The 41,010-nt window shown below is 51.7% G+C and carries 35 protein-coding genes, 14 tRNA genes and 1 rRNA gene (1 of these 50 running past the window's edge); 5 read left to right on the plus strand and 45 right to left on the minus strand.

The features are described 5' to 3' along the window. Positions 1 to 211 carry the 5' portion of a cysteine metabolism transcriptional regulator CymR gene (cymR, locus tag ACI1P2_RS14325; RefSeq protein WP_355320543.1) on the minus strand. It extends 209 nt beyond the left edge of the window, so 211 of the gene's 420 nt are visible here — the first part of the coding sequence; its start codon is at positions 209 to 211; its stop codon lies off the left edge, out of view. Between the two features lie 279 nt (positions 212 to 490). On the opposite strand from cymR, the gene mnmA reads away from it, so the two are divergent. Beyond that, positions 491 to 1,615 (plus strand): tRNA 2-thiouridine(34) synthase MnmA, encoded by a 1,125-nt coding sequence (mnmA, locus tag ACI1P2_RS14330; RefSeq protein WP_355320575.1) that lies wholly within the window; start codon positions 491 to 493, stop codon positions 1,613 to 1,615. Between the two features lie 271 nt (positions 1,616 to 1,886). Next, on the plus strand, positions 1,887 to 2,732 hold the full coding sequence (locus tag ACI1P2_RS14335) for a PPK2 family polyphosphate kinase (RefSeq protein ID WP_355320576.1): 846 nt from the start codon (positions 1,887 to 1,889) through the stop codon (positions 2,730 to 2,732). A gap of 96 nt (positions 2,733 to 2,828) precedes the next feature. Here ACI1P2_RS14335 and crcB (ACI1P2_RS14340) read toward each other — a convergent pair whose 3' ends face one another. From crcB (ACI1P2_RS14340) to ACI1P2_RS14405, 14 genes are all read right to left on the minus strand, one after another. Then, positions 2,829 to 3,200 carry a fluoride efflux transporter CrcB gene (gene crcB, locus ACI1P2_RS14340; protein WP_355320544.1) on the minus strand — a complete coding sequence of 124 codons (372 nt, stop codon included), beginning with the start codon at positions 3,198 to 3,200 and terminating at the stop codon, positions 2,829 to 2,831. Further along, positions 3,197 to 3,598, minus strand: coding sequence for a fluoride efflux transporter CrcB (gene crcB / locus ACI1P2_RS14345; RefSeq protein WP_355320577.1), 402 nt, complete (start codon positions 3,596 to 3,598; stop codon positions 3,197 to 3,199). Before crcB (ACI1P2_RS14345) ends, crcB (ACI1P2_RS14340) begins: the two co-directional genes overlap by 4 nt. A gap of 62 nt (positions 3,599 to 3,660) precedes the next feature. After that, the gene (locus ACI1P2_RS14350) at positions 3,661 to 4,971 is read right to left on the minus strand and encodes a replication-associated recombination protein A (RefSeq protein WP_355320545.1); all 1,311 of its coding nucleotides are present in this window, start codon (positions 4,969 to 4,971) and stop codon (positions 3,661 to 3,663) included. 460 nt (positions 4,972 to 5,431) lie between these two features. Further along, a complete protein-coding gene (locus tag ACI1P2_RS14355; protein WP_355320546.1) occupies positions 5,432 to 7,558 on the minus strand; it encodes a HelD family protein in 2,127 nt (708 codons plus the stop codon). Between the two features lie 228 nt (positions 7,559 to 7,786). Beyond that, entirely contained in the window at positions 7,787 to 9,574 is a 1,788-nt protein-coding gene (locus ACI1P2_RS14360) for an ABC transporter ATP-binding protein (RefSeq protein WP_355320547.1), read from the minus strand. 57 nt (positions 9,575 to 9,631) lie between these two features. Then, a complete protein-coding gene (locus ACI1P2_RS14365; RefSeq protein WP_355320548.1) occupies positions 9,632 to 10,930 on the minus strand; it encodes an NCS2 family permease in 1,299 nt (432 codons plus the stop codon). Between the two features lie 184 nt (positions 10,931 to 11,114). After that, the gene (locus tag ACI1P2_RS14370) at positions 11,115 to 11,855 is read right to left on the minus strand and encodes a tRNA threonylcarbamoyladenosine dehydratase (protein ID WP_355320549.1); all 741 of its coding nucleotides are present in this window, start codon (positions 11,853 to 11,855) and stop codon (positions 11,115 to 11,117) included. A gap of 177 nt (positions 11,856 to 12,032) precedes the next feature. Beyond that, on the minus strand, positions 12,033 to 13,811 hold the full coding sequence (gene aspS, locus ACI1P2_RS14375) for an aspartate--tRNA ligase (RefSeq protein WP_355320550.1): 1,779 nt from the start codon (positions 13,809 to 13,811) through the stop codon (positions 12,033 to 12,035). A gap of 44 nt (positions 13,812 to 13,855) precedes the next feature. After that, positions 13,856 to 15,109 carry a histidine--tRNA ligase gene (gene hisS, locus ACI1P2_RS14380; RefSeq protein ID WP_355320551.1) on the minus strand — a complete coding sequence of 418 codons (1,254 nt, stop codon included), beginning with the start codon at positions 15,107 to 15,109 and terminating at the stop codon, positions 13,856 to 13,858. A 593-nt stretch (positions 15,110 to 15,702) separates the two neighbouring features. Beyond that, complete coding sequence (locus tag ACI1P2_RS14385; protein WP_355320552.1) at positions 15,703 to 16,143, minus strand: hypothetical protein; 441 nt, start codon at positions 16,141 to 16,143, stop codon at positions 15,703 to 15,705. A gap of 39 nt (positions 16,144 to 16,182) precedes the next feature. Continuing rightward, complete coding sequence (locus ACI1P2_RS14390) at positions 16,183 to 16,701, minus strand: type 1 glutamine amidotransferase domain-containing protein (RefSeq protein ID WP_355320553.1); 519 nt, start codon at positions 16,699 to 16,701, stop codon at positions 16,183 to 16,185. A gap of 84 nt (positions 16,702 to 16,785) precedes the next feature. Beyond that, positions 16,786 to 16,962: a hypothetical protein gene (locus tag ACI1P2_RS14395; RefSeq protein ID WP_355320554.1), complete on the minus strand. Its 177-nt coding sequence runs from the start codon at positions 16,960 to 16,962 to the stop codon at positions 16,786 to 16,788. A 146-nt stretch (positions 16,963 to 17,108) separates the two neighbouring features. Then, entirely contained in the window at positions 17,109 to 17,555 is a 447-nt protein-coding gene (dtd, locus tag ACI1P2_RS14400) for a D-aminoacyl-tRNA deacylase (RefSeq protein ID WP_355320555.1), read from the minus strand. Between the two features lie 33 nt (positions 17,556 to 17,588). After that, on the minus strand, positions 17,589 to 19,775 hold the full coding sequence (locus ACI1P2_RS14405; RefSeq protein WP_355320578.1) for a RelA/SpoT family protein: 2,187 nt from the start codon (positions 19,773 to 19,775) through the stop codon (positions 17,589 to 17,591). Positions 19,776 to 20,065: 290 nt separating this feature from the next. Between ACI1P2_RS14405 and uraA the strand changes: the two genes are divergently transcribed. Further along, on the plus strand, positions 20,066 to 21,373 hold the full coding sequence (gene uraA, locus ACI1P2_RS14410) for a uracil permease (protein WP_355320556.1): 1,308 nt from the start codon (positions 20,066 to 20,068) through the stop codon (positions 21,371 to 21,373). Positions 21,374 to 21,507: 134 nt separating this feature from the next. On the opposite strand, the gene ACI1P2_RS14415 is transcribed toward uraA, so the two are convergent. The 6 genes from ACI1P2_RS14415 to ACI1P2_RS14440 all read right to left on the minus strand — a co-directional run bounded on the left by ACI1P2_RS14415 (position 21,508) and on the right by ACI1P2_RS14440 (position 28,097). Continuing rightward, positions 21,508 to 22,020, minus strand: a complete 513-nt coding sequence (locus tag ACI1P2_RS14415; protein WP_355320557.1) for an adenine phosphoribosyltransferase — start codon at positions 22,018 to 22,020, stop codon at positions 21,508 to 21,510. 93 nt (positions 22,021 to 22,113) lie between these two features. Continuing rightward, positions 22,114 to 24,513, minus strand: coding sequence for a single-stranded-DNA-specific exonuclease RecJ (gene recJ, locus ACI1P2_RS14420; RefSeq protein WP_355320558.1), 2,400 nt, complete (start codon positions 24,511 to 24,513; stop codon positions 22,114 to 22,116). Positions 24,514 to 24,548: 35 nt separating this feature from the next. Next, on the minus strand, positions 24,549 to 25,502 hold the full coding sequence (locus tag ACI1P2_RS14425; protein ID WP_355320559.1) for a cation diffusion facilitator family transporter: 954 nt from the start codon (positions 25,500 to 25,502) through the stop codon (positions 24,549 to 24,551). A 94-nt stretch (positions 25,503 to 25,596) separates the two neighbouring features. Beyond that, positions 25,597 to 26,508 (minus strand): protein translocase subunit SecF, encoded by a 912-nt coding sequence (secF, locus tag ACI1P2_RS14430; RefSeq protein WP_355320560.1) that lies wholly within the window; start codon positions 26,506 to 26,508, stop codon positions 25,597 to 25,599. After that, the gene (gene secD, locus ACI1P2_RS14435; RefSeq protein WP_355320561.1) at positions 26,498 to 27,748 is read right to left on the minus strand and encodes a protein translocase subunit SecD; all 1,251 of its coding nucleotides are present in this window, start codon (positions 27,746 to 27,748) and stop codon (positions 26,498 to 26,500) included. Before secD ends, secF begins: the two co-directional genes overlap by 11 nt. 91 nt (positions 27,749 to 27,839) lie before the next feature. Next, complete coding sequence (locus ACI1P2_RS14440; protein ID WP_355320562.1) at positions 27,840 to 28,097, minus strand: post-transcriptional regulator; 258 nt, start codon at positions 28,095 to 28,097, stop codon at positions 27,840 to 27,842. A 213-nt stretch (positions 28,098 to 28,310) separates the two neighbouring features. Between ACI1P2_RS14440 and spoVB the strand changes: the two genes are divergently transcribed. After that, the gene (gene spoVB / locus ACI1P2_RS14445) at positions 28,311 to 29,876 is read left to right on the plus strand and encodes a stage V sporulation protein B (RefSeq protein ID WP_355320563.1); all 1,566 of its coding nucleotides are present in this window, start codon (positions 28,311 to 28,313) and stop codon (positions 29,874 to 29,876) included. Between the two features lie 23 nt (positions 29,877 to 29,899). On the opposite strand, the gene ACI1P2_RS14450 is transcribed toward spoVB, so the two are convergent. Next, on the minus strand, positions 29,900 to 30,643 hold the full coding sequence (locus ACI1P2_RS14450) for a DUF421 domain-containing protein (protein ID WP_355320564.1): 744 nt from the start codon (positions 30,641 to 30,643) through the stop codon (positions 29,900 to 29,902). 199 nt (positions 30,644 to 30,842) lie between these two features. On the opposite strand from ACI1P2_RS14450, the gene ACI1P2_RS14455 reads away from it, so the two are divergent. After that, positions 30,843 to 31,235: a TIGR04086 family membrane protein gene (locus ACI1P2_RS14455; RefSeq protein WP_355320579.1), complete on the plus strand. Its 393-nt coding sequence runs from the start codon at positions 30,843 to 30,845 to the stop codon at positions 31,233 to 31,235. A gap of 79 nt (positions 31,236 to 31,314) precedes the next feature. On the opposite strand, the gene yajC is transcribed toward ACI1P2_RS14455, so the two are convergent. From yajC to rrf, 23 genes are all read right to left on the minus strand, one after another. Continuing rightward, positions 31,315 to 31,641 carry a preprotein translocase subunit YajC gene (gene yajC / locus ACI1P2_RS14460; RefSeq protein ID WP_355320565.1) on the minus strand — a complete coding sequence of 109 codons (327 nt, stop codon included), beginning with the start codon at positions 31,639 to 31,641 and terminating at the stop codon, positions 31,315 to 31,317. A gap of 49 nt (positions 31,642 to 31,690) precedes the next feature. Further along, positions 31,691 to 32,830, minus strand: a complete 1,140-nt coding sequence (gene tgt, locus ACI1P2_RS14465; protein WP_355320566.1) for a tRNA guanosine(34) transglycosylase Tgt — start codon at positions 32,828 to 32,830, stop codon at positions 31,691 to 31,693. A gap of 25 nt (positions 32,831 to 32,855) precedes the next feature. Beyond that, positions 32,856 to 33,884 carry a tRNA preQ1(34) S-adenosylmethionine ribosyltransferase-isomerase QueA gene (gene queA / locus ACI1P2_RS14470; protein WP_355320567.1) on the minus strand — a complete coding sequence of 343 codons (1,029 nt, stop codon included), beginning with the start codon at positions 33,882 to 33,884 and terminating at the stop codon, positions 32,856 to 32,858. An 8-nt stretch (positions 33,885 to 33,892) separates the two neighbouring features. Continuing rightward, the gene (locus tag ACI1P2_RS14475) at positions 33,893 to 35,923 is read right to left on the minus strand and encodes a SpoIID/LytB domain-containing protein (protein WP_355320580.1); all 2,031 of its coding nucleotides are present in this window, start codon (positions 35,921 to 35,923) and stop codon (positions 33,893 to 33,895) included. Positions 35,924 to 36,057: 134 nt separating this feature from the next. Continuing rightward, on the minus strand, positions 36,058 to 37,062 hold the full coding sequence (gene ruvB, locus ACI1P2_RS14480) for a Holliday junction branch migration DNA helicase RuvB (protein ID WP_355320568.1): 1,005 nt from the start codon (positions 37,060 to 37,062) through the stop codon (positions 36,058 to 36,060). Positions 37,063 to 37,098: 36 nt separating this feature from the next. Beyond that, positions 37,099 to 37,716, minus strand: a complete 618-nt coding sequence (gene ruvA, locus ACI1P2_RS14485) for a Holliday junction branch migration protein RuvA (protein ID WP_355320569.1) — start codon at positions 37,714 to 37,716, stop codon at positions 37,099 to 37,101. Then, positions 37,713 to 38,216 (minus strand): crossover junction endodeoxyribonuclease RuvC, encoded by a 504-nt coding sequence (gene ruvC, locus ACI1P2_RS14490; protein WP_355320570.1) that lies wholly within the window; start codon positions 38,214 to 38,216, stop codon positions 37,713 to 37,715. The genes ruvA and ruvC overlap by 4 nt, the downstream gene beginning before the upstream one ends. Before the next feature lie 149 nt (positions 38,217 to 38,365). Continuing rightward, complete coding sequence (locus ACI1P2_RS14495) at positions 38,366 to 39,061, minus strand: BofC C-terminal domain-containing protein (protein WP_355320571.1); 696 nt, start codon at positions 39,059 to 39,061, stop codon at positions 38,366 to 38,368. A 239-nt stretch (positions 39,062 to 39,300) separates the two neighbouring features. Further along, a tRNA-Pro gene (locus ACI1P2_RS14500) sits at positions 39,301 to 39,374 on the minus strand. 7 nt (positions 39,375 to 39,381) lie between these two features. Continuing rightward, positions 39,382 to 39,461, minus strand: a tRNA-Leu gene (locus ACI1P2_RS14505). A 117-nt stretch (positions 39,462 to 39,578) separates the two neighbouring features. After that, positions 39,579 to 39,655, minus strand: a tRNA-Arg gene (locus tag ACI1P2_RS14510). A 6-nt stretch (positions 39,656 to 39,661) separates the two neighbouring features. Then, positions 39,662 to 39,736: transfer RNA gene (locus ACI1P2_RS14515), tRNA-Gly, on the minus strand. 16 nt (positions 39,737 to 39,752) lie between these two features. Beyond that, positions 39,753 to 39,828 (minus strand) — tRNA-Lys (locus ACI1P2_RS14520). Positions 39,829 to 39,922: 94 nt separating this feature from the next. Continuing rightward, a tRNA-Asp gene (locus ACI1P2_RS14525) sits at positions 39,923 to 39,999 on the minus strand. A 27-nt stretch (positions 40,000 to 40,026) separates the two neighbouring features. Next, positions 40,027 to 40,100, minus strand: a tRNA-Met gene (locus ACI1P2_RS14530). An 11-nt stretch (positions 40,101 to 40,111) separates the two neighbouring features. Beyond that, positions 40,112 to 40,187: transfer RNA gene (locus ACI1P2_RS14535), tRNA-Val, on the minus strand. Between the two features lie 3 nt (positions 40,188 to 40,190). Then, a tRNA-Glu gene (locus ACI1P2_RS14540) sits at positions 40,191 to 40,262 on the minus strand. Between the two features lie 58 nt (positions 40,263 to 40,320). Continuing rightward, a tRNA-Ser gene (locus tag ACI1P2_RS14545) sits at positions 40,321 to 40,411 on the minus strand. A 3-nt stretch (positions 40,412 to 40,414) separates the two neighbouring features. Further along, a tRNA-Met gene (locus ACI1P2_RS14550) sits at positions 40,415 to 40,488 on the minus strand. 36 nt (positions 40,489 to 40,524) lie between these two features. Further along, positions 40,525 to 40,600: transfer RNA gene (locus ACI1P2_RS14555), tRNA-Asn, on the minus strand. Between the two features lie 4 nt (positions 40,601 to 40,604). After that, positions 40,605 to 40,680, minus strand: a tRNA-Ala gene (locus ACI1P2_RS14560). 25 nt (positions 40,681 to 40,705) lie between these two features. Beyond that, positions 40,706 to 40,782, minus strand: a tRNA-Ile gene (locus ACI1P2_RS14565). A gap of 28 nt (positions 40,783 to 40,810) precedes the next feature. Further along, positions 40,811 to 40,927, minus strand: a 5S ribosomal RNA gene (gene rrf / locus ACI1P2_RS14570). Between the last annotated feature and the right edge of the window lie 83 nt (positions 40,928 to 41,010).

Below are 41,010 nucleotides of genomic sequence, written 5' to 3' on the forward strand. Positions count from 1 at the left end.
GATCGCTTGACAGGATGTATCCGCCGTATGCCCCGCGGATGCTTTTCACGAGACCCGCATTGCGGAGCGGCGCAATCAGCTGCTCCAGATAGTGCTCGGACAGCTGGTTTCTCTCGGCGATGCTTTTCAAAGAAGTCGGCCCTTCTCCGAATTTCGCTGCTAGCTCCATCATTATAGTCAATCCGTAACGTCCTTTAGTTGATATCTTCAAAGGTGCCACCTCTTCATAAATAAATTGCTGCATGATGCAAATTCTATATAAAAGACAAAGCTGCATAATGCAAAAAAACATTCTATTCCGATCATAGCTCTAATGGTATCATATCCAGACCGTTTATGGTAACCATTCGTTGCAGGATTGTCAAATTGTTTTTGAGCTGCCCTTGACATTTTTAACAGATCACATCGCAACTTGCAACAAATTATGTTACAATACGAGGGTTAAGGATTCATACCCTTGACCAATCCAACGAAAGAATCGGTGATGACGATGGCAAAAGCCAATAAAGATACCCGTGTCGTCGTCGGTATGTCGGGAGGCGTCGATTCCTCCGTTACAGCCCTTCTGTTAAAGCAGCAAGGCTATGACGTGATCGGCATCTTCATGAAAAACTGGGATGACACGGATGAGTTCGGCCGCTGTACGGCCGAAGAGGATGCGGAAGATGTGCGCCGTGTCTGTGAGCAAATTGATATCCCTTACTATACCGTCAATTTCGAAAAAGAATATTATGATAAAGTATTCTCCTATTTTCTTGATGAATATAAGTCCGGACGAACTCCAAATCCGGATGTCATGTGCAACCGTGAGATCAAATTCGGCGAATTTCTGAATAAAGCGCTGGATTTGGGGGCCGACTATGTGGCTACAGGCCATTATGCAAGGGTTGTGGAAAATGACGGAGTCTATACACTTCTGCGCGGTGTGGACAGCAACAAGGATCAAACCTACTTCCTGAACGCGCTCAGCCAGAAGCAGTTGTCGAAGGCGATGTTCCCCATCGGGCATATCCCTAAGCCGGAGGTGCGGCGGATTGCTGAAGAAGCGGGACTGTACACCGCCAAGAAAAAAGACAGCACCGGCGTATGCTTCATCGGCGAGCGCAACTTCAAGGAGTTCCTCAGCAATTACCTGCCTGCCAAGGGCGGCGATATGGTCGATATCGAAACCGGGGAAGTTAAAGGCCGCCACGACGGCCTGATGTATTATACGCTCGGGCAGCGTCAAGGGCTGGGCATCGGCGGATCGGGCACCGGCGAGCCTTGGTTTGTGGCCGACAAGGATCTGGAGCGCAACATTCTGTACGTCGTTCAAGGCGACAAGCATCCGAGCCTGTATTCCACAGGCCTCATTGCCGAAGGTGTAAACTGGATTGCTGGCGCGGACGCCATTCCGGCACAGCCGCGGCGCTGTACGGCCAAATTCCGTTATCGCCAGCCTGATCAGGGCGTAACGCTGACTTGGCGCGAGGATGGCTCTGTTCATGTCGCTTTCGACCAGCATCAGAAGGCAGTAACTCCGGGACAGGCTGTTGTATTTTACGACGGCGACGTCTGCCTCGGTGGCGGCACCATCGACAAGATCGAGAAGCTGCAGGTACAGCCTCAAGCTTGATATAACACGGACACTCTCCTGCTATCGGTTAGCCATTCTTCCTCCGGGAAGGATGGCTTTTTTTAGTTATTAGAAAGTATAAATCTACCGGGATCATTTACTAATATCGCAAAAAAACCTCTTCTAAACGCGGTCTGGCTCCTTAAAATGAACGTCGATAGACGCTTTTCTTATTGGTATGGATAATCCGACCGTCCCCTGATCGTGATGATTTCCCCGATGAAGGGTATGTATATAATAGCCTATCGTAGAGGAGAGATCACCCATGAACATGAACGAAGCATTTATTATGCCACCCGGCGCTTCGGTAAAGCTAAGCTCCATTGATTCCAAGAATACGGCCGGGTACCGCAGCCGGGAAGAGATTGGGAAAGAGCATAAAAGGTTGCTGAAAAAACTTGAGGAGCTTCAGGAACCGCTGTTCGCGGGCAAAAAACATGCCCTTCTGTTTGTTTTTCAGGGAATGGACTGCAGCGGCAAGGATGGGGTGATCAATCATGTTTTTTCCGCCGTCAATCCGCAGGGCCTGCTCACGTATAGCTTTAAACCCCCCACCCCCGAAGAAGCTGCACATGATTTCCTGTGGAGAGCGCACAGAAAAGTTCCCGGCAAAGGATATATCGCAACTTTTAATCGTTCCTACTATGAAGATGTGCTCATTACACGTGTTCACCGGACCATCTCCGACCAGGAAGCGGCACGGAAATTCGAGCAGATCAATGCGTTTGAACAGCTGTTGACGGACAGCGGTGTGAAAGTAGTGAAAATTTTCCTGCATATTTCAAAAGCATTTCAGCTTGAAAAGCTGATCGACCGGATTGAGACACCTCATAAAAACTGGAAGTTTGACGCAGGTGACCTGACGGAGCGCAAATCCTGGGATTTGTATCAATCCTACTATGAAGACATATTCGAGCGCTGCAGCAGTCCGGAGCTGCCCTGGCATATCGTTCCCGCCGACCACCGCTGGTACCGGGATTTTGCCGTACTGCAGATCGTCGTGAGCACACTGGAGGGTCTGGGTCTCTCCTTCCCCGAACCGAAGCCGGAGCTGAAAGAGCTGCTTCCGGAGCTGTACCGGGAAAGAGGGCTAGAGAAAGAGAAGGAGGAGAAATAAGCGCGCACAGATGTAACAGGCCCGGCAGTGTACATGACTGCTGGGCCTTTTTTGAAGAGTATGGATCAATTGATTTTCAACGGATCTGAAATATGTTCAATGATTAAACCAGGATGCAAGCTCCATTCCGAGTGCCGCGCCAGCGATGCCGAGCAGAACCGAGGACAGCACATACAGCGCTGCACTGCCGCCGCGGCCGCTATCGATCAGCTGCAGCGTTTCATAACCGAAGGTCGAGAAGGTCGTATACGCCCCGCAAAAGCCAACACCAAGCATCCCCCACAAGGCGGGGGACAAGGTCCCCTCCGAAAACAGATGGTACAGTGCCCCCAGAAGCAGAGAGCCTGAAATGTTAATAAGCCATGTTCCCCACGGAAAAGAGGTACCCAGGCGGGCGGACACCGCCTTGCCCAATCCGAAGCGCAGCACCGCGCCCGCGATGCCGCCGATACCCGTCAACCAGATCATACGGCTTCGCCTCCTTCGGAACGGGAAGCCATATACTGCCCGAGCCTAATGCCTGCCAGAGACATCAGAAGCCCGCCGAGCAAGCTTGCTGCAATATATAACAAGGAGATTGCGGCTTGGCCTTCACTCCACAACCGCACCGCATCTACAGTGAAGGTAGAGAATGTTGTAAAGGCTCCGGTAAAACCCGTACCAATGGCGAGGCGCAGCCGCGGCGGAATCCGCCATACTCCGGGAGTGACCGCGAAAAACCAGCCCAGAAACAGGCAGCCAGACAGGTTAATGAGCAACACAGCCAGCGGAAACCCGCCGTTTCCCGCCGGAATCCACTGCTGCATGCCATACCTGCAGAGCGTCCCAAGCAGCCCGCCCGCGCCTACAAAGACTGAATCTTTAATCATGGGTTATAACTCTCCTATGGTGATGAACCAAACTTTGATGGCACAAAGTTACGTTCTTTTTATTTCTGCGATTCCCGCCATTGCTGGTTCTGCCGGACCTTGCTTTCATTCCCCTGCTCTGTCGCTCTGTAAAAGGTTCGGTCAGCAATTTCATCCGGCAAATACTGCTGTCTGACATAGTGATTAGGAAAATTATGCGGATATTTGTAGCCGACATACCCCAGCTTCTCCGCCCCTTTATAGTGGGCATCCCGCAGATGCAGGGGAACCTCGGCCGACTTGATTTCCTCCATCGCGGACATCGCGTTCGAGATCGCCATAACTACCGCGTTGGATTTCGGGCTTTCCACCGCAAACAGGATCGCCTGGGCAATATTCAGCTTGGCTTCCGGCCAGCCGTTATTGCGATACGCCTCCAGCGCACTGACGGCCTGCACCATCGCCTGCGGATTCGCCAGCCCGATATCCTCGCTGCTGGCAGCGATCAGCCGACGAATGAACGTCATTGGGTCCATTCCCAGCTTTTCCACCGCGTACAAAAACCAGAACAGCGCCGCATCGCTGGAGCCGCGGATGCTCTTGTGAAAGGCGGACAAAACATCATACTGTGTGGATTCATCCGCCTTGACAATCGGCCTGCGGATGGATTCCTCCGCCACTTCGAGCGTTACATGGACCGTGCCGTCCGCCAGCGGAGAGGTTGTCAGCGCAGCCAGTTCAAAAGCGTTCAGAGCACGCCGGATATCCCCATTCGCCATGGTAGCGATATGATCCAGGGCTTCTTCATCGACCTTCAACTCCATAAAGCCAAGCCCTTTTTCCTCATCGCCGAGGGCTCGGCGCATGGCCGCCAGCGAATGCTCCTTGGTGAGGGCCTCCAGCTGAAACAGGGTGGACCGGCTCAGCAAGGCCCCGTTGACGTAGTGAAACGGATTTTCCGTCGTGGCTCCAATAAAAATGATCGTCCCCTTTTCCACTGCAGGCAGTAAAGCATCCTGTCTGGAGCTGTTGAAACGATGCACTTCATCGAGGAACAGGATCGTTTTTGTGCCGTACATCGCCTTGTTGCTTTGCGCCTGATCAATCACCTCGCGGACATCTTTAACCGAAGCATCCACCGCATTCAGACGCACAAAGTTCCCCTGCGTATGATTCGATATAATATGCGCCAGCGTCGTCTTACCGCATCCCGGCGGTCCATACAGCAGAATGGAGCTCACCTGGTCGGCTTCAATCGCCCGCCGCAGCAGCTTTCCAGGTCCTACAATATGTTCTTGCCCAATATATTCATCCAGGCTTACCGGTCTCATCCGGTCCGCAAGCAAACGGCTGCCCGGGGTCGACTCCTGGGAAAACGAAAATAAATCCATATGTTTCACATCCTTGAAAGTTTGCGTAACCGTTCGTAACACTGTCTTCTATTTTAACATACCGCCAGTCACAGTGCAGTCAACCAGCCTTCCCATCAAGTCGTAGATATGCAGGATAGCTCTTCAAGAGCAGAAAAAGATAAGGTCCTGTGCTTTGTACAGATACATGCATGGCGTACGTCACTTGAAGCACAAAAAGCCGAGAACAGGGAGAAACTCGTTCCTGTTCTCGACTTTATTACCAACCATAAATCGCCGGAGATTGGCGATTTATGGTTGGCATTGATGAGTAGAAGGACGCACGCAGCAGCGGAAAGGACGAAGCAATTCCGGAAAAGCGCAGCGTTCGCCTTTATCCCCCAATTTCATCCGCTAAAAATATAATCAGAAATTGGGGGATAACAGCGATTGGAGGAATGCTTCGTTCTTGGAGCGCCTCAAAAACAGCCCTGCCCCTCATCTACCCTTCGACATACTCCGGCAACCGCTCCGCATACATAAGCCACAGCTCATGCAGCGCCCGCGTACATCCGACATACAGCAGCTTCGCGTCCATGGCGTCCGCGGCATAGTGCTGGTCGTCCGCATCAGCCACGATAACACCGTCAAACTCAAGCCCTTTGGAAAGGTAGACAGGCAGCACCGACAGCCCGCCCTCATACTGCTTCATGGAGCCGTCAATCAGATGAATATCGATCCCCTGCTCTGTGAAATAGGCATGAAGCTCCTCCGCCTCCTGCAAAGTGCGGGTAAGAACGGATACGGTACGGTATTCTTTAGCAGACAGCTCCCGCAACGCGGACAGCAGATGTTCCTTCCGCCCCTGCGGACCGTATGGGAGCACGCGGACTGGATCGCCACTGCGGAATACCGGCACAGCCGTAATGCCGCTGCGCACACCCTTTTCCAGAATGACATTGGCAAACTCAATGATTTCCAGCGTCGAGCGGTAGCTTCGCGTCAAAGCAAAATACCCTGTGTCCCCGCTGTCAAACAGGGAGCTGACTTCATCCCAGCTTTGAACGCCTTTATAGGCATGAATGCCCTGGGACAAGTCCCCCAGAATCGTAAACGAGTGCCCTTTCACGAACAGATCCAGCAGCGCCGTATGAAACGGTGAGAAATCCTGGGCTTCATCGATCACCACATGATCGAACCGGCTGCCTGAATCGATGTCATGTGTCAGAATGTGCAGATATACAAGCGCAGGAAGATCCTCCTCGCGCAGCACATTCTTTTTCAAATCCGCCGCCGTCCCCTTCAACACATGGACAGGAATTTCTTCCATGATGGATGAAGGAAGCGCAGGACCTTTTACCGCCTGAAAAAGCTGCTTATATATCGTTATGGCTTCAAACTGCGGCCATTTTTTGGCATAGGCCTTTTCCCGCTGTCCTGCTTTCTTCTTCTGTTCCTTCAAAACGGTGGAGGATGCCGGCTTTTTCAGCTCCATTTCAATCCAGCGGTGGATTCTCGCCAGCACACGTTCGGTGCGCTTGGCAAGCGGATAATGCTTGTACTCTTCATTGAACCAATGCAGTATTTCGTTTCTGGACAGGACCGCTCCGTCCCACGGACTGAAGTCGCCTTCAGGCACCGACAAGGGCTCAAGCTGCTGCACATATTTTTCAAGCAGCCGCATAAAAGCCAGCGATCCCTTAAATCTACCGGGGGTGGTTTCATTCACCTCTGGCCTTGCTGCCCCGGACTCAAACCAGGTCTGCAGCGCATCCTCTGCCGGGGCAAGCTGAAGGTCCGTATCCAGTATGCCAAAGGCCCAGTCATTGAAAGTGCGCTGTTGTATGCTGCCGACGCCAAGCTCGGGGAGCACGTCGGATATATAATCGAGGAACATATGGTTTGGCGCAAAAATGATCATTTTTTCGGCCGATACCTGCTCCTTGTACTGATACAGCAGAAAGGCTAGACGGTGCAGCGCAACGGTAGTCTTTCCGCTCCCCGCCACACCCTGGATCACCAGTGCTTTGCCGCGTTCCGCACGGATAATCTGATCCTGCTCCGCCTGGATGGTCGATACGATATCGCGCAGGCGGTTGTCTTTATTCTCACCGAGCCGATAGACGAGAAACTCATCCGACACAGCCGGATCATCACTCTCCCGGTTGTAGGTATCAGCGACCCTTTCCAGAATCTGCTTCCGGATCACTACATTTCGTTTTAAATAGACCAGCCCTTCAATCAGACCTTCCGGCGCTTCATAGGAGGCAATGTCCTCTCCGCCTGTAAAGGAATAAAACAGACTGGCCACAGGGGCGCGCCAATCGATCACAAGAGGATATTCTCCCACTTCTTCACGATCTACGCCTACTTTGCCGATATAAAGAGGCTTTCGTTCACCTTTCCCCTGCTCCTCAAAATCCAGTCTTCCGAAATAAGGCTCCTGCAGACCTTTCGTCAAAGTCTGACGCCTTTCCTCCCGCCCAGCTTCGAGCGCCTGCTCCGTGAAGTCATGGCCGGTATATACCGGAACCGATTGCAGCTTTTGCAGCCTGCGGTCGATTTCCTCCATTACCTGCGTCAGCCTTTGCTTTTCTTCTTGATAGGCACTTTGAAAATCTTGATCCACCTTCAGTTACCTCCTAAGAGAGATTTGGTTGAGCCTTAACACTTTTCAAAAAAAGGAAGCTAAATCATACCATATTGAATCAAAATAAGCTATAAGTGATTGCTGGCCTGCTGACCTGCATATAACCTATGGTTGAATACTCCTGGGGAAATTGGAAAAGAGACCCTCAAAGAGTCTCTCCCCAATTATAACTGCGATTATGAAAACTATCGATTTGTAATAACAAGCTCAAAAAAGCTCGGGCATTGGTTCAGACTGTCCTGCCTCAACAAACTGTTTTTCCGCCAGCTCGCGGTACACCTCATGAGACTGCATCAGTTCCCCGTGGGTTCCTGAGCCGGTTACCTTTCCGTTCTCAAGCACTACGATCTGGTCCGAATGAACGACCGTTGATAAACGGTGGGCAATGACGATCGTGGTGCGCCCCTCCATCAGGTTGGCGAGCGCCTTCTGCACTTCATGCTCGGAGGAGCTATCCAGCGCTGAAGTCGCCTCATCCAGCATCAGAATATCGGGGCTGCGCAGGAATGCACGGGCAATGGCGATGCGCTGTCTTTGACCGCCTGACAACTTAATGCCCCGTTCGCCCACCTCGGTTTGGTACTGCTGCGGCAATTTATCGATAAAAGGAGCTGCATACGCCAGCTCGGCCGCCCGCCGGATTTCATCCATGCCCACCTCTCGTGAAATTCCGTACGTAATATTTTCAAGAATCGTTCCGGCCATCATGGGGCTTTCTTGGGACACATATCCGATCTTGGCCCGCCAGGTCGCCAGCTTATACTCGTCGATCCTGTCCTGGCCGTATTTGATTTCCCCTTCTGCGGGTATATAAAATCTCTCCAGCAAGGCGAACAGTGTCGACTTGCCGCTTCCGCTCGGGCCCACGATAGCGGTCGTCTGGCGTGCAGGAATCACCAGATTGATATCTCTCAGCACCTCTTCCCCTGTGTTATAAGCAAAGCTTACATTTTTCAATTCGATGCTTGCACCCTGGGGAGATGCCTCCTTTCGCTTATCCTGCGGCTCCACCTCGTGGGCAAGTATGGTTTGTATCCGCTCTGTGGCGCCCAGCACCTTCTGAATTCTTGAATACAGGGTGGTGAACTGCGCCATAGGCATAATGACTTGGAAGAGCAATAAAATAAATGCAACCAGATCTCCCGCCGTTAACAGGCCCGATGCCACACGAATTCCCCCAACGCCAAGAATAAGGACGAGCACAGCCGTCATGGCAAAGGTGGAGAGCGGTCCGATCAGAGCCAGTATTCTTGCCTCCTGCAGTCCAAATTTGAACATGCGGCGGATTCGGTCCTCTCCGGAACGGGCTTCTCTCATCTCTGTACCGTAAGCCTTAACAAGGCGAATCTCCCCGATCACCTGCCCCAGCACAGAGGTCAGACTAGCCATTTCATCCTGCTGCTTTTTGGAAATACGGTACATCTTCCGGCCTACCGGCATCAATATCAAAGCCGTTATCGGCACCACGGCCAGGATAATAAGTGTCATCACCCAATCCAGATAGAACAGCAGGGCAATGCCGCCGATAATGGCGATGATGTTAGAGACGAAGCTGACCAAATACTCGGTGATCAGGTTCATGATCAGGCTCGTATCATTGGTAACCCTGCTCATGGTGTCTCCGGTGCGGTTGCGGTCGAAAAACGGAATCGGCAGCGCCAGCACCTTGTTCCAGAGGCGGGTACGCAGATTGGCCACAATCCGCTGTCCTGCGTAGTTCAGCATATAGATCGACACCGCCGAAGCGGCAGCCTGCAGAATGAATGCGGCGACAAGTCCGATGATGACTTGCCTGTTCAGGGAATCGACCGTAAGTCCGTCAATCAGCCCCTTCGTCATGAGCGGAACGATCAGGCTGGCTGTGGTCTGAACGAGCGTCAGCAGCAGAGCCACGACCAGCACGGCACGCGGTGGATTGGAATCCTTAATGAGCCGCGCAAAACGGCGCAGACCAGCCGTATCCGGTCTCGGGGCGCTTGATGCGGTAGTTTCCATTATGGCTCCCTCCTTTTGTATAGGATCTTGGGAACTGTTGATCGTATTTCATCTTTCTTACAAATTGGCGTTCAGCACAAAATTGGCAATGAACAGCAAAGATATCACATACAATACACGCGGAACTTCTCTTCCCTTCCCCGCAGCCAGCTTGGCCATCGGGTAAGCGATAAAACCAAAGGCCATGCCGTCCACGATGCTGTAGGTAAACGGAATCATCACCATGATCAGAAAAGCCGGAAAGGCGTCCGTAAAGCTTGAGAAGTCCATTTCCCGCACATTTTGTACCATGAGTCCGCCGATGATAATGAGTACAGGCGCAATCGCGCTGTCAGGAATGTACGTCAACATAGGGATGAAGAAAAAAGTCAACCCGAACATCAGCGCGGTGACCAACGGCGTCATGCCTGTCCTGCCGCCGGCGGCGATCCCCGCGGTGGACTCCGCCGCAGCAACAGTCGGACTGCTGCCGAAGATTCCGGCAAGAATATTGCTGACCGCCAATGCACGCAGGCTGCCTTTAAAAGTCTCAGGTCTGCCGATCATTCCCGTCTGGCCGGCGATCAGCCCGATATTTTCAAATACCACGATCAGCAGCAGCAGGAACACGGCAATCCAGAAGGCAATCGTGGCAAAGCCGGACAGCGTAAGATGCGCGAACAACTCTCCGAACTGTTGCACCGTATCCTCGCTCTTTGTCATGCCGTCCGGGTGCACCGCTCCCAATGCATAGGCAAGCGCGGTGCCTGCCAGCATGCTGATTAGCAGTCCCCCCTGCACTTTGCGGATAAAAAGGACAAGCGCCAGCATCAACGTCATGCAGGCCGTGATAACTCCCGGATCATTAAAATGCCCAATTGCAACGAATGTAGTCTGGTGGGCGATCACAATGCCGCTCTTTTGCAGGCCGATAAAGGTCAGGAACAGCCCGATCCCCACGGTAATGCCATGCTGCAGGTTAAGCGGGATCGCCTCACTGATCTTGCGGTACAGGGACGTAAAGGCGACGATGGCAAAGAGAACGCCCGTAATGGAAACTACAGTGAGCGCTTCCTGCCAGCTCAGCTTCATCGAATGCACCAAGGTATAGGTGAAAAAAGCGTTGATGCCCATGCCGGGCACCACGACAATCGGCGACTTGCCGCCAAACGCCATCAGCAGGCAGCCTGCTGCGGAAGTAAGCAGCGTAGCCAGCATGGCTCCCTGCAGCGGCATCCCCGCATCCGACAGAATCGCTGCATTTACGAGCACAATATATACGACCGAGAAATAAGAAATAAGGCCGGCCGCGACTTCCTTTTTCCATAGATCCCCGGGCTTCAGCCCAAGACTGCGGGATAAAAATCCCTTATTCATAAACGTACTGCCTCCACATCTTCTGAGTAATCTTGTTGCTCTGCAAGCAAACATTCTCATCATACATTGCAAGGCTGCTTTTTTACAAGCGATGTAAGCTGCATCCCATGCCGCAAACAAGGGGAAAAGACCTGCGAGCCTATCCGGAGGCTTCGCAGGTCTTTCATCATTTTTCAGATTAAAACTATTGTTCAAGCAGTTCTTTAACCACTACGCTCACCATGATCAGCCCCGCTACCGGCGGAACAAAGGCATTGCTGGCAGGCGGCTGTTTGGCTTTGCGGATCTCGGGCGCATTCTCGGGCACAATCCGCTGCGTTACGTCCTGGCGCGGCTTCATCGGCTCCTCGGTGGAGAATACAACCTTTACGCCCTTTTTGATCCCGTCTTTGCGCAGCTTCGTGCGGATTACCCTTGCGATCGGGTCCATGGACGTTTTGGAAATGTCCGCAACCTGGAATTTGGTCGGGTCCATTTTATTGGCCGCGCCCATGCTTGAAATGATCGGGATATTCCGTTTGAGGCATTCTTTGATCAAATGGATTTTGTAAATGATCGTATCAGAAGCGTCGATTACATAATCCAGCTCGTATTTGAACAGCTCCTCGTATGTCTCTTCCGTGTAAAACATATTCAGTGCGATCGCTTCACACTCCGGGTTGATCAGCTTCACCCGCTCCACCATCAGCTCCGCTTTCTTCTGGCCGATGGTCGTTGTCAGGGCGTGAATCTGCCGGTTAATGTTTGTGATATCCACAACATCCTTGTCAATCAGGATAATACGCCCGACGCCCGTACGGGCCAAAGCTTCAACGGCAATGGAGCCCACACCGCCGATGCCGAGCACCGCTACCGTGCTATTCTTCATCTTTTCGAGACCTTCTGGACCGATTGCCAATTCGGTACGGGAAAATTGATGCAGCATGCCGGAGACCTCCTTTTAACTCAATTTATAGAATTGGACAATATCTTCTTTAATAAACCGTTTGGGTCGGACTGAAGCCGGACAAGGCATGAACCCATTATCCCAAGGATAACGGGTTCATATCCGAAAGCCGCGTCCGCTCAAGACGCAGGCTATCTGTCATACGGTTTGATAGGTTTAAGCCTTCGAGGCTGCAGGCTTTGGTGCCAGACGGATATGCAGCTGCTCCAATTGACTCGCATCGACCTCGGAAGGCGCGTTCATCAAGAGGTCCGTTGCGCTTGCCGTTTTCGGGAAGGCAATCGTTTCGCGCAGATTCGTACGTCCGGAGAGCAGCATGACCAGACGGTCGAAACCGAAGGCAATGCCGCCATGCGGTGGTGTGCCATATTCAAAGGCATCCATCAGGTAGCCGAATTTCTCTTGGGCTTCTTCAGGAGACAAGCCGATCGCGTTAAACATTTTCTCCTGTACATCCCGCTTGTAGATCCGCATGGAGCCGCCGCCTACTTCGTATCCGTTCAGGACGATATCGTAAGCCTGGGCACGGATTTTGCCCGGATCAGTATCGAACAAGGCAATGTCCTCGTCTTTTGGACGAGTGAACGGATGGTGTTCAGCAACATAACGTTTTTGCTCTTCATCGTATCCAAGCAGCGGGAAGTCCACCACCCACACAAACTTGAACTTGCTGTCATCGATGAGACCGAGCTGGCGGCCGATCTTGAGGCGAAGCGCGCCAAGAACGTCTGCAACGACTTTTTTATTATCCGCCGAGAAGAGCAGCAGATCTCCCTCTTCCGCTCCGGTGCGTTCCCTTACCGCTTCAATCTCTTCAGGAGTAAAGAACTTCACGATCGGTCCCTTGAACTCGCCGTCTTTCACTTGAATCCAGGCCAGGCCCTTCGCGCCGTAACGTGCGGCGTAAGGCCCGAGATCGTCAATCTCCTTGCGTGTCCAAGTGCCGCAGCCTTTGGCATTCAGCACCTTCACTTCCCCGCCTTTCTCGATGACGGAGGAGAACACCTTCACGCCGCTGTTTGCCAGCAGATCGTTCATCTCAATGAGCTCCAAGCCGAAGCGCAGATCAGGTTTGTCAGAGCCGTATTTGCCCATCGCTTCCGCATGGGTGATGCGCTGGAACGGTGTCTCCAGCTCAACACCAATCGTCTCGCGGAACAGCTTCACCATCAACTGCTCCATCATCTCGAGAAGCTCGTCCTGCTGCATGAAGGAGGTTTCAATGTCGACCTGTGTGAATTCAGGCTGGCGGTCTGCGCGCAAATCTTCGTCGCGGAAGCAGCGGGCGATCTGATAGTAGCGCTCTAACCCACCCACCATCAGCAGCTGTTTGTAAATTTGCGGCGACTGCGGCAGTGCGAAAAACTCACCTTCATGCACACGGCTTGGAACCAGATAGTCCCGTGCCCCTTCCGGGGAACTCTTCGTCAGGATCGGTGTCTCCACTTCAATGAAGTCCTGTCCGTCCAGGAAATCACGGAACACTTTGGCCGCTTTGGAACGCAGCTTCAGTGTCTGGTGCATTTCAGGACGGCGCAGGTCCAGATAGCGGTATTTCAGGCGGAGTGATTCGTCGACTTCAATCCCGTCCTCGATGAAGAACGGAGGTGTTTTGGACGCGTTCAGCACCTCGATCTCGGTAATGCGGACCTCAATCTGACCTGTAGGCAAATTCGGGTTTACCGTTTCAGAGTCGCGCTGTACAACTTCTCCCTTGACTTCAAGCACATATTCAGTGCGGACACGGTCTGCAATCTGCAGCGCTTCTCCCGAATAAGCAGGATTAAATACGATTTGCACAATCCCGCTGCGGTCGCGCAGATCGATAAACAGCACGCCCCCAAGGTCGCGGCGCGTCTGCACCCATCCGTTCAGGACGACGGTGTCTCCGATGTTGGCTGTAGTTAGCTCTCCACAATGGTGAGTCCTTTTCATGCTTGCATCCCCTTTATCATTTTGAATTTTAAACGGTTATGAAGTTAAGCCTGTGGCTTCAACTCGTTTACAAGATCATCGAGGCGAACGGTGCGCTGTTCTCCGCTGTCCATGGCCTTAAGTGCAATTTCGCCGCGCTCCAGCTCATCATCCCCAAGGATTGCGGTATAACGGGCATGGAACCGGTCGGCCGATTTCATCTGCGCCTTCATCTTGCGTCCCAGGTAATCCCGTTCGGCTGAAAATCCTGCCTGGCGCAGCTTGAACAGCTGCTTTGTCACTTCACGATCGGCAGCTTCACCAAGGGCCACCAGATATACATCGAGCGGCTTGACGGCTTCAAGACCGACAGACTGATGCTCCAGAATCAGCTGAATGCGCTCCAGCCCAATGCCGAAGCCGATGCCCGGCTGATCCGGCCCTCCGAGCTCGCCTACAAGCCCGTTGTATCTGCCTCCGCCGCCGATCGTATCAATGGCGCCGATCCCTTCGGCCTTAAGCTCGAAAGCCGTCATCGTATAGTAGTCAAGACCGCGCACGAGCCGGTGATTCAGCTTGTATTCAACACCCATATCCGTCAAATACTGCTGCACCTTCTGAAAATGCACGGTGCACTCTTCATCCAGACTGTCAAGAATGGACGGGGCGTCTTTGAACTTGTCCTGATCCACCTTGCAGTCCAGCACGCGCAGCGGGTTGCGCTCCATCCGGGACTGGCAGTCCTTGCACAGCGTATCACGCATCGGATTCAGGAAATCCAGCAGACGCTGGCGGTATGCAGCCCGGCTGACCGGGTTGCCGACGGAGTTCAGCTCTACCTGAACCCCATTCAGTCCCAGATCCAGGCAGAACTGATAGCCCAGTGCGATAACCTCGGCATCAATGGCCGGATCAATCGCCCCAAATGCCTCCACACCGAATTGGTGGAACTGGCGCTGCCGCCCTGCCTGAGGCCGCTCGTAGCGGAACATGGGTGCGATATAATACAGCTTGGTAACGTCAGGCTCGCCGTACAGCTTATTTTCCACAAAAGACCGCACAACACCCGCTGTTCCTTCCGGCCGCAGCGTCAGGCTGCGGTCACCCTTGTCCTTAAATGTGTACATTTCCTTCTCTACAACATCCGTCGTTTCGCCTACGCCCCGTACGAACAGCTCAGTCTGCTCGAACATGGGGGTGCGAATTTCACGGTAGTTGAAGCGGCGGCATATATCCCGCGCTTTTTCTTCGACAAACTGCCACTTTTCCACTACACCGGGAAGCAGGTCCTGCGTGCCGGTCGGTTTTTGAAAAGCCATGCCCATCATCCCTCCATTTTTTAACAAAACAAAAAATCCCCCGCCCTGTTCACATAACAGGGACGAGAGATTGCCGTTTATAAATCACCCGTGGTACCACCCACATTCCGAAATATGCCGCCTGAAGACTTTAAAAAAAAGCCCAAGCTCACATCCGCTCAACGTATAACGCCCGTGCCGCGCAGTACAGCTACTGACCACTCTAAATCAAACTGCCGTGGAGGTTCGCCGTCTGTTCTCGGGGAAGTCATTCGTCCGCTCATCAAGGGAGCTTTTACAGCCTGGAAGCTCCTCTCTGCGCATGTGGGTTCGGAGTACTCGGTCCCGTCATCAAATCATTATGCAGATTATTATTTTCTGATTTTAATGAACCAGCGTGTCAAAGTCAAGATGGTGTATCATCCAATGTGAGAAAATAGCGATATTTGGGCAAAAAAAACCTGCGGAAACGGTCCGCAGGTCATAAAGGATATATTAAAGGGGGTCATGCTGTTATTATAAACAAGCAATATTAAGGGATTATGTTGCGAATATTACAATTCTATTACAGTAGGTTTTTAGCGATATTTGTGCAGGCTGGGCGGAAGCTGACCTTATTCGTCGAAGCGGTCGACATAAGCATGGTTGGCGCGCAGCTTGCGCACAATTTCCTCATAATCTGCATCGTCCACCTTCGCGGACAGGACATATTGCAGCTTGTCATTATCCTCTGAGGAAAACACATCCGCTGCATCCAGCAAACCGGTATCCTGCAAATCTTCTCTACGGACGCCTTCCTCATTCCTGTCTGATACCACCGGAACGACGCGGTCGCTATAGCCCGTCCCGGCTGCGACAGCGCCTGCGGCGCCTCCCGTATTCATAGAACCGGCTGTATTGTATGGAACGAATGGAATCAATAAGCGTCTGTCCCGTCCCAGCGTTCCATCCAGCTGCCCGACTTCCAGATGCTCTGTCCGATAGGCTTGCAAAGAGGTTCTTGCCCCCTCCGCCTCGTCCTCGGTCTTGAAATAAGCTTGAATTTGCTTAGGCATGTCAAAACCCTCCCTTAGGATTTTGTGCAGTTTGCAGAATTAACGCTTCACCAGGAGTGAATTAAGAATTTCACGCACAAATGCAGGCTCATCCTTAGGTGTGCGTGAGGTAATGAAATTGCCGTCCACCACGACCTCTTTATCCTCAAAATTTGCACCCGCGTTAACCATATCATCCTTCAGCGGAGGATAAGAGGTAATCTTGCGGCCTTGCAGCAGCTTGGCGCTAATCAGTATTTGCGGACCATGACAGATGGCAGCGACAGGCTTTTTGGCCGCGTTCATCTCGGTCACAAATTTCAGAATATTGGCGTCAAGCCGCAGGTTTTCGGGGGATGACCCTCCCGGTATGACCACAGCGTCATAGTCGCTGGCTTTAACGTCTGCTATCGCTTTGTCGGCTGTATATTTCGCCTTTCCCTTCTTGCCGGCAAGTGTCTCGCCCTGCCGGAGTCCGATAATATCCGCTTCATGTCCCGCCTTCTTCACCTCATCGTAAGGCACCTGCATTTCCGAATCCTCAAATTCATTAGCCAACAGAAAAGCCACTTTACTCATAATGCTCAGAACTCCTTTCCGTAGGATACTCACGTTCTGATATTACCCGAAATCCCTTTATTTCTAACACGCACCCCGAAATAGTTAATAGATCTGCGCCTGCCTTGGCGGCAGATTTCCTCCCGGTCCTCTCCCCTTGCCCAAAGTGCAGAATTCGGACGAATTCTCCTCAGCCGCTGTGATGACTGCCGCCTCTTTCCTGCTTCCGGGAAAACAGACTGCGTTGGTTACAGCGCCTGCTTCCTTGGGAGCTTGCCGCATGGATTTCACCCTCCTGCCCGCTGATCATTGACAGCTATTAGCATTTCCCTAACGACAGAAGCTTATGAAAAGCAAAACGTCCGCAAATCCGATCCCTTTGATCAGATTCGCAGACGTTTATCCGCTTATTTTGTTGTTGGAAGTTCTTATTCGGAGCGGCTGTCCATGATCATCGTTACAGGCCCCCAATTTGTCAGGGACACGTCCATCATCGCACCGAATCTGCCTGTCTCCACCGTCAGCCCACGCTCCCGCAGACGGGTGTTAAAGGCTTCATAGAGGCCTTCAGCGATCTCCGGCTTGGCAGCGGCCATAAAATTCGGCCTTCGGCCTTTACGGCAGTCACCGTAAAGTGTGAATTGGGACACGGACAGCACAGCTCCTCCGATCTCCAGCACACTGTGATTCATTTTCCCCGCTTCGTCCTCAAAAATGCGGAGATCGGCCGCCTTATCCGCCAGATATACCGCATCCTTCTCTGTATCCTCGTGCGTAACGCCCACGAGAATCATAAGACCCTCGGTGATCCGGCCTACAAGCGCGCCCTCAACCGTAACCTCCGCGTTCTTGCAGCGTTGAATGACGATTCTCATTCCTTAGTCTCCGTTCCTTGCCCATATAGTCTATTACTGTATAATCCGGTGCACAGTGTACACGTCTTTTACCCGTTTGATCCGCTCTACGACAGAATGCAGGTGCTCCGTATTTCGTATCAGAATGGTGATATGCATCATGGCCATCTTGTTCTTGTCAGAGCGGCCAGTGACCGCCGCCAGATTGGTTTTGCTCTCCGAAATGGCCTGCAGAACTTCATTCATCAGCCCGTTGCGGTCATGTCCCGTAACTTCGATGTCTACACTGTAATTAGCCTCAATCGCTTCTTCCCATTCAACGTCGATGACCCTTGCCTGTTCTTCCCCGTCGCCACTGCTTGGAATATTGGGACAATCGCTGCGGTGTACGGATACTCCCCGCCCTCTTGTGATGTAACCCACGATATCATCTCCAGGCACAGGGTTACAGCAGCGGGCAAAGCGAACGAGCAAATTATCGATACCTTCCACGCGGACTCCGTTGGTGGGACGTCCCTTCCGTTCCGTGTTTGGCTTGATCTCCTTCATCTCGGAACTCAGCTCAAGCTGCTTCGCTTCTTCCAGTTCTCTCTCCTTGCGCAGCTTCTCCGTCAGCCGTGTGCAAATCTGCGCGGCGGTAATTCCACCAAAACCGATGGCCGAGAGCATGTCCTCTATGTCGTGGAACGCGAATTTCTGGGCAACCTCCAGCAGCTTGTCGTCGGTCATCCACACAGACGGGTCAATGCCGAGGCGCTTCAACTCGCGCTCCAGGCTCTCCCGGCCTTTTTCCACGTTTTCTTCCCGCTTCTCCTTCTTGAACCACTGCTTGATTTTGCTGCGGGCGTGCGACGACTGCACGATCTTCAGCCAGTCCTGACTCGGTCCATAGGAGTGCTTGGAGGTCATGATTTCGACAATATCCCCGGTTTTCAGTCGGTAATCAAGCGGGACGATCCTTCCGTTAACCTTGGAACCGATCGTCCGGTTGCCGACCTCTGTATGAATACGAAAGGCGAAATCAAGCGGAACCGAACCGGCAGGCAACTCAATAACTTCACCTTTTGGCGTAAATACAAACACCAGATCGGAGAAAAAGTCCATTTTGAGCGATTCCACAAACTCCGAAGCGTCCTTCGCTTCGTTCTGCAGCTCCAGAATCTCGCGGAAGAAGGTAATGGTATCCTCAGGATTTACATTCCCGTTGCTGCTGCCTTCTTTGTATGCCCAGTGAGCGGCGATCCCGTACTCTGCTGTTCGGTGCATCTCCGTTGTACGTATCTGCACCTCAGTAGGCTCTCCATTCGGGCCTACCACCGTAGTGTGCAGGGACTGGTACATATTCGCCTTCGGCATGGCGATATAGTCCTTAAATCGTCCGGGCATCGGCTTCCAAAGCGTGTGGATAATGCCCAGTGTAGCATAGCAGTCCTTGATGTTGTCGACAATAATACGAATAGCAAGCAGGTCGTAGATTTCGTTGAACTGCTTATTCTTGGTCGTCATTTTCTTAAAGACGCTGTATATATGCTTGGGACGTCCGGATAAATCAGCATGTATGCCCATTTCGTCCAGCTTTTCCCGAATTCTAGCGATAACATTCTCAATAAATTGCTCCCGCTCCGCCCGCTTCTTGTGCATCAGGTTGGCAATGCGGTAATACTGCTGCGGGTTCAGGTACCGGAGCGCGATGTCTTCCATTTCCCATTTGATGGCCGATATACCGAGGCGGTTCGCCACCGGACAGAAGATCTCCAAAGTTTCGTAAGAAATCCGGCGCTGGCTCTCTTCTGACTGATATTTGAGCGTTCGCATATTGTGCAGACGATCCGCAAGCTTAATGACAATGACCCGGATATCCTGTGCCATTGCAATGAACATTTTGCGGTAATTTTCATTCTGCTGCTCTTCCTTGGAGCGGAACTGGATGCGTTCGAGCTTCGTGAGTCCATCCACCAGCATCGCGCAAGTATCGCCAAAATGTTCACGGATCTCATCCAGCGACACCGTCGTATCCTCCACTACATCATGCAGAAGAGCCGCAATGATGGAAAGGGTATCCATCTGCATATTTACGACAATATCGGCTACAGCCAGCGGATGAAGAATATAAGGCTCCCCCGATTTACGGGTCTGGCCATGATGAGCCTGCTCTGCGAAGTCATATGCTTCCCGGATGCGGAGAAGATCAGGTTCCCGGATATAGGCTCCAGCCTTTTTAAGTAATTGCTCTATGCCCATTCTGCTCTTATCCGTGTCCTTTCTATACAAAATGGAACCCGACGGTGTGCGCAGCTCGTGCAGGTTCCCCAAAAGTGATTTCCTATAATTATGACGGTTGCAGCCCGTAACGTCAACTGTCGGAGCATGAAGTTTGAATAAGGAAATAAATGACGAAAATCCATGAATAAACGGAATATTTGATATTGAAAAAATTGCCGAAAGTCTTTAATGTAAGTAAGAATGACTAAAGGCGGGATAAAAGCTGTGTCCTTTTACATTATCAACCTATCACTTAAGGAGTGAATGCTTTGCAGCGTGAAATTCAAGTACAAGAAAAACTGCCGCTGGGCCCGGGATTCCTTTTAAGCCTCCAGCACCTCTTTGCGATGTTCGGCAGCACCGTGCTCGTGCCGAACATATTCGGTGTCGATCCAGGCATGATTCTGCTCATGAACGGCATCGGAACTCTGCTGTATATTTTCCTCTGCCGCGGCAAAATCCCGGCTTATCTCGGCTCCAGCTTTGCTTTTCTATCCCCGGTAGGAATTGTGCTCGCCGCCAACCCCGAGTCAGGCTATTCTATGGCGCTGAGCGCATTTATTGTCACTGGCGTAGTATTTTGTATTGTGGCTCTTATTGTAAAATTTGCCGGCACGGCATGGCTGGATGTTGTGTTCCCTCCGGCTGTCATGGGAGCCATCGTGGCATTGATCGGCCTTGAGCTCGTTCCGGTTGCGGCCGGCATGGCCGGTTTTATCAATACGGATCCAACTCAGGCCTGGACGCCTGATCCGAAGAGCATCACGCTTTCACTGGTGACGATGGCCGTCACCGTACTTGGGGCCGTCCTGTTTCGCGGCTTTGCAAAAATCATACATATCCTGCTTGGCATTATTGTCGGTTATTTGCTGGCTTATGCGATGGGAATGGTAAATACGGGAAATATTGCGGCAGCGCATTTTCTGGATTTTCCAACCGTTACGACGCCTACCTGGAATATGACTGCCATTCTGACCATTTTGCCGGTGTCCCTTGTTGTGATCGTAGAGCATATCGGCCACCTGCTGGTAACGGGTAATATCGTCGGTAAGGATTTGTCCAAAGACCCCGGCCTGCATCGTTCCCTGCTTGGGAACGGAATTTCAACCATTATCTCCGGCTTTGTGGGCTCCACACCGAATACGACCTACGGGGAAAATATCGGAGTCATGGCGCTTACCAGAGTATATTCTATATGGGTCATCGGAGGTGCGGCCATTATTGCAATATTGCTCTCCTTCTCCGGAACGTTCTCGGCGGTTGTCGCCAACATCCCCACCCCGGTCATGGGCGGCGTATCGCTGCTGCTGTTCGGTGTCATCGCTGCATCCGGACTGCGTATCTTCGTGGAGCAGAAAGTCGATTTCTCCAAAGCGACCAATATGCTATTGGCCACCCTTGTGCTTGTTGTCGGTATCAGCGGTGTCAAATTGTCGCTGGGGACCGTTGAGCTTAAAGGGATGGCTTTGGCAACAGTAGTGGGCATCCTGCTCAGCCTGCTGTTCAAGCTGTTTGAAGTCATGGGCTTGTCCAACGAAAAAACCGATAAGCCCCTTGTGGAGAAAACACCGGATTGATCCCATCCGTACATGCAAAAAGCCCCCGGTTTCCTCAATGAGAAGACCGGAGGCTTTTTTGGTGTTTATTTCAACTTTATATTTCCCGGGAAAAGCGGTGAATATAAAGGGCGCTTCATCATGAAAAGCTTTTTTTAATAGGTTACCATTGAAAATACGTCCACATCAGGCAGTTTGGCACGCCCATTCAGCTCGGCCAGCTCGATCAAGAAGGCAGCCCCTGCCACATTGCCGCCGAGTTGGCGGACCAGATTGACGGAGGTGGAGATGGTCCCGCCTGTAGCGAGCAGATCATCCGCGATCAGCACATTTTGTCCCGGCTTAATGGCATCCTTGTGCATGGCCAGCTTATCTGTTCCGTATTCCAGGTCATAACCGACTTCAACCGTTTCGCCCGGCAGCTTACCGCTTTTACGAATGGGAACAAAGCCTACGCCCAAGGCATAAGCCAAGGGAGCGCCTACCACAAAACCTCTCGCTTCAGGTCCGGCAATCAGATCGATCTTTAAATCCGATACCATCGCTTTCAGCTCGTCAATCGCCTGGCGGTAAATATCTCCCCGGTTCAACAATGTTGTAATATCTTTGAAGCTGATACCCGGCTGCGGGAAATCAGGAATAACACGAATATACTGTTTATAGTCCAAAATAGGTCCTCCTACCTGAAATAGAAATCTTAAAGAAAAGCTGAAGCATGCAGCAATATCATTATTTTATGAGACAAAATGAAGCGTTTCGGCTCAGGAAGCCCCTTTCAGCCTGGACATCATCCAGCTGGTCAGTTGGGGTGTTCCCGCATCCAGCAGATAACGTTCCATCTCGGCGGCTTCATTCAGTTCATGAAACCGGTGCGAAGAGGTCAGCTCTTGTTTGGGCGGATTAGGGACACAGCTTAATTTCCCGCCCCCTCTATGTACAAAACCGAGCTCTTCAAACACTTCCAGCACCTTGGACATCATTCTTACGGAAACCGAGCACTGCCGGCTTAAGGCGGGAAGAATCGTTTTTTCTTCAAGCGGGCCTGGTCCCAACTTTCTCAGAAGCACGTAAATGCGCTTGAATTGCTCACGGTCGGGCGCTTCCAGCCGGCCATGGTAGCCATTTTTGGAATGCATGACAACGATATTCTCCACCTTGGGAAATAGCGTCCACAAAGCATTAAATTGTTCCCTGGTTTCCGGAAGATCGAGCAAAAACAAAGTCCGCACAGTGTCCTTAATGGCCAGGGCTTCCGATTCGTTCTCCGGCAGGATGCCAGTATTCTTATCATATACCCAAATCCGGGCATCATTCAGTGAGCTTGTTTTGCGAAAAGGCGAAGAGGGACCAACAACGGCAGCCACAGGCGCGCGGTCTGCACTGTCCTGGTGAAAGATGCGTATACAGCGTTCCATAAGTCCCGCCGGATCTGCTTCTCCACGGAAATCAAACACCTGCGGCGCCGTTACCTGGATATCCTGCAGCATAAGCTGCAGCGAACGCTTGCCATTCCACTCGTTGATGGACAATTCCCCCAACACATCCACTAAGGAACCTGGCTGCAGAAAATCCGCGAGCTCACCGCGCCCAAAGGCAACTGCATCCAGTGTAGTGCCATCCTGCTCCATGACCAGCTTCAGGTGAGTTTTTTCCTTGCCCATTTTCCGGGTCTCACGAAGCCGCAATTTGCGGAGCACCAGGCGCGGAGACGGATTGGCCATGCCAAATGGCTGCAGCAGCTCAAGCTGCTCTGCAACACTCACGTTCAGCTCACTCAGCCTGCATTCCGCATCAACCTCGGCAACCGGAATAAAATGCTCAGGCAGCAAACGGGCGTCCGCAAAGCGCTGAAGTCTCAGCTCAAACTGCTCCAGCCCATCACGATGCAGACTCATGCCCGCGGCTGAAGGATGCCCGCCAAAATGGTCCATCAGCTCTTGGCAATCCGTCAGAGCTTCATAAATATCAAGCCCGGGGATTGAGCGGGCAGAGCCTTTGCAATTTCCGGTCTCCGGATCTATACCCAAAATAATCGTCGGACGATAATAACGCTCCAGAAGTTTGGATGCCACGATGCCGACAACCCCTACATTCCAGCCTTCTCCCGCAATTACAATGACCGAAGGAAGACCGGAGCCGCTGATTTTGGCTTCCAGCATCTCAATGGCCTGGCGCACGATATCGTTCACCACCTGCTGGCGTTCCTTGTTGAGCAAATCAAGCTCGTGGGCTAGCTTGTCCGCTTCGTCCGCATCTTCGGTAGTCAGGAGCGCTACAGCTCTTCCGGCGTGATCCAGCCGTCCGCTCGCATTAATACGAGGCGCCAGCGCGAAGGCGATATTGATAGAGCTGACAGCCGCCATCTCTGCCCCGCTTATTTGCAGCAGCGCTTCAATGCCTGGAAAAGCAGAGGCTCTCATCGATTCGATTCCACGGCGGACGATAATCCTGTTCTCATCATGGAGCGGCATCAGATCCGCTACCGTTCCAATCGCGGCAATCTCGAACCAATGGGCCGGAACTTCCTCTAGCAGGGCCTGCGCCAGTTTGAGGGCGACTCCGACCCCGGCAAGCCCCTTGAACGGATAAGGGCATCCGGGAATCTTCGGATTAATGAGCGCATAGGCTTCCGGCAGAACAGCCGGCGGCTCGTGGTGATCTGTCACGATCACATCCATCCCGAGTGCTGCCGCATAAGCAATTTGCTCCACCGCGCTGATCCCGGTATCTACAGTAATGACGAGGCTGACACCCTGCTGGTGAGCCCAGTCCAGAGCATGATTATGCAGGCCGTACCCTTCATTGGAGCGATGAGGGATATAAATGTCATATGAAGCCCCCAATCGTCTCATCAAATGAATCATAAGTGCCGTGCTGGATACGCCGTCCGCATCATAATCCCCGTATATTAATATATGTTCATTACGCTCAAGCGCCTCCCGTATACGAGGGATTGCCCGATCCATGCCCAGCAGCAAAAGCGGGTCATGCATCGATTCATCCCGTCCATGCAAAAAGCGGTGCGCCGACTCAGATGTGTCTATTCCCCGATTGGCCAGCAGCGAAGCCAGCAGGGGAAAAATTTGCAGCTCACGGGCCAGTTCGTCTCTGACAGCAGAATCCGGCTCCGCAATTCTCCAGCAGTACTGCGATTGAAGCATTGGATTTCACCTTACTTTCCGTGCCGTCGTTTCACTCACTGGATGAGCGGTGAAACATCATTCTCCGGCAGTTCATGATTCGTCTTGTACGGGTAGACCGACTGATACGGGCTAAACTGGATTTTGACGTCCGTTACCCTGGCAAAACGGGTCATTAACAGCGTCTTGGCTCGGTCCGCAATTTCCTGTGCCTCCTGCACAGTAATGCGGGGACTTACGCTGATAACAGCATCAATGGATATGGTATCGCTAAGCTCCAGTGCCATCAGGCTTTCTACGGTAACTATACCACGTACCCTCTGTACCGTCTCCATGTATGGACGGACATCCTCTTCACGAAGCTCCTCGACAAGGGGGCCGTGAACGGATTGCACAATCAGCGAATAACCTTTGCGCAGCACGAGGCAAGCGATCAGCAGACCGGCAACCGGGTCCAGATAAAGAAGGAAATCCAGGCCGAATGCCTGGCCAGCCATGGCTCCGATCATCCCGAGAAGCGCTGTTAAAGATGAATATAAAGAGAAACGATGTTCATTGATATGCACATTAACTTCCGCTTCGCCTTTTTTCTTGGTGATTCTGTATTGGAATTGAAAGAGAGCTTCCTTTAAGACTAACGCGGCTAATGCAGCAATCATAGCATAGATCCCCGGCACGGAAGGCTCATCAGCAATCAGGGACCGGACGGCCGTACTTGCCAGCTCCAGTCCGGTCATTAATAGCAGAACGGCAAACAATACAGAGATTGCTGGCCGCGTCCTTGGATTAATGTTATTGCTCTTTCTATCTCCGCTGTATTCAGGCTTCCCGGCATTCAAACGCCGGGCCAGACCCGCAGCCGCATCCGATGCGGCATACAGCCCATCGCCCATCAATGCCTTGCTGCCCGAAACGTATCCTGCAGCGCCTTTTAAAAGAGCCAATATCAGGTCACCGGCGATCCCTGTCCACGCCGCCGTCTCCGCTGACTGGCTACGTTCGCTTTTCACAACAGTTCCCCCTCATTCCTGTGCTTGCCTTGAACAAACGAACGGACTAGAAAACCGCGCCCTTCCAGACGCGGCTTCCTGTGCTCAGTTACATTTATGGATTGGCCGGTTTTGCCGCTTTGGCTGCGGGCGGCTTCTGCTTGGATTTCAAGCCAAGCCACAACGGCGCAGCGATAAAGATGGATGAATAGGCCCCGAACAACAGACCGATAACCATAGAGAGCGAGAACATCCGGATGGAAGCACCGCCGAAGATCAGCAAACATACCGATGCAACAAAAACCGTAAAGACAGTAGCCAGGGAGCGGGTCATCGTTTGAGCAATGCTCTGGTTGACGACAGTCGCCAGATCTGTCTTGGATTTTTTCTTGGCAAAGCGGAGATTTTCACGGATACGGTCAAATATAACAATCGTGTCGTTGATCGAGAAACCGACAATCGTCAAAATCGCGGTAATAAAGGTCAAATCGATCTCCAGCCGGAAAATGGCAAAGATGGCGATGACCAGAATCGCGTCATGCAGCAGCGAGACAATCGCCGCAATGGCAAAGCGCCATTCGAAACGGATGGAGACAAAGATTGCGATCGCCACACAGGCAATCAAGATCGCGTAAATGGCGTTGCGCTCAAGTTCCTTGGCCATTTCCGTATCCACGGTATTGACCTCGAAGGAAGCCCCTTGATCCAGCTTCGAGTTAAAGGCGGATTTCAATTCATTGACCTGCTGATCGGTCAGCACTTCGGAGAAGCGAATGCCAAAGCGGTCATTGCCCGGCGTGTAATCGACGTCTTTCCCAATTCCCTGAGAATCCAGCAAGGATTGAATCTGGGCCTGGGTAACCGGCTTGGTCAGATTCACGTCTATATTGGACCCGGAACGGAAATCGACGCCGTAATTAAGTCCGAAGATGGACACGCATATAATACCTACAATAGCCAGCGCAATCGAGAATCCGTAAAAATACTTGCTGGCCTTCATATAATCCCAATTCCAATTAAAGCGCACGAATCTCACTCTCCTTTACACCGAAATACTTAGGCTTCTTAATCACATCAGCCTTGATCAGGAGATTGAGCAGGAAACGTGAGAAGAACACGTTGGTCAGGATACTTACGACAATGTCCACGATCAGCACCAGGGCAAAACCTCTGACGGAGCCCGTACCCAGCGCAAACATGACAAGTCCTGCGATAATCGTCGTAATATTCGCGTCCATTACGGTACGGAAGGAGTTCTTGCCCCCCGCAACCATGGAAGACCGAATGGATTTGCCGCTAAGAATTTCCTCTTTGATCCGTTCATAGGTAATGATATTCGCATCGACCGCCATACCGATCCCGAGCACAAAGGCCGCAATCCCCGGCAGCGTCAGTACGAAATCTCCAAGATAGAAGATGGCAAGCACCAGCCAAGTATGCAAAATCAAACAGAAGCTGGCAATCAGACCCGGAACACGATACATCAGAATCATAAACAGCAAAATGATAACCGATGCGATCAGACCCGCAACAATTGTCTGATGCAAGGATAGTTGCCCCAATGTAGCGCCGACGCTCTGCGAATATTTCTCTGCAAGGCTGAGTGGCAGTGCACCCAGATTAATGGTATCGGCAATCCGGTTTGCTTCTTCACGAGTATAACTACCTGTAATCGAGGCGTTGCCGTCTGTCAGCTGTTGTCTTACTTCTGGAGCTGAAAGCAGTTCCTCATCAAGATAAATGGCCAGCACTTTTCCGGTCAACCGCTTGGTTAACTCAGCAAATTTGGCGCTGTCCTTCACTTTAATGCTGATTTCAGGCTGATTCAAAGAATTGGATACAACAGAAGCGCCGTTTTCTACAAAATCCTCACCGCGCAGCTCAATTTTGCTGTAAGTTCCCGGCTTATCTCCCTCAGCCGCACTGCGGAAGGTCAATTGAGCCGGTTTCTTCAGCATTTCACGCATTTCCGCTTCATTGGTCACACCAGCAATCCGTACACGGATACGGTTAGTCCCTTCCGTAGTTACTTCAGGTTCGCTGGTCCCCATGGCATTGATTCTCGCCTCAAGGCTTTTGGCAGTCTGTATCAGCGATTCTCTCGTTACTGCTTGTCCTCCCTGCATGGGTTTAGCTTCGTATAAAACTTCAAAGCCTCCCTTTAAGTCGAGGCCCAATTTTAAACTTTGCAATAAGGCCGGGCTAGTCCCGATCATAACCCCAGCGGTTATGAGCACGACCAGGATGAAACTTACCACTCTCTTCATGCCGTCCCATGATCCCCTTTCAAATTCTCAATATTCCTATTATAGCACCTCAGCAAATGCAGTCAATTTGACCACAAAAAAGACCCCCTTCCTATTCGAAAGTGGATCCCCGGAGTGCGGACATCGTTAAATAGTTCATGAAACTGGTCGCTTTCAGCGAAAGAATGTCGTTCACAAGCTTATGCAAATGGGGGATTCCTTCTTTCTCGTACTTACTGCTCACACAATCCCAGACATCCTTGCTGGTCACATGCTCGTAGCCTACCATTCTAAGCTCTTCTGCCTTGCTGCGGCAAAGCATCTCAACAACTTCTTCCAGATAATGTTCATCCAGCTCTTCCATGCCCATGTCCTAACCTCCCGAACCTTGCTATTAAACATAAACCGTACATGCAAACAATAAATGTAAACCGCCATTCCGTCAACTCCTATTGCCTGCCTTTCTTAATTTACCATTCAGGATATTCACAGGCTTGTCATGAAAGGGGACAGGTTAGGCATATCCATTTACTACATGCTGTAAGCAGGTCCAGCCCAAATCTGACGGAAGAGGGAGTTGCGGTTGAGAAAACAAACCTTTATTCAAGGAGCCATCATACTGCTTGCCGCAGGCATCATCAACCGGCTGCTAGGCTTCGTTCCGCGCATTATGCTTCCCCGTATCATCGGTCCGGAAGGTGTCGGATTGTACCAGCAGGGGTATCCGTTTTTCATCGTCATCGTCACGCTCATCACAGGCGGAATCCCTTTGGCTGTCGCCAAGCTGGTCGCTGAAGCAGAGACGGAGGGGCGCCCGGAGCGCTCAAGACAAATCCTTCATACTTCACTCCAATTCACGGTTGCCCTGGGCACGCTATTTCTCGTTCTCTGCCTTGTCTTCGCCCCCTGGATTACAAACCATATTCTTACGGATAACCGTGTGTATCACACTTTTGTCAGCATGACACCCATGATCGTTATTGTGGCGGTATCCTCGGTGTACCGCGGGTACTTTCAAGGGAAGCAAAACATGATTCCATCCGCGGCATCTTCCATAGCCGAAACCATCATCCGCATTGTTTGCGTCATCTGGTTTTCGTATCTGCTGATGCCCAAAGGAATCGAATTTGCTGCGGCCGGCGCCATGCTCGGTGCAATGGTCGGCGAACTGATCGGCATGTTCGTTTTGTTGTGGCAGTACGCCAGGCATCATAAAGACCCTCCTGCAGAAAATGGGGATGTTCAACCAAAAGGGAACAATGCCGGAAAAGGAAAAATACTTAGACCTCTGCTGTCCCTATCCATTCCGGTGACCGCCAGCAGGCTGGTCGGTTCATTTTCCTACCTCCTGGAGTCCATCGTGCTGATGCGCAGCCTTGCAGCGGCAGGAATTGCAACCGCCGTGGCAACCGCCCAGTATGGAGCCATGCAGGGCATGATCATCCCGGTACTGCTCCTGCCCGGCGCCTTGACCACTTCTCTGGCCATCTCGCTCGTTCCCTCCCTGTCGGAAGCTGCCGCAGGTGGGAACTGGACGGCTGTTCACAGCAGGCTGAACCAGTCTCTCCGGCTCTCGCTTGTTGCCGGCGCTCCGTTTGCCGTATTAATGTACGTGCTCGCCGAGCCGGTGTGCATGCTGTTGTACAACAGCACAGAGGCCGCGGGAATGCTGAAGCTCATGGCTCCATTTGCCCTGTTCATCTATATTCAATCCCCTCTGCAGGCTGCCCTGCAGGCGCTCAATCGTCCCGGCCAGGCACTCATGAATACTGCAGCAGGTGCTGTTATTAAAATCGCATTGATCATCGCCCTTGCCTCCAGGCCCGAATACGGAATCTATGGAGGCGTGGCCGCCATATGCGTAAACAGCATGGCTGTGACCCTGCTGCACGGATACAGTGTAAGCAGGCTGCTCGGCTATCAGATGAAGCCGGGAGACTGGTTCAAAACAGTAGCCGGGATGCTTCTGATGGGAGGAGCCGTGTTGTATGTTTATAACCATCCTTTCAACGGCTCGCTTTGGCTGCAGTTTATCACTTCGTCTCTGATCGGAATGGTGCTGTACTTAGTATTTATGTCTTGTACAGGCATGATCAGCTGGGATCAGTTGCACCGCATTCCTATTGTGCGGAGATGGTTCAGAACCTGAGAGGAATATCCGGCAAAAAGTCGCTATTCCCTCTTGTCCCCCGCACTTACGTACAGCTTGCCGTTGTGATCCAGGGTACACAGAAAAATGTCCTTGAAATCGTTATGTCCTTGAAGCTGAATTTGATTTTTCAGCCAGAATCTGGTCTTGTTTATCTTTTCAAGATTGGCGTCCTGCACTTTACCGTCCATAATGAGCGGAATGGGCAGCCCTTCATATTTGAACTTCTCAAGCTCCTTCCTGATGGGAGAGGAAACGTCCCCGCCATCAGGTGAACGGGCTGCGCCCTGCGAGCTGTCCGTATCACCAAAGCCGTTTATTTTCGGGATCACCGTAAGCTTGCCGCTCGTCTCCAGAATCGCATAATCGACATCCGATATACTGGCTATATTTTGCTCTCTCAGTTGAAGCATCAAATCGTCCAGATTATAGCGCTGCTTTGCCATCATTTCACGGTCCAGCTCACCTCCGGCTATGATTACCGCTGGTTTTCCGTCAAACAACAGCCGTATGCTGCGGTTTTTGAGACTTATATAAGCTATGCTGATCTGGAGAATCAGAAGCGTTGCCAGAGGGACAAACGCATTATAAAGAGGACGCTGGATATCCTCCAGCGAAAAAACGGCAATTTCCGCCATCATGATAGAAATAATCAGATCAAACAGGGACAGCTTGCCAATTTCCCGTTTGCCCATGATCCTCATAATCACATACAGCACCACATACATCAGCACCGTACGGAAGATATGCATTCCTATTTGGTCCATAGCAAATCTCATCCTCCTGTGTGCCCCACTCGGGAGATCAGAACGCGTATTGGTATTCTCACCCTGACTATGTTGTCACATACGGAAAATCTGATTTTAATTAATGGAAAAAGTAGCGGCGGAAGAGCAGAGCTTGTACTATCTGCCGCTGCCCGGCCATAGAATGGGATATATGATATTTTCGGAGGAGGTCAGTAAAATGGATTTGATCCGCCGTTGGTCCAATCGTGTATCAAGCCCCCTTTTATCCGGTCTGTTCCATGCCTTTGTGTGGATGATGGTCGGGGCGCTTGTGCTGTCCTTGCTGCTATGGCTCACCGGCATGCAGGAACAGGACTTATCCCTTTTCACCTACATTATTCATGGCATCTCCATGCTGGCAGGCGGTTTTGTATCAGGCAGAAAATCCGGAAAAAAAGGCTGGTATCAAGGTGGACTAACGGGGGTGGTTTACGGGATAGCCGTTCTGGTGATCGGCTTTTTGGCCTTGGATTCGCATGTAAATGCACAGGATCTGTTGCACTTGTCCGCAGCCTTTATTCTTGGTGCTTTTGGAGGAATGCTGGGGATCAACCTGAGTAAAACATCCTGAATAGAGCTTGCTTGTTTCATAATTGAAACAAAAAAACCGGACTCTCCCAAAGAAGAGCTCGGTTTTTTCTATGGCCTGGTTATTTGCTTGCTTCGCTTGCTTTCTCGTTTACAACCGTTGCTGAGCTGATGGCGCTGCGGTCGAAGGTCAGCTTGGTAACGTCGTTCACACGCAGAACCGCAATATCGTCTGTAATCTCTACAATGGTTCCATGAAGTCCCCCGATGGTGACGACCTTATCCCCTTTTTTCAAAGCACCCAGCATGGCGTTACGCTGCTTCTGTTTCTTTTGCTGTGGTCGGATAAGCAGGAAGTAGAAAATAGCAAACATCAGAACGAACGGCAGTACCATGCCCAAGAGGTTATTGGTCCCACCACCGGCAGCCGCTGCTGCAAAATTCAACATATTATATTTTCCCCCCTTTCAAGGTTTAAAGCATCATTGCATGGCTTGTTTAGAATCCTTTTTCATTATCATGAAGACCGTACTGCTCGAAAAATTCGTCTCTGAAGTCCAGCAACCTGTCCTCCATGATGGCCTGTCTTACATTGCGCATCAGGTTCAGCAGAAAATACAGGTTGTGATAAGTGGTCAGCCGGAGACCGAAGGTTTCGTCAGCTTTGATCAAATGACGCAAATAAGCGCGCGAGTAGTTTCTGCATGTGTAGCAGTCACAGGCGGGATCCAGAGGACCGAAGTCACGCATATACTGGGCATTCCGCACCACGAGACGTCCCTGGCTTGTCATTGTCGTGCCGTTACGGGCAATACGGGTTGGAAGCACGCAGTCAAACATGTCGACACCGCGGATAGCGCCTTCAATCAATGCGTCAGGCGATCCCACTCCCATCAGGTAGCGAGGCTTGCCTGAAGGAAGCAGCGGCACGGTAGACTCCAGCATTTCATACATCATATGCTTCGGTTCGCCTACGCTCAGTCCACCAATAGCATACCCCGGGAAATCCATGGAAGTCAAATCGGCCGCACTTTGTTTTCTCAGATCTGCATACATGCCGCCCTGAACAATCGCAAACAGTCCTTGATCCTGGGGACGGGCATGGCTTTGGAGACACCGTTCCGCCCATCGGCTCGTACGTTCCAGCGATTTTTTTACATAGTCGTAATCCGCAGGATATGGAGGACATTCGTCAAAAGCCATCATAATATCCGACCCGAGCGCATTTTGAATTTCCATGGCGACTTCAGGGGAGAGAAACTTCTTATCCCCGTTCAGATGGGAACGGAATTCAACGCCTTCCTCGGTAATTTTACGCATTTCACTTAACGAGAACACCTGGAAACCGCCGCTGTCTGTCAGAATCGGACGGTCCCAGTTCATGAATTTATGCAGTCCGCCGGCTTCCCTGACGATGTCATGGCCCGGGCGAAGGAAAAGATGATACGTATTGCTCAGAATAATATGGGCATCCATCTCTTTCAGCTCTTCAGGGCTCATTGTTTTGACAGTGGCCTGTGTCCCCACCGGCATAAAGGCTGGAGTCTCGATCACACCGTGCGGCGTATGCACTCTTCCAAGCCTTGCACCGGACTGTTTACACGTTTTGATATGTTCATAAGTAATAGCAGGTGACATTATATATACTCCTCTAGGGTTATCATTAATAAATAAACATGGCATCCCCGAAGCTGAAAAACCGGTATTTGCGGTCAATCGCCTCCTGGTAGGCTGTCATGATATGTTCGCGACCGGCAAGAGCGCTAACCAGCATTACGAGTGTGGACTTTGGCAAATGAAAGTTGGTGATCAGCGCATCGACCACTTTAAATTCATAGCCCGGATACATGAAAATATTGGTCCAGCCGCTCATTTCTTTAAGCGGACCGCCCGCGCACGCGCTTCCCACCGTCTCAAGCGTTCTGCAGCTGGTCGTTCCGACCGCTACGATCCGGCCGCCCCGTACCTTCGTTTCATTCAACAGCTCGGCCGTCTCCCTGGACAAGGAGTAATATTCCTCATGCATTTCATGCTCTTCTACCACCTCTACGGACACGGGACGAAAAGTACCCAAACCGACATGAAGCGTCACGAACGCGATGGACACCCCGCGGCTGCGGATTTCGTCCAGCAGCTTTTCCGTAAAATGCAATCCTGCGGTTGGGGCGGCGGCAGATCCTTCGTGCCTAGCGTATACAGTCTGGTAGCGTTCCTTATCATCCAGCTTCTCGCGGATATATGGCGGCAGCGGCATTTGCCCAAGCCGGTCCAAAATCTCCTGAAACACGCCCTGATAAACAAAAGTGATAATTCTGGCACCCATGTCGCCCTCTTCTTCAATCCGAGCCTTCAATTCATCACCAAAAAGGATCACAGTGCCCTTCTTCAGCTTTTTGCCCGGCTTTACGAGCGCTTCCCACCGGTCACCCTCCAGGTTCTTGAGCAGCAGCACTTCAGCCTTCGCGCCTGTATCCTCCTTGACCCCATAAAGGCGGGCAGGAATAACCCTTGTATCATTCAACACCAGGGTATCTCCCGGATTCAGAAAATTCACAATATCCTTGAACGTATGATGCCCGATTTCACCGCTTTGTTTGTTTAACGTCAGCAGCCTGGAGGAGCTCCGCTCCTTGAGCGGTGTCTGCGCAATCAGCTCCTCCGGCAGATGAAAATCATATAAGTTTACATCCATTTATGTCTTCATTCCTTAACTATAGAAACATTCTGGTAATAGTGTTGCAAAATTTCCTTATAATCATACCCTTCATCCGCCATCCCTTTGGCTCCCCATTGGGACAGGCCGAGACCATGCCCGTTGCCTTGGCCGGTAAAGATGAAGCGCTGCTCCTTGTCAATCACACGGGCTTCATGGGACCCGTTCATTACAACCATGCCACTGCCGGACCATGTGCTCTCTCCGCTGCCGGAAATCAGCTCAGCCCCTGCTGTGCCGCTAATGTGGCTCGTTTCCCCGTCAGCGCCTAATACAGTATAACTGCCTGTTCCGCTAATATCAAACTTCGTGCTTGGCAGACTCCCCATTGCCGAGCGGTACATATCCGGATATTTTACACTCAAAGGCTTTCCGTTCGCTTCCACTTCCATAACTCTGCCGGAAGGCCCCCGCTCCGTTACGTCCAAATGCTGAATTTCTCCAGGAAGCGTTCCGGTAATTTTGCCCTGCATGGATTTGAGAAGCTGATCCGATGTAAACGGCCCTCTTACCCAGGCGTAGCTTCCGGACTCCGGCACCTTGCCAAGCACCACCGCTTCGTCCCCGGGATTCATCTGGGCCACAACCGCCACATCCGACTGAATTTGCGGGATCGGCCGCACATTGGTGCTGTCGGACGTCACGGTCATTTTAGCAAGCCCTGCCTGGGTAGTGTCTTCAACCTCTCTTGCGTTGTCCTCCCTGACATAGCCTGTTTTACCATTGTCCAGCAGCACATGATACCACATCTTGGTTCCTTCCTGGGCGCTCTCGTCCCCGGGACTGTCCACACTGGAAAACACTGAGACTTCCCCGTTCCATACTTCCGACGGATCGGCAGTGGCACCGCCGGCGTTGGCGGAAAAGACGGCTTCAACCACTTCGCCTCCGCTCATCAATACTTCTCTGGAGGTGGCATCCACAGCGTCGCTTACCTTCTCATTCTCGCTGGTTATCCCGTTATAGGCCTGGCTGAGCGTTGTATCCACAACATCCGCTATTTTAAATTTGTTGCTTTGAAACAGCGCGTAGCTGCGTGCAGCTACCGCCTGAGCCTTCAGGGCTTCCTTCGGCCAGGATGCATAGACCTCCGCCCCCACTACGGAATACAGGTATTGATCTATAGGCAGTTCATTCACCAGCGCCAGCTGTCCGGACTGTTTGCTGATTTCAAAATCGCCGCGGTATGTACGCTGTGATCTCTCGGCAACCTGTATGGCCGCTCCATCGCCATGAATCATAACTTTTCCGTTATCCGGACCGCTCAGCACATAATGGCGCATACCCTTCGCACTGCCACCCTCCGTACCTGCATCCTGGCGGATGATGAGAGCAGGCTCCGATAAGTCCGCCTCCGACAAGATCATGTCCGGCAGAGCTCCGGTTACTGCTTTACGGATACCGGCCAACTGGCTTCCGGATGCTGCCTCACCGACCCATACTGCATAATCACCGCTGGAGAGCAGCACTGTATACGCATCAAATCCGGCCGACTGGACATCGCTTTTGACCCTGCCCGCCTCCTGCTCATCAGCGAATGTGCCTGCCGTCAAATGAAGATTGCCTGCTGCCGTCGGCGTCTGACCGCCTAACTGGGCAGCAGCAGACGCTGCTACTCTGGCTGCGGCCGTCTGAGCCGCCTCTGCGCTGGCATACATGCCGGTGTAGAGCTGATAGACGGTTCTTCCGTTTTTCGAATCGGTAAATAGGATCGGCTTATCACTCGTGCCTTGCAGGACCTTCGAGGCAGCTGCTGCCGCCTGATAATCCCCCGTTTCCATGACCTTTACCCGAAACCCGTCGACGCTGAACCGAACCGATTGTCCTGAGGGAAGATGAACCCAGGCCCGGTAATCCTCGCCTGTTCCCTCTCCCGCGCTCCAGTCGCCATCCGATTTCAATGTAACGGCAGGAACAGTTGATTTATAGGTACTCCCAAGATCAGCGAATAAAGCAACTCGTATGGAATCCTGTGCGGTATCCCCATAAGCCGGATTATACAAGCTGCCTGTGGACATAAATACAGCCGCCCCAAGCACGATATAACGCATCCATCTATTCATTTCCGCCATATTCCTCCCCAAACATTGCATACCGCGTTTTATCGGCTTCGACCTTAGATGACTTGATACCTTGTCTTTCAAAAACAAGCTCAGTTCCCTTCAGGCATAGGCAGCCCCAAATGAGCGTAGGCCGCCGGCGTAGCAACCCTTCCGCGCGGTGTTCTTTGCAGCATGCCAATCTGCAGCAGATATGGCTCGTATACATCTTCGATCGTCTGACTTTCCTCTCCGATGGTTGCCGCAATGGTATCAAGCCCTACGGGACCTCCGCGAAAATTCAATATCATCGCTTTCAGCATTTTATGGTCAATCTCATCCATCCCGCGCGGATCGATCTGCAGACGCTGGAGCGCTTCTTCGGCAACAGCTGGGGTGATCACTCCGTCCCCCTGTACCTGCGCGAAATCCCTGACCCGCTTGAGCAGCCTGTTGGCAATCCTCGGTGTTCCGCGCGACCGCAGGGCAATTTCTTCGGCGGCATTGCCAACAATTTCGATTCCGAGAATATCAGCTCCGCGCGATACAATAAAAGCAAGCTCGTCCGTCGTATAAAACTCCAGACGGCTGATTACGCCAAACCGGTCGCGCAGCGGAGCGGACAGCAGGCCTGCCCTCGTCGTTGCTCCTATCAAAGTGAAAGGAGGCAGATCCAGTCTGACAGAACGTGCGCTGGGACCTTTACCGATCATAATATCCAGAGCAAAATCCTCCATGGCCGGATACATTACCTCTTCAACGGTTCTATGCAGCCGGTGAATCTCGTCGATAAAGAGGACATCACCTTCCTGAAGGTTAGTGAGCAGGGCAGCCAGATCGCCAGGTCGTTCAATGGCCGGACCAGATGTCGTCCGCAAATTCACGCCTAATTCGTTGGCGATAATGTTGGCCAGCGTCGTTTTCCCCAGCCCTGGCGGACCATACAAGAGCACATGATCGAGCGCTTCATTGCGCATTTTGGCCGCTTCGATATAGATTTTGAGATTTTCCTTAACTTTGTTCTGTCCGATATATTCATTCAAAAAGCGGGGACGCAAACTCAGCTCCACCGCCTGGTCTTCCATCATTAAATTCGCCGAAATAATCCGGTCTTCCATATGGCATCGCTCCTATTCTGCTGTCAGTCTTACCGACTAACCTGCGAACAGCATCTGCAGCGCCCGTTTCATTAGGATGTCTACAGAGTCGTCCGGCGAAGTATCTTTCTTCATCTTGGCCCATGCTTTGTCCAGTTCTGCATCCGTATAGCCCAATGCTTTCAGAGCCTCGCGAGCTTCGCTCCAGTATGAGCCTTCCCCCTCATCGGCGGATGGCGGTGGTGCAAACAATCCAGTGGCCATCGCAGCCGAGCCGATGCCGTCCAGCTTGTCCTTCAGATCCAGAATCATGCGCTGCGCCGTCTTTTTACCGATTCCTGGCAATTTCGTCAGAAATGTAATATTCTCCTGATAAATAGCAGATACCACATGCTCTGGCGTTCCGCCTCCCAATATGCCCAATGCAACCTTCGGCCCGATCCCCGATACTTCAATTAGCTTCCGGAACAGCTGCTGCTCTTCACGGGTAGGAAAACCGAACAGCAGAATTGCATCTTCCCTTACGTGGTGGTGTGTATACACCGTCACAGCTCCTTCGGCTTTGGCGAAGGCATAAGGACTAGGGCAAAATACACGGTATCCGACCCCCTGCACGTCCAGTACGATATATTCATTCTCCAAATGGGCAACATGTCCCCGTAAAAAGTCAATCATTTCCGCAATACCTCATTCAGTTTGGAATTTAAAGTATAAGAATGCGCGTGACATATCGCCACGGCCAGAGCATCAGCCACATCATCCGGCTTGGGTACAGCCTGCAGCTTCAGGAACATGCGAACCATCTCCTGCACCTGCTGCTTCTCTGCTTTGCCATAACCTACGATGGCCTGCTTGACCTGCATCGGCGTGTATTCGGCAACCGGGAGACCGCTCTGAACAGCTGCAAGTACAAGCACTCCGCGCGCTTGGCTGACAGTCATTGCGGTGGTGACATTCCGGTTGAAAAAAAGCTTTTCCAATGCGACAGCATCGGGCTTGTATTTATCAATCAGCTGCTTCATGCCTTCATAGACTTGCAGCAAACGTTCTTCCTCCGGTGTATGGGCTTCCGTCTGAATGCATCCGTATTGAACCGGAATCACCCTGCTTCCCTCTTTAACGACAAATCCGAAGCCTACAATCGCAATCCCCGGATCGATTCCCAAAATGCGCAAAACCATCTCTCCCCTGTGTACAAAAGCGAACATATGTATTGTTCACTCCATTATAACAAATGTTTGCTTCCTACAGGCGAAAAACTTTCCTCTTTCTGTACACAGCAAAAGAGAGACGCATTTCCGCGTCTCTCCTGAGTGTGAATTTTTTAGTATTCCTGACCCATCACTTTACGAGTCTGCTCCACCGCATAATCGCTGAAGGTTGAGATCACACTGTTATACTCCTCAATATCCTGGATCCGGATTCCGTCCCGCAACTGCTGAAAAACACCCTCCGGCAAAGACGTTTCCATACTGCCTATATCGAGTTGAAAAAAGGTACGGATCACCTTTTCCTTTTGCGGTGGACCTTCAAACAGAGTTAACTGCCCTCCGGAGCCGATGCCCATATACGAATTTTTTTTGCATACCGGGGAGAGATCTGCTACCTCCCGTTCCAGCCACACTTCACCCTTTGCGTTCAAACGGCCGCTCCAATCCGGATGCTGTGTCAGCAGGGAGGCCAGATCCTCAGCCTGATAGATGCCAAGCAGCGAAGTCTCCGTCCCACATACATAGTTGGTAAGCATACGGACTTCTCTGCTTAACCCGGTAGTCCGCACCGTTTCAATAAATTTCTGCTGCTGCCGGGAAAGCTCGTTCTTAAAGTCTCCCTCTTCGACTTGCCCCATGACCTCCATTACGGCTGGCCCCTCACCTGTCAGAAGATCCTCAAGATTATCAGACAGTATAACCGTATAAAAAGCAAAAGCTGCAGCGCCCGCCACAAAGAAAGTCCACAATGCTCTTCTCCATTGTCTCCAACGGCGTCTGAACTGTTTTTTCAGTTTGAGTCGGTTCACATGAATCCCTTCTATCCCACTTTTTGTGTTAGTGTGACCGAGGGAACCTGGCTTTATACGTTTTAAAAAAGATGATAAGAAAAACATCTAATCGACGTATATTCACAGAAGACAGACCGCGTTTAGCGGCAGTTTTCTTACGATTTCAGGAAGCTTATACCAGGTAGTTTATACTTCTTGAAATTTTAACAAAAAAAACCCGCCAAAAGCTTTGACGGATTTCTTTTTTTATTTATGAATCGGGACGACACGATTTGAACATGCGACCCCCTGGTCCCAAACCAGGTGCTCTACCAAGCTGAGCTACGTCCCGTTATAAATGCCGGTAAGAGGACTCGAACCTCCACGGTTTCCCTCACGATTTTGAGTCGCGCGCGTCTGCCAATTCCGCCATACCGGCTTATTTAATTAAGAAATGTTCTGTTACCTTAAATCGCGATTACGTCCCTTGAGAAATACCTACGGACTTTTTCGTTCAAATCCAGCCAGTGGATTTAGTGATTCCATGAAGTTATAATGGCGTCCCCTGAGAGATTCGAACTCCCGACCTTTTGATTCGTAGTCAAACGCTCTATCCAGCTGAGCTAAGGGGACAAACAATGGAGCGGACGACGGGAATCGAACCCGCGACCCTCGCCTTGGCAAGGCGATGCTCTACCGCTGAGCCACGTCCGCATTTTGTTTTGAAAACTGGTGAGCCATGAAGGACTCGAACCTTCGACACCCTGATTAAAAGTCAGGTGCTCTACCGACTGAGCTAATGGCTCCCAATTGGGATTTTCATTTGTACATGAAGCTTGTCCTAACAAAGATTTGCATTGACGAGTTCACACAGAACCATCCCTGAAGCTATGACAATAATGGCGGAACCGACGGGATTCGAACCCGCGATCTCCTGCGTGACAGGCAGGCATGTTAGGCCTCTACACCACGGTTCCAGAGGCACTTTCTTTAATTGAAAGCAATTGCGGGGGCAGGATTTGAACCTGCGACCTTCGGGTTATGAGCCCGACGAGCTACCGAACTGCTCCACCCCGCGATATTAAAATATGGTGGAGGCTGAGGGGATCGAACCCCCGACCCTCTGCTTGTAAGGCAGATGCTCTCCCAGCTGAGCTAAGCCTCCATATGACCCGTAGGGGATTCGAACCCCTGTTACCTCCGTGAAAGGGAGGTGTCTTAACCCCTTGACCAACGGGCCTTATTAATAAGAATACTGATTACATATATCAAACAGGTCAAGCCTGTCAAAAACGAGTTGGCGGAGAGAGAGGGATTCGAACCCTCGCACCACTTACGCAGTCTAACCCCTTAGCAGAGGGTCCCCTTGAGCCACTTGGGTATCTCTCCGAGTAGCGGCGGAGGGAATCGAACCCCCGACCTCACGGGTATGAACCGTACGCTCTAGCCAGCTGAGCTACGCCGCCAACTTCCTATATAATTAAATCAGTAATATGCAAGAATGGCTCCCCGAACAGGACTCGAACCTGTGACAACTCGATTAACAGTCGAGTGCTCTACCGACTGAGCTATCAGGGAATAATGGTGGAGCCAAGGGGGATCGAACCCCTGACCTCCTGCGTGCAAGGCAGGCGCTCTCCCAGCTGAGCTATAGCCCCATACAGAGAATCTATCAAATTAAAATGGTGGGCCCTAGTGGACTCGAACCACCGACCTCACCCTTATCAGGGGTGCGCTCTAACCAGCTGAGCTAAGGGCCCCAATATGTATCCTTCCCCGAAGGGATCTGCCTGGCAACGTCCTACTCTCCCAGGACCCTTCGGTCCAAGTACCATCGGCGCTGGAGGGCTTAACGGTCGTGTTCGGGATGGGTACGCGTGGAACCCCTCCGCCATCGCCACCAAACGGATAAGAGCATTTGAGCTCTCAAAACTGAGCAACGAGTGAGTAACAGGCCGAAACCTGATTTTAGATTTGAATGCTTCCGT

This window comes from Paenibacillus jiangxiensis, assembly GCF_046098255.1.
GTDB lineage: Bacteria > Bacillota > Bacilli > Paenibacillales > Paenibacillaceae > Paenibacillus > Paenibacillus jiagnxiensis.

Coding starts and splice junctions, on each gene's coding strand:
- mnmA (WP_355320575.1), top strand. CDS start 491: ATGGCAAAAGCCAATAAAGATACCCGTGTCGTCGTCGGTATGTCGGGA.
- ACI1P2_RS14335 (WP_355320576.1), top strand. CDS start 1,887: ATGAACGAAGCATTTATTATGCCACCCGGCGCTTCGGTAAAGCTAAGC.
- crcB (WP_355320544.1), bottom strand. CDS start 3,200: ATGATCTGGTTGACGGGTATCGGCGGCATCGCGGGCGCGGTGCTGCGC.
- ACI1P2_RS14350 (WP_355320545.1), bottom strand. CDS start 4,971: ATGGATTTATTTTCGTTTTCCCAGGAGTCGACCCCGGGCAGCCGTTTG.
- ACI1P2_RS14360 (WP_355320547.1), bottom strand. CDS start 9,574: ATGGAAACTACCGCATCAAGCGCCCCGAGACCGGATACGGCTGGTCTG.
- ACI1P2_RS14365 (WP_355320548.1), bottom strand. CDS start 10,930: ATGAATAAGGGATTTTTATCCCGCAGTCTTGGGCTGAAGCCCGGGGAT.
- ACI1P2_RS14370 (WP_355320549.1), bottom strand. CDS start 11,855: ATGCTGCATCAATTTTCCCGTACCGAATTGGCAATCGGTCCAGAAGGT.
- aspS (WP_355320550.1), bottom strand. CDS start 13,811: ATGAAAAGGACTCACCATTGTGGAGAGCTAACTACAGCCAACATCGGA.
- hisS (WP_355320551.1), bottom strand. CDS start 15,109: ATGGCTTTTCAAAAACCGACCGGCACGCAGGACCTGCTTCCCGGTGTA.
- ACI1P2_RS14385 (WP_355320552.1), bottom strand. CDS start 16,143: ATGCCTAAGCAAATTCAAGCTTATTTCAAGACCGAGGACGAGGCGGAG.
- ACI1P2_RS14390 (WP_355320553.1), bottom strand. CDS start 16,701: ATGAGTAAAGTGGCTTTTCTGTTGGCTAATGAATTTGAGGATTCGGAA.
- ACI1P2_RS14395 (WP_355320554.1), bottom strand. CDS start 16,962: ATGCGGCAAGCTCCCAAGGAAGCAGGCGCTGTAACCAACGCAGTCTGT.
- dtd (WP_355320555.1), bottom strand. CDS start 17,555: ATGAGAATCGTCATTCAACGCTGCAAGAACGCGGAGGTTACGGTTGAG.
- ACI1P2_RS14405 (WP_355320578.1), bottom strand. CDS start 19,775: ATGGGCATAGAGCAATTACTTAAAAAGGCTGGAGCCTATATCCGGGAA.
- recJ (WP_355320558.1), bottom strand. CDS start 24,513: ATGCTTCAATCGCAGTACTGCTGGAGAATTGCGGAGCCGGATTCTGCT.
- secD (WP_355320561.1), bottom strand. CDS start 27,748: ATGAAGAGAGTGGTAAGTTTCATCCTGGTCGTGCTCATAACCGCTGGG.
- ACI1P2_RS14440 (WP_355320562.1), bottom strand. CDS start 28,097: ATGGGCATGGAAGAGCTGGATGAACATTATCTGGAAGAAGTTGTTGAG.
- ACI1P2_RS14450 (WP_355320564.1), bottom strand. CDS start 30,643: ATGGACCAAATAGGAATGCATATCTTCCGTACGGTGCTGATGTATGTG.
- ACI1P2_RS14455 (WP_355320579.1), top strand. CDS start 30,843: ATGGATTTGATCCGCCGTTGGTCCAATCGTGTATCAAGCCCCCTTTTA.
- yajC (WP_355320565.1), bottom strand. CDS start 31,641: ATGTTGAATTTTGCAGCAGCGGCTGCCGGTGGTGGGACCAATAACCTC.
- tgt (WP_355320566.1), bottom strand. CDS start 32,830: ATGTCACCTGCTATTACTTATGAACATATCAAAACGTGTAAACAGTCC.
- queA (WP_355320567.1), bottom strand. CDS start 33,884: ATGGATGTAAACTTATATGATTTTCATCTGCCGGAGGAGCTGATTGCG.
- ACI1P2_RS14475 (WP_355320580.1), bottom strand. CDS start 35,923: ATGTCCACAGGCAGCTTGTATAATCCGGCTTATGGGGATACCGCACAG.
- ruvB (WP_355320568.1), bottom strand. CDS start 37,062: ATGGAAGACCGGATTATTTCGGCGAATTTAATGATGGAAGACCAGGCG.
- ruvA (WP_355320569.1), bottom strand. CDS start 37,716: ATGATTGACTTTTTACGGGGACATGTTGCCCATTTGGAGAATGAATAT.